At 42.2% G+C, this 49,859-nt stretch carries 57 protein-coding genes and 1 pseudogene (1 of these 58 only partly in view); 55 read left to right on the forward strand and 3 right to left on the reverse strand.

Annotated features, from left to right (window positions below; genetic code table 11):
* The 18 genes from FTU01_RS04250 to FTU01_RS04335 form a co-directional block, all read left to right on the forward strand.
* Positions 1–383 carry the 3' portion of a DUF2280 domain-containing protein gene (locus FTU01_RS04250; RefSeq protein ID WP_180138257.1) on the forward strand. 85 nt of this gene lie to the left of the window's left edge, so only the last 383 of its 468 coding nucleotides appear in the window; the start codon falls outside the window, past its left edge; its stop codon occupies positions 381–383.
* Positions 384–1,919 carry a phage terminase large subunit gene (gene terL / locus FTU01_RS04255; protein WP_179992503.1) on the forward strand — a complete coding sequence of 512 codons (1,536 nt, stop codon included), beginning with the start codon at positions 384–386 and terminating at the stop codon, positions 1,917–1,919.
* Between the two features lie 9 nt (positions 1,920–1,928).
* Positions 1,929–3,413 (forward strand): DUF935 family protein, encoded by a 1,485-nt coding sequence (locus FTU01_RS04260; protein WP_180138259.1) that lies wholly within the window; start codon positions 1,929–1,931, stop codon positions 3,411–3,413.
* A gap of 3 nt (positions 3,414–3,416) precedes the next feature.
* Positions 3,417–4,622 (forward strand): phage minor head protein, encoded by a 1,206-nt coding sequence (locus FTU01_RS04265; RefSeq protein WP_180138261.1) that lies wholly within the window; start codon positions 3,417–3,419, stop codon positions 4,620–4,622.
* Between the two features lie 55 nt (positions 4,623–4,677).
* Entirely contained in the window at positions 4,678–5,649 is a 972-nt protein-coding gene (locus tag FTU01_RS04270; RefSeq protein ID WP_180138263.1) for a hypothetical protein, read from the forward strand.
* A 3-nt stretch (positions 5,650–5,652) separates the two neighbouring features.
* Positions 5,653–6,024, forward strand: a complete 372-nt coding sequence (locus tag FTU01_RS04275) for a hypothetical protein (protein ID WP_034171155.1) — start codon at positions 5,653–5,655, stop codon at positions 6,022–6,024.
* A 5-nt stretch (positions 6,025–6,029) separates the two neighbouring features.
* Positions 6,030–7,109: a major capsid protein gene (locus FTU01_RS04280; RefSeq protein WP_180138266.1), complete on the forward strand. Its 1,080-nt coding sequence runs from the start codon at positions 6,030–6,032 to the stop codon at positions 7,107–7,109.
* Positions 7,110–7,119: 10 nt separating this feature from the next.
* Positions 7,120–7,479: a hypothetical protein gene (locus FTU01_RS04285; RefSeq protein WP_180138268.1), complete on the forward strand. Its 360-nt coding sequence runs from the start codon at positions 7,120–7,122 to the stop codon at positions 7,477–7,479.
* Between the two features lie 7 nt (positions 7,480–7,486).
* Entirely contained in the window at positions 7,487–7,927 is a 441-nt protein-coding gene (locus FTU01_RS04290) for a gp436 family protein (protein ID WP_180011242.1), read from the forward strand.
* 7 nt (positions 7,928–7,934) lie between these two features.
* Positions 7,935–8,432 carry a phage virion morphogenesis protein gene (locus FTU01_RS04295; RefSeq protein ID WP_180138270.1) on the forward strand — a complete coding sequence of 166 codons (498 nt, stop codon included), beginning with the start codon at positions 7,935–7,937 and terminating at the stop codon, positions 8,430–8,432.
* Positions 8,407–8,829 carry a hypothetical protein gene (locus tag FTU01_RS04300; protein WP_180052608.1) on the forward strand — a complete coding sequence of 141 codons (423 nt, stop codon included), beginning with the start codon at positions 8,407–8,409 and terminating at the stop codon, positions 8,827–8,829. The genes FTU01_RS04295 and FTU01_RS04300 overlap by 26 nt, the downstream gene beginning before the upstream one ends.
* 9 nt (positions 8,830–8,838) lie before the next feature.
* Positions 8,839–9,009, forward strand: a complete 171-nt coding sequence (locus FTU01_RS04305; RefSeq protein WP_162835337.1) for a hypothetical protein — start codon at positions 8,839–8,841, stop codon at positions 9,007–9,009.
* Positions 9,009–9,764, forward strand: coding sequence for a hypothetical protein (locus FTU01_RS04310; RefSeq protein ID WP_180138272.1), 756 nt, complete (start codon positions 9,009–9,011; stop codon positions 9,762–9,764). The genes FTU01_RS04305 and FTU01_RS04310 overlap by 1 nt, the downstream gene beginning before the upstream one ends.
* Before the next feature lie 287 nt (positions 9,765–10,051).
* Complete coding sequence (locus FTU01_RS04315; RefSeq protein ID WP_180052606.1) at positions 10,052–10,576, forward strand: Rha family transcriptional regulator; 525 nt, start codon at positions 10,052–10,054, stop codon at positions 10,574–10,576.
* A gap of 2 nt (positions 10,577–10,578) precedes the next feature.
* Positions 10,579–10,842: a hypothetical protein gene (locus FTU01_RS04320; protein ID WP_180052605.1), complete on the forward strand. Its 264-nt coding sequence runs from the start codon at positions 10,579–10,581 to the stop codon at positions 10,840–10,842.
* A 313-nt stretch (positions 10,843–11,155) separates the two neighbouring features.
* Positions 11,156–11,716: a hypothetical protein gene (locus FTU01_RS04325; protein ID WP_180138274.1), complete on the forward strand. Its 561-nt coding sequence runs from the start codon at positions 11,156–11,158 to the stop codon at positions 11,714–11,716.
* Between the two features lie 53 nt (positions 11,717–11,769).
* Positions 11,770–12,153 carry a hypothetical protein gene (locus tag FTU01_RS04330; protein ID WP_257230036.1) on the forward strand — a complete coding sequence of 128 codons (384 nt, stop codon included), beginning with the start codon at positions 11,770–11,772 and terminating at the stop codon, positions 12,151–12,153.
* A complete protein-coding gene (locus FTU01_RS04335) occupies positions 12,150–12,746 on the forward strand; it encodes a hypothetical protein (RefSeq protein WP_180138335.1) in 597 nt (198 codons plus the stop codon). The genes FTU01_RS04330 and FTU01_RS04335 overlap by 4 nt, the downstream gene beginning before the upstream one ends.
* Positions 12,747–12,887: 141 nt before the next feature.
* Here FTU01_RS04335 and FTU01_RS04340 read toward each other — a convergent pair whose 3' ends face one another.
* The gene (locus tag FTU01_RS04340) at positions 12,888–13,355 is read right to left on the reverse strand and encodes an Arc family DNA-binding protein (protein WP_180138278.1); all 468 of its coding nucleotides are present in this window, start codon (positions 13,353–13,355) and stop codon (positions 12,888–12,890) included.
* A 112-nt stretch (positions 13,356–13,467) separates the two neighbouring features.
* Between FTU01_RS04340 and FTU01_RS04345 the strand changes: the two genes are divergently transcribed.
* The 21 genes from FTU01_RS04345 to FTU01_RS04445 all read left to right on the forward strand — a co-directional run bounded on the left by FTU01_RS04345 (position 13,468) and on the right by FTU01_RS04445 (position 34,144).
* The gene (locus FTU01_RS04345; protein WP_180138281.1) at positions 13,468–13,623 is read left to right on the forward strand and encodes a hypothetical protein; all 156 of its coding nucleotides are present in this window, start codon (positions 13,468–13,470) and stop codon (positions 13,621–13,623) included.
* Between the two features lie 77 nt (positions 13,624–13,700).
* Positions 13,701–14,558: a Bro-N domain-containing protein gene (locus FTU01_RS04350; RefSeq protein ID WP_373684716.1), complete on the forward strand. Its 858-nt coding sequence runs from the start codon at positions 13,701–13,703 to the stop codon at positions 14,556–14,558.
* Positions 14,559–14,646: 88 nt separating this feature from the next.
* Entirely contained in the window at positions 14,647–18,294 is a 3,648-nt protein-coding gene (locus FTU01_RS04355; RefSeq protein WP_180138285.1) for a tape measure protein, read from the forward strand.
* Positions 18,291–18,710 carry a hypothetical protein gene (locus FTU01_RS04360; RefSeq protein ID WP_180138287.1) on the forward strand — a complete coding sequence of 140 codons (420 nt, stop codon included), beginning with the start codon at positions 18,291–18,293 and terminating at the stop codon, positions 18,708–18,710. Before FTU01_RS04355 ends, FTU01_RS04360 begins: the two co-directional genes overlap by 4 nt.
* Complete coding sequence (locus FTU01_RS04365) at positions 18,700–20,664, forward strand: hypothetical protein (protein WP_180138289.1); 1,965 nt, start codon at positions 18,700–18,702, stop codon at positions 20,662–20,664. Before FTU01_RS04360 ends, FTU01_RS04365 begins: the two co-directional genes overlap by 11 nt.
* Before the next feature lie 9 nt (positions 20,665–20,673).
* On the forward strand, positions 20,674–22,293 hold the full coding sequence (locus tag FTU01_RS04370; protein WP_180138291.1) for a hypothetical protein: 1,620 nt from the start codon (positions 20,674–20,676) through the stop codon (positions 22,291–22,293).
* Between the two features lie 55 nt (positions 22,294–22,348).
* Positions 22,349–23,584 (forward strand): hypothetical protein, encoded by a 1,236-nt coding sequence (locus tag FTU01_RS04375; RefSeq protein ID WP_180138293.1) that lies wholly within the window; start codon positions 22,349–22,351, stop codon positions 23,582–23,584.
* A 4-nt stretch (positions 23,585–23,588) separates the two neighbouring features.
* Positions 23,589–23,930: a carboxypeptidase regulatory-like domain-containing protein gene (locus FTU01_RS04380; RefSeq protein ID WP_373686367.1), complete on the forward strand. Its 342-nt coding sequence runs from the start codon at positions 23,589–23,591 to the stop codon at positions 23,928–23,930.
* Positions 23,927–24,319 carry a hypothetical protein gene (locus FTU01_RS04385; protein ID WP_180138296.1) on the forward strand — a complete coding sequence of 131 codons (393 nt, stop codon included), beginning with the start codon at positions 23,927–23,929 and terminating at the stop codon, positions 24,317–24,319. Before FTU01_RS04380 ends, FTU01_RS04385 begins: the two co-directional genes overlap by 4 nt.
* Before the next feature lie 13 nt (positions 24,320–24,332).
* Positions 24,333–26,351 carry a hypothetical protein gene (locus tag FTU01_RS04390; RefSeq protein ID WP_180138298.1) on the forward strand — a complete coding sequence of 673 codons (2,019 nt, stop codon included), beginning with the start codon at positions 24,333–24,335 and terminating at the stop codon, positions 26,349–26,351.
* Positions 26,344–26,577, forward strand: a complete 234-nt coding sequence (locus tag FTU01_RS04395) for a hypothetical protein (protein ID WP_086044635.1) — start codon at positions 26,344–26,346, stop codon at positions 26,575–26,577. The genes FTU01_RS04390 and FTU01_RS04395 overlap by 8 nt, the downstream gene beginning before the upstream one ends.
* A gap of 63 nt (positions 26,578–26,640) precedes the next feature.
* Positions 26,641–27,198 carry a hypothetical protein gene (locus FTU01_RS04400; RefSeq protein WP_180138300.1) on the forward strand — a complete coding sequence of 186 codons (558 nt, stop codon included), beginning with the start codon at positions 26,641–26,643 and terminating at the stop codon, positions 27,196–27,198.
* A complete protein-coding gene (locus tag FTU01_RS04405) occupies positions 27,195–27,950 on the forward strand; it encodes a TIGR02594 family protein (RefSeq protein WP_180138302.1) in 756 nt (251 codons plus the stop codon). Before FTU01_RS04400 ends, FTU01_RS04405 begins: the two co-directional genes overlap by 4 nt.
* A complete protein-coding gene (locus tag FTU01_RS04410) occupies positions 27,947–28,225 on the forward strand; it encodes a hypothetical protein (RefSeq protein WP_180138304.1) in 279 nt (92 codons plus the stop codon). The genes FTU01_RS04405 and FTU01_RS04410 overlap by 4 nt, the downstream gene beginning before the upstream one ends.
* 234 nt (positions 28,226–28,459) lie before the next feature.
* Entirely contained in the window at positions 28,460–29,470 is a 1,011-nt protein-coding gene (locus tag FTU01_RS04415; RefSeq protein WP_180138306.1) for an NAD-dependent epimerase/dehydratase family protein, read from the forward strand.
* A 135-nt stretch (positions 29,471–29,605) separates the two neighbouring features.
* Positions 29,606–31,000 carry a class II fumarate hydratase gene (fumC, locus tag FTU01_RS04420; protein WP_180138308.1) on the forward strand — a complete coding sequence of 465 codons (1,395 nt, stop codon included), beginning with the start codon at positions 29,606–29,608 and terminating at the stop codon, positions 30,998–31,000.
* 236 nt (positions 31,001–31,236) lie between these two features.
* Positions 31,237–31,410 carry a hypothetical protein gene (locus tag FTU01_RS04425; protein WP_171431285.1) on the forward strand — a complete coding sequence of 58 codons (174 nt, stop codon included), beginning with the start codon at positions 31,237–31,239 and terminating at the stop codon, positions 31,408–31,410.
* Positions 31,411–31,749: 339 nt separating this feature from the next.
* The gene (locus FTU01_RS04430; protein WP_180138310.1) at positions 31,750–32,241 is read left to right on the forward strand and encodes a hypothetical protein; all 492 of its coding nucleotides are present in this window, start codon (positions 31,750–31,752) and stop codon (positions 32,239–32,241) included.
* 419 nt (positions 32,242–32,660) lie between these two features.
* A complete protein-coding gene (locus tag FTU01_RS04435; RefSeq protein ID WP_180018270.1) occupies positions 32,661–33,263 on the forward strand; it encodes a nitroreductase family protein in 603 nt (200 codons plus the stop codon).
* A 131-nt stretch (positions 33,264–33,394) separates the two neighbouring features.
* Complete coding sequence (locus tag FTU01_RS04440; RefSeq protein WP_175967551.1) at positions 33,395–33,760, forward strand: hypothetical protein; 366 nt, start codon at positions 33,395–33,397, stop codon at positions 33,758–33,760.
* Between the two features lie 15 nt (positions 33,761–33,775).
* The gene (locus FTU01_RS04445; protein WP_180138312.1) at positions 33,776–34,144 is read left to right on the forward strand and encodes a hypothetical protein; all 369 of its coding nucleotides are present in this window, start codon (positions 33,776–33,778) and stop codon (positions 34,142–34,144) included.
* Positions 34,145–34,178: 34 nt separating this feature from the next.
* On the opposite strand, the gene FTU01_RS04450 is transcribed toward FTU01_RS04445, so the two are convergent.
* On the reverse strand, positions 34,179–34,460 hold the full coding sequence (locus FTU01_RS04450) for a damage-inducible protein J (RefSeq protein WP_159123011.1): 282 nt from the start codon (positions 34,458–34,460) through the stop codon (positions 34,179–34,181).
* 684 nt (positions 34,461–35,144) lie between these two features.
* On the opposite strand from FTU01_RS04450, the gene FTU01_RS04455 reads away from it, so the two are divergent.
* From FTU01_RS04455 to puuE, 16 genes are all read left to right on the forward strand, one after another.
* Complete coding sequence (locus tag FTU01_RS04455) at positions 35,145–35,912, forward strand: alpha/beta fold hydrolase (protein ID WP_179992531.1); 768 nt, start codon at positions 35,145–35,147, stop codon at positions 35,910–35,912.
* Between the two features lie 317 nt (positions 35,913–36,229).
* Positions 36,230–37,516 (forward strand): urea ABC transporter substrate-binding protein, encoded by a 1,287-nt coding sequence (gene urtA / locus FTU01_RS04460; protein WP_180138314.1) that lies wholly within the window; start codon positions 36,230–36,232, stop codon positions 37,514–37,516.
* Positions 37,517–37,610: 94 nt separating this feature from the next.
* Entirely contained in the window at positions 37,611–39,248 is a 1,638-nt protein-coding gene (gene urtB, locus FTU01_RS04465; protein WP_180138315.1) for an urea ABC transporter permease subunit UrtB, read from the forward strand.
* Between the two features lie 4 nt (positions 39,249–39,252).
* Complete coding sequence (gene urtC / locus FTU01_RS04470; RefSeq protein ID WP_034705328.1) at positions 39,253–40,326, forward strand: urea ABC transporter permease subunit UrtC; 1,074 nt, start codon at positions 39,253–39,255, stop codon at positions 40,324–40,326.
* Entirely contained in the window at positions 40,323–41,141 is an 819-nt protein-coding gene (urtD, locus tag FTU01_RS04475; RefSeq protein ID WP_005235559.1) for an urea ABC transporter ATP-binding protein UrtD, read from the forward strand. Before urtC ends, urtD begins: the two co-directional genes overlap by 4 nt.
* An 11-nt stretch (positions 41,142–41,152) precedes the next feature.
* Positions 41,153–41,851 carry an urea ABC transporter ATP-binding subunit UrtE gene (gene urtE / locus FTU01_RS04480; protein ID WP_034705325.1) on the forward strand — a complete coding sequence of 233 codons (699 nt, stop codon included), beginning with the start codon at positions 41,153–41,155 and terminating at the stop codon, positions 41,849–41,851.
* A 237-nt stretch (positions 41,852–42,088) separates the two neighbouring features.
* Positions 42,089–42,571, forward strand: coding sequence for an urease accessory protein UreE (ureE, locus tag FTU01_RS04485; protein ID WP_180138317.1), 483 nt, complete (start codon positions 42,089–42,091; stop codon positions 42,569–42,571).
* A complete protein-coding gene (locus FTU01_RS04490) occupies positions 42,558–43,223 on the forward strand; it encodes an urease accessory protein UreF (protein WP_180138319.1) in 666 nt (221 codons plus the stop codon). The genes ureE and FTU01_RS04490 overlap by 14 nt, the downstream gene beginning before the upstream one ends.
* Positions 43,224–43,304: 81 nt before the next feature.
* Positions 43,305–43,919, forward strand: a complete 615-nt coding sequence (gene ureG / locus FTU01_RS04495; protein ID WP_004785864.1) for an urease accessory protein UreG — start codon at positions 43,305–43,307, stop codon at positions 43,917–43,919.
* 13 nt (positions 43,920–43,932) lie between these two features.
* Entirely contained in the window at positions 43,933–44,499 is a 567-nt protein-coding gene (locus tag FTU01_RS04500) for a HupE/UreJ family protein (protein ID WP_180138321.1), read from the forward strand.
* 43 nt (positions 44,500–44,542) lie between these two features.
* On the forward strand, positions 44,543–45,418 hold the full coding sequence (locus tag FTU01_RS04505) for an urease accessory protein UreD (protein WP_180138323.1): 876 nt from the start codon (positions 44,543–44,545) through the stop codon (positions 45,416–45,418).
* Between the two features lie 160 nt (positions 45,419–45,578).
* Positions 45,579–45,881: an urease subunit gamma gene (gene ureA / locus FTU01_RS04510; protein ID WP_004785859.1), complete on the forward strand. Its 303-nt coding sequence runs from the start codon at positions 45,579–45,581 to the stop codon at positions 45,879–45,881.
* A gap of 9 nt (positions 45,882–45,890) precedes the next feature.
* Entirely contained in the window at positions 45,891–46,202 is a 312-nt protein-coding gene (locus tag FTU01_RS04515; RefSeq protein WP_004785857.1) for an urease subunit beta, read from the forward strand.
* A gap of 33 nt (positions 46,203–46,235) precedes the next feature.
* On the forward strand, positions 46,236–47,936 hold the full coding sequence (ureC, locus tag FTU01_RS04520) for an urease subunit alpha (protein WP_180053671.1): 1,701 nt from the start codon (positions 46,236–46,238) through the stop codon (positions 47,934–47,936).
* 407 nt (positions 47,937–48,343) lie between these two features.
* Entirely contained in the window at positions 48,344–48,673 is a 330-nt protein-coding gene (locus FTU01_RS04525; RefSeq protein ID WP_180138325.1) for a hypothetical protein, read from the forward strand.
* Between the two features lie 85 nt (positions 48,674–48,758).
* On the forward strand, positions 48,759–49,724 hold the full coding sequence (gene puuE / locus FTU01_RS04530; protein WP_180138327.1) for an allantoinase PuuE: 966 nt from the start codon (positions 48,759–48,761) through the stop codon (positions 49,722–49,724).
* Positions 49,725–49,767: 43 nt separating this feature from the next.
* Here puuE and FTU01_RS04535 read toward each other — a convergent pair.
* Positions 49,768–49,859: pseudogene (locus FTU01_RS04535) on the reverse strand (IS5/IS1182 family transposase); the annotation flags it as partial.

A 49,859-nucleotide genomic window follows, 5' to 3' on the forward strand; every position in this document is an offset into this window, starting at 1 on the left:
TTAAACAAGAATTTAAAATTTCCATTGATCGTGTTCAGGTCGCTGCGTATGACCCAACCAAAGCGGCAGGCAAAAACCTTTCCAAAAAGTTTGTCGAGTTATTCAACAAAACACGCGCCGATTTTGATTCTGGCTTAATTGATATCCCGATTGCAAACAAACATTACCGCTTAAAGCAGTATCAAAAGCAGCTTGAGCGTAATGCGAAAAACACGGTGATGAGTCTTAAGATTCTTGAACAGGCTGCTAAAGATGTAGGTGGTCAATTCACTAACCGACAAGAAATTACCGGTAAGGACGGCGAAGCATTACAGACCACCGTTGTTCATGCTACTCAAGAACAGGTCGAAGCTGCTGTAAAGAAGGCCCAAGAGGAATACTAAATGGATCTGCAAACACAGGTTGAAAAGAAGCTGTGTGAAGATGAGCATTTATATTTCACCCGGCGATTCTTTAAGCCTCGTATGGGCTTTAAATTTACGGTGAATTGGCACCATGTTTATATCTCATGGATTATTGACCAGGTAATTGCGGGCGAAATTGCAAATGTTGTTATCAATGTTCCACCAGGCGCGGGTAAAACTGAACTGACAACTAATTTAATCCCGCGAGGCTTGGCTCTAAATGCTCGATCACGGTTTTTGTATTTGTCCTTCTCTCAGTCACTGGTAGAAGGCGTATCAGATACAGCGCGTGACATTGTGAAGTCGAAAGACTATCGATTGATGTGGGATTTAACGGTTTCCAATAGTACTGACTCCAAAAAGGAATGGAAGATTACAGTTGAGGACTACGATGTAGGTCATGTGTATGTGGCCTCTATGGGTGGACAGGTAACAGGACGGCGCGCAGGAACACTGGCTGATGATGGCTTTACAGGTTGTATCATTATCGATGACCCATTAAAGCCAGAAGATGCTTTCAGTAAGATCAAACGAGATGCCGCCAATCGCAAGTTACTTAATACGGTGAACTCACGTAAAGCCAAGTCTGATACACCCATCATCATGATCATGCAGCGCCTGCATACTGAGGATCCAACCAACTTTGTCATGACAGGTAATTTACCTGGTGAATGGACTCAAATATCTATTCCGGCATTAATTGATGATAAGTACATTGCAACCTTGCCAAAGCATATTCAAAAGCTGGTACCGCGAGATGCTGAGCGTGATGAGCAAGGCCGCCAAAGTTACTGGCCAAAGAAAGAATCGCTTCAATCCTTATTACAACTTGAAAAGGGTGGCAAGGATAAAGAAGGTGCCACGGTATCCCGTTATACATTCTCTAGTCAGTATATGCAGCAGCCTAAGAAATTAGGCGGTGACCTGATTAAATCTGAATGGTTCGGATTCTATAAAGATATTCCAGAGCTTCAGTGGCGCGCCGTCCTTGTTGATACCGCTCAAAAGACTAAAGAGCACAATGACTATTCCGTATTCCTACTTGTAGGCATGGGGATCGATGGAAAGCTGTACTTGCTAGATCTCTTGCGCGGTAAGTGGGAAGCACCAGAACTGAATCGTCAGGCTAAAGCCTTTCTGGATAAGCATAAAGAGTACACCTGGCATACCAAACCTATCCGCTACATGAAAGTAGAAGATAAGGCATCTGGTACTCAGTTGATCCAAACACTCGGCACTTACTCTGGTGTCGCTGTGATTCCAGTCCAGCGTAATACAGACAAGCTATCCCGTTTCATGGATGTGCAGGTCCATCTCGAAGCAAACTATAAGGATAAACCGGAAGATCGTTTTGTGATGGTACCTAAAGATGCTCATTGGGTCGGTGAATTCTTTGAAGAGTGTGAAGCATTCAATGCGGCATTTACCCATGATCATGATGACCAAGTAGATACGCTGATTGATGCGATTGAAGATGCAGTAATTGCGATTAATTACAGCCCTCCGGCTGCATAAGGTTGAGTTATGTCTAAGAAAAGGAAAAAGCCTGAGAATGCAAAACCTGAAGCTGGTGCACTGTATTCTCATGAGGCTGAACAGGCTTTAATCAATTATCTGACCAAAATGCCAGACGGCGATGAAGTACTTCGAAAAGCAGGGGTCACCCGTCCACGTTTAAAAGTCATGATGTATGACGATGAGATTTATCAGGCCATTGAAAAACGCCAGGATAAACTTGAGAGTGCATCATGGCGTGTAGAGCCGATGGACCGACCGGAATCTAAAATCATTATGGAGCATTTACGTGAGTGGTGGTCTGAGATTCTCTTGGGTGCACAGAATGCTCGCTGGTACGGATATTCTGTATTAGAAGCAATCTATACTAAGCCTGAGGAACCGAGCCTACATATTGATGGCAATACCATTACACCGTTTATTGGTTTTAAGTGGATTGGTGAAAAGCCAATGCAATGGTATGAGCCTAAGAATGATGGTCGTCTGATGTTGCTGGCCAACTACAATACAACTCGGCAGGATCAGGAGGTTGATCAGCGCTTCAAACACTTTTTGACACGTTGTAAATCTACTTATGAGAATCCATTAGGTGAGGCTCTTTTAAGTCGACTGTACTGGGTCTGGTTCTTCAAAACGTCTGGCTTTAAGTTTTGGGCCAAGTTTGTTGAAAAGTTTGGCTTACCAATGCTGGTTGGTAAAACTGCCGGCAAGACGACAGATATGCGTGATGCGCTACTTAGAGCGCATGCAAGCTCAGTGATTGCTTTAAGTGGAACAGATTCGGTAGAAATCCAAACAGCCAATACCAATGGCAACGCATCACAGACTTTCGAAACCTTCGACAAGAACCTTGAGCGCCGTATTCAAAAGGTGATTCTGGGTCAAACTCTAACCAGTGGTACCGATGGCGCAGGTTCGCGAGCTTTAGGTGATGTGCATCTTGAAGTGCAAAACTCAAAGTATAAAGCCGATGTCCGGATGATCATGCCAACGATACAAGCCATTATTAACGCGTTATGTGATATCAATGGCTGGGAACGCCACCGGGTCATCATTGGTGAAGAGAAATCACTGGAAGAGCCTAAAGCGGATCGTGATGTGAAGTTAAAGAATGCTGGTGCAGTCTTAACGCCACAATACTTTAAGCGTGAATATGGTTTGGAAGATGGTGATGTGATTGAGCAGCCTCAAACTGCCTTCAATCAATTCACCGCTTTACCGCGTCAGGCATTCAACTTTAAGGCAACAGCAAACAAGCTTTCACCAGAACAGCAGGAAGTTGAAGAACTGACTGATGGTCAGGATGAATTGCAGCTACTGAAACCAGATCAGGTCAAGGAATTGGTATTCAAGTCTGATAGCCCTGAAAGTCTGGCTTATAACTTGATGCAGTTAATACCTGGAGCAACACAAACTCAGTTCACAGCTAATCTGGACCAAGCTTTGTATGCTGCAGATGTATTGGGGTATGTGACGGCTCAAAACGGGAAGTAAGCTATGCAACCAGTCACGTTTCTTGAGGCGCTTCGGTACGCTCACAGTAAAAAGATCGTGCTACCTGATGAGTTCTATTCAATGGACCTTAAGACCCGACAGATGGCGACTACGGTTAGCTTTCTATCGAGTCTTGAGCAGATTGAAACGGTCATCAAGGCGGTGAATAAATCGATTGCCGACGGCGGTACCTTTAAGGATTTTCAGAAGCTAATTGAAGAATCTGAAATCATTCTGCCAAAGCATTACCTGGACAATGTATTCCGTACCAATATTCAAAGTGCTTACGGTCATGGTCGTTGGCAACAACAGCAAAGGAACAAAGCTAAACGATCATATCTGATGTATTCGGCGATCAATGATAGTCGAGTGCGTCCGAGTCATTTGGCCTTGAATCGGATTGTTCGTCACATTGATGATCCATTCTGGCTGACACATTATCCTCCCACAGGTTTCCGCTGTCGGTGCACATGCATAGCATTAACTGAGAAACAGGCGCTGAAATACGGCATTACACCTGACGATAAGCTACCAGAGGTTGCTGAAGCTTTGGATTGGTCATCACATCCATTGCAGTTTGGTGAACTTGAATCACTGGTGGATAAAAAGATCAGTACTTCAAGTCTAGATAAGGAATATCTCCTCGAGCAGAAAGAGGTAATCAAGGCTGAATGGACGGCGAGTAAAAAGCTCACCAGTCTGTTTGCTCCGATGGATGATAAGACTCGGGACCTATTCGACACAGTGGCCAATACGGTTATTCCTCTTGATCCGAGTATCCGACCTAGTGCGATTCGGACTCTCCTTGATTATGTACAGGGAAATGATGCTTCACTGAGCAGCTACTTAAACTCTACTACAAGCTCTCTGGGTGATGATGTACTTAAGCGCTGGCTGAGTACTGATCTGGCAGCTATTCAAGCTGTGGCGAGCAATGCGGCTTCAACCGTAGTAGGCGCTGCGACACTGCAACAAGTAGCAGCGTATCAAGTTGGGCAGACAGTTCAATTGAATGCGCCGTTGCTGATGACCGATACAGCTTCAGATATCGTGATTAAGATTGAGAATGCAAAAGGTCTTGGTATCGATCTGGATATGTTGAATGCCGGTAATGGTGTTTTATTTCCAATTGGACTGTCGTTTGAGGTTGTTTCGATTGAAGCGGTTGAAGGGCGGGTGGTTTATACGCTAAGGCCATTATTAAACTAAAACGATTTTTGTAATTGACCGTCCGAAAGGGCGGTTTTTTTATGGAGCATGAAAAATGCCAAAAGAAGAGGAACATAAGCCGAATCAGTATTGCTTCCAGGTCGGTAACTTAAATGTCGATCAAGCTGAAGATGGCAAGAAGAAGCGGACTTTCTCCGGTGTTGCATACAGTGGTGAAGTTATTACCGATCATTGGTATTGGGATCGAATCATCTTTGATCTTGATTCTATGCAAATTAAAGGCCGAATCCCTGCGTTACTGGATCACTCAACCCGGCAACGTGCTGGAGCCATCAATAGCCACAGCATTGATCACCAGAACGGCCTAACAGTTTCAGGCGATCTAATGAGTAATGAATTTGGTACTCAGGTTGCTCAGGACTCTGACGATGGCTTTCCATGGCAGATGTCAGTGCGAATTGAACCCTCTACAGTCGAAGAAATCCAAGCGGGTGCATCAGTCACTGTAAATGGAAAAGTGCATCAAGGGCCTATCACGGTTTTCCGTGGTGGTCGTATTCGTGAAGTATCTTTCTGTGCTTTGGGTGCGGATGACAACACAAACGCAGTGGCGGCAAGTCACTCTCCAAAACAATTTAATCAACCAGAGGACACAAACGTGACCGAATTAGAAAAGGCTCAGGCCAAAATTACCGAATTGGAAGGTCAGGTGAATACTCTGACTGAACAAAACAAACAATTCGCAGCAGCAAAACGTGAAGCTGAAATCACTGCATTAGGTAAAGACCTGGGCAAAGAATTCAGCGCTGAAGATATTGAAGAAATGAAAAAGCTTGATGATGGTGCATTTGCATTCTCAGCTAAGCAACTTCGTCAATTTTCTGCAGGTAGCCAGCAACCACCAGCTACACCACAAACACAACAAACACCAAGTGTAAATCCGGCATTTGCTCACTTGTTCACTCATCAAGCCAATCCAGGGCAGGGTAACCAGTCTACTAACACTGATACTCACAAATTCACTTCTGGTGCACAAGCATTCGCAGAACAAAACAAGGGGAAATAATTCATGAGCCAGGTTATTCCAAAAATTACGGTCCAGTCTAAAAAGCTGGTCCTAGACAATGAAAAGTTACGACGTGCCAATGCCAAAGTAACTACCGCTACAGCCTATAAAAAAGGTGACTTACTTACACTTTCAGATGCGAATGTACTCACACACGCTACTGATGAAAAAACATGGGATGTGATTTGTGGCCAAGACGTTACGGCTGCAGAAGCCACAATCAAGGCCGCTGATGGAATCGAAATTCCGGTCTACTACGGCGGGGTTTTCAGTATTGAAGCTGTATCGCTTAATGGGACTTTGCTTGCTGCTGAAGAATATGATGCAGCGCGTGCACAGGCAACTAAAAACAAAATCGAACTTTCTAAGGTGTAAACAACATGCCACAGTCTTTTAATATTGAAGGTGCTCCACTTGAACTTCTTGATGTGGGTGAGCTGGCACTGATCCACTCGAATTACCGTCCAATGGACACATGGCTTTTAGATAAGCTTTTCCCTAATCGCCCGTTATTCACGCGTGATGATGTGCCATTGGCTGAATTATCAGCTGAACATGATCTGGCACCACTGGTATCACCGCAACAGCCTGGTAAGCCATTTGATACTACTCAATCTGGTGAAGTACGCCACGTTAAACCGGCTTACTACAAGCCAAAGAATCAGGTCACTCCGGCAGAAACTTTTGAAATTGCCTTGCTTGAGCGTTTACGTACTGCAGGTATCATCTCAACTGGTAACCAGCGACTATCTGAGCAAGAGCAAATGATCATTGCTCAAATCTCAGTGATGAAGCGCAACCATGATGCGATTGATAACTCAGTCATGATGATGGCTATCGATTTACTGAAAAATGGTAAATACACGCTTCACTCAGATGATTATGAGCTCAACCTGGTGGATTACCGTCGTGATGCGTCTTTGACATATACGCCATTAACCAAATGGAATGAAGCGGGTGCCAAGCCAGTAACGGATATTCGCACCATGCTTGAACGTCAATTGGCTGCTGATGGTGGTGAAGCTAAGCTGTCTGTTATGTCTGGCTTGGTTTGGGCGGCTCTCTGGAACAATGAAGAATTCAAAAAAGAATTCATCACGCCATATGCGGGTATTTCTGTTCCAGTGAATCCAAGCTTTGGTGTAAAAGAATCAGCAACCTTCAAAGGAACCTTTGATGGAATCGAATTCTGGGTATATGACGCAACTTACCGTAACAAAGGTCAAGTGAAGCGCTTTATTCCTAAAGATTACTTCTCACTAATCTCTGATACCAATGGTTCGGTAGCTCACTGTAAGATCAAGAACATGCTGGCCAACGGCGTTGCTCAGCAGTACTTTGACCGTCAATGGTACTGTGAAGATCCAAGCGGCATCATGCTGATGACCGAATCTGCTCCACTGGTTGTGCCGTCTAATAAGAACGGTGTCGTTGGTGGTACTGGTTTTATCACTCTATAAGGAGCAAGACATGCCGAAGTACACAGCAAAACAATCCATCGGGCATTTTATGCCAGGTGATGAAATCAAAGGGCTTGAAGCTAAACAACTTCAGGCCCTTTTAGCATCTGGGGCTATTGAAGAATATCAAGAGCCGGAAGAACCCAAAGCAGACAGTACAGCCGCACGCTTGGCTGAACTTGAAAAGGCCAATGCTGAGTTAACAGCAGCAAATAAAACCTTAACTGAAGCCAATCAGGCAGTAGTTGCTGACAAGGCTAAAGCCGAGCAAGAAATTGCTGAGCTCAAAGCCAAGGTGGCTGAACTGGAAAAGGCGAAGCCTGCTGCAAAACCTAAAGCAGACTCAAAACCTGCCGACGAAAACAAGTAGGTGATCTATGTATGCAACACGAGAGGATTTGGTGGCTCGGTTTGGTATACATGAGATGGAAAATTTAGAAGCAATGCAATCAACTAATGACGCGGTTGAAAATGCATTACAGGATGCTGCAGAGGAAATCGATAGCTATGTCGCGGTTAGATATGAGCTACCGTTACCAAGTATACCAAGCACATTAAAACGAGTAGCGTGCAACATTGCGCGCTATCGTCTTTACTTTCAGCGCCCCACGGAAGAAATTGAGAATCGCTATAAAGCAGAGATTGATTTTCTAAAGCGGGTAGCTGACGGTAAAGCTATTCTAAATATCCTCAATACTGAAAACCAAGTGACTGATGAAAAGCCAGTAAATAAACCATCAACAGCACCCATCGGCACAAGTTACACCGGTGGTGTATTTGGTGATGCCATTTTAGACATGATGCCCAGTATGAAGTGAGGTGTTTATGGCTTTTGCAATAACCATTCAGGCAGATAGCTCACCGATTGAAGCAGTACTTAAGCAATTAGGTAACTTTGATTCATTAAAAGACCAGCTGTTTGATGAGATTGGTGCTGGACTTGTGGATAGTGTGCAGCATCGATTCTTAACAGGTACTGATGTAGATGGGAACCCATGGAAGATTTCATGGCGTGCACGTATGCAGGGTGGTGAAACGCTTCGAGATACTGGCCGCCTGATGAATTCCTACACACACAATGTTCTTTCAAGTGGTGTGGAGGTGGGTACAGATGTTGTGTACGCACCACATCTGCATTACGGCGCAACAATCTTACCTAAGAATGGCCAATACATCACCTTTGCAGTTGGTGGCCAGTATCGAAAGGTTAAGCAATCAGTTCTACCGCCACGGACCCAGCTCGGTATTAATGCTGAAGATGAGGTAATGATTTTGGATATTGTCGGGAGTTTTATAGATGAGCACCTTCTTCGCGGTGCGTGATGAGATTGCAGAAAAGCTGAAAGAAATTCCAGAACTTCTAAAGATCTATACGCCGTTAAACTCAGTCAGCGTAACCGAGATGTCGCAGGTTACGCCGTCAGCACACGTCAATTTCGTTCGTATTGACAAAAAAGCCAGTGCAGGTCGTGGAAGTATCAATCAGATCGGTCAGCAGTGGGCGGTCACGGTGGCATGTCGTAATGCTCAATCTCAGATGACTGATGGCCGAGCGGTGAGTGATGAAGCTGGGTTGTTAACCGAGAAGGTCATTCAATTACTTTCCGGCTGGCAGCCTCAGGCATCACGAACGTCACTAGAAATGATCTCGGTTCGAGATGGCTACAGTCCAGGCTTTGCATACATCACGATTATTTTTGAATCACAAAAATTCATTTAGGAGCCAGTCATGGCAAAACAATACAAAGCATTGCAGCCTGTAGGCCGCTTTCAAAAAGGCGATGTGGTCGGTGGGCTGAGTGATGCACAAATCAAAAAATTACTGGCAGATGGTGTCATTCAGGAACTACCTGAACCTAAAGCTGCTCCAGCCAAGAAAACTACAGGGGATGAAAAGTAATGGCTAAAGAATATATTTCGCTGCAAGGTAAGTTTTACCTGTCAGAACTTGTGAATGGTGTTGCTAGTGCAATGCGCCATTTGGGTAACGTGCCAGACTTTGAGTTAGAAATTGGTGCTGATGTTGTTGAGCATAAAGAATCAACATCTGGTCAGCGTACTACTGACTTCACCATGATCAACGCAACATCAGTGAATTTCACAGGTACTCTGGAAGAAATTGATCCGGAAAACCTTCAATACATTCTGTCTGGTATGAATCACGCCGTAGCAACCACTACAACGACAGATGTATCACTGGGTACTGTGGTAACAGGCAAAGAAATCAAACTGGATGGTTATAACCTGAAAACGGTTTCATTCAAGGATTCAACCACTGGCACAGCTAAGACTGTTGATCCAGAGAATTACACACTGGACGCTGTATTTGGTACTGTGGTTTTCCATGATGTATCAGATCTGACCATGCCGATCTTAGCCACTTACACCACTGGAGCAGTGACTAACACCACTCTGGCATCCGACTTTGAAAAAGAGTACGAACTCTTCTTTAAGGGCATCAATACAGCGAATGGTAAACATATGGCTGTACGTTTATGGCGAACCAAGAAGTCACCAGAAACCACTTTCCCGCTGATTCATGAAGAGCTTGGTCAGTATGAAATTTCTGGTCAGGCTTTATCTGATGTAACAAAGCAAGCAGATCCGGCATTAGGCTTATATGGCCATGTTGTGACGATTCCGGCAGCGGAATAACCCCATACAGGCACAAAGAACTCCACAGGATGCGAAAGCATCTTTTTTTGTGCCTGTGTTTAGATGATTTCGAATTGTATTAACTAGTTTTTACAACTCAAAGTCATTTACCAACCTATTGACAGAAATCTATATTTTTAAAGCGAAGCCGGCCTAACTAGTCGGCTTTTTTTATGCCTGTTTTCAGGCAAACCACTGGCTAGAGCGACGGCTCGAAAAGCGCGTTTCCATGTTCAACGTGCCTGCCAGTTTATTTTTTTGAACATGGTCATATAAGAGGAAATCTTATGAACATGATGACAACATTAAATTTACGTGCCATGGTCTCAAATGAAAATGGCGAACCAAAGACAACCAGTTATGCAGTAGCGGAAGCATTCAAAAAAAGACACTCTGATGTGCTTCGAGCAATTAAAAATATGAAGTGCTCACAGAAATTCCGTGAACGCAATTTTGCGCTTTGCTTTGAAAACAACAAGTTACAGAACGGAAAGCCTAGAAAGTTTTACCAAATGACTAAAGATGGGTGGATGTTTCTGGTGATGGGATTTAGTGGCGAGAAGGCTGATGCAGTAAAAGAGCAATTTATTGATGCCTTTAACTGGATGGCAAGCCAATTAACCCAAGTCTTTCAATCTAAATGGGCTAGATATAATCATATTGTTGGTTACCGCGAAAATCGCAAACAGCAAGTTAGTTGCTCAGCCAGAGATATGAACGTGTGGAAACATGAAAAGCATCCGCTTGATGATGAAATAGCGCAATTAGAAAGTGAATTGCAGCCGTCATTGCCATTTGCTGGCGGGGTTTAATCATGAATATTGCTTATGTAGTTGCAGAATGTCGACCAAGCACAGACGAAGAAAATTATGCTGACATCAACATTGGTGATGATAGCTATGTGTTTTGCTCAATCGAACCAGTACCAGACACGGGTGATTGGCAGAAAAATATTGAAGCAGCCATATTAATTGGAATTGATATTGAGCGAACCAAGCCAAACCATCGACACATCACACTGCATGCCGAAAGCATCTTGAAATTATGCAAAGGCATACAAGGTGTGAAGCAAAGCTAATAATTATCGCCACCTTCGGGTGGCTTTTCTTTTCCGTCTTTAGCTTTGTAACATCCAATAATTTTTTTGTAATCTTTATGTTATTAATTGTATGCTTTGCTTATCATATGAATGATGAAAAGTGGAGCTCCGAAAATGCTGACCAAAGCCGAAATCGTTGTTGTCGTTCTAATGATAGTAGCCTTAATTCTCATCGTTTATGAGATGGGGCAAGGTCGTAATTGGGCTTTATAGAATTCAGGCTTTATCAAAGTTAAAAGAAAAGCACCTTCGGGTGCTTTTTTAGTGTCAAAAATTATCTCGAGATCCCATCATGAATGATTTTTTCCTAGCAACAAATCGAAGCATCAAAATCAATGACATTGAAGTGCGTCAGATCCAGATGAAAGACTTTGACACCTGGGCAATGCATGCTGAAGTATTGAAGAACTTCATCAAAGACCAAAATCATTCAGATGAGATTTTGACAGGATTATTTAAGGCCCATGGGGTGCAAGTCATTTCGACCATGGCATGTGTAACTGATCTGGATGGTGAATCACTGGTAGAACTTGCCGCTGATGAACAGGTATTTAAGGACCTACTTAAAGCTGTGCTTCTAGTCAACCAGGCTTACTTCAAATACGAAAAGCCGAAACGTGGTATTAAAAAGAAAGATGACTCTACCTGGTTTGACTCATTCCAGTTTCTGGTATCAATGGGCCATCAGCATAGTGAAATCATGCAGATGACCTACGGTGCATTCCAGGGCTATGTTAAGGCAGCAAATAAGCTGTATAAGCAGGGAGTCTTCAATAACGCTGTTGCAGCACGTGTGGCACAATCCGACAAAAAAGGCTTTGAATCATTCAAGAAAGAAATGGTTTCTGATTGATCATGTATCACCCTAAAGTTATGATAGGAAAATAATAATTTAGGGATATGAACATGAAAAGATCGTATATTTTATTGGGGGTATTTGCATTATTACTTTTTATTGCTTTGCCTTTTTTAGCAAATGATGATTCAAATTCTCAAGCTGATCCAATCCAGGCTTCAGCAAAAACTGTAGCCAGCAGCCAATCTGAGCAGTCGAAGAGAATTCAAATACAAACAGATTCACGTATTGCACTGAAGAACTTTCTAAAAGATCCAGATAGTGCCGAAATAAGAAATCATAATGGCAACTGCGGTGAGGTTAATAGCAAGAATAGTTTTGGAGGTTACACTGGATTTAGGCGCTTTATTGCAAGTCCAGCAATAGTTGCTGTTGAAGGTGAAAACATGGATTCAAGTGATTTTCAAAAAGCATGGAGTCAGGTTTGCAAATGATGATCCATGAGCAATCAAAAATAGAAGCAAGCAACCATAAAGCATGGTTTCAGTCTACTTTTAATGCTGATGAGGTTGAACAATTGCACAATATTGGGGTTGAGTGTAATGCTGATAAAAGATTCTACAAATACGAGATTCTTGATATTTTTGGACATTTAAAAAATAGGAAATTAAAAAAATGTGAGGAATTACATCAAAAATTCGTTGAACGATATATATCATTAGTTCCGCTATTTCTGAGAAATCAGATAGATGTCGAATTAATAAAGACTGATGATTATTATGCTGCATGGTTTTTCAATAGACATTGCTTTTTTGAAGACTATAAGCAGGCGAAGAACAAACCAGCATGGACTGGCGCGCATAAACTGTTGTGGTCACCCGTCATGGACAATCTCACACCGGATGAATGTAAGCTTTATAGCAACAAGATTTTTAATATAGATGATGATTTTTTGGAGCAAGCGGTATTGCACTGGGAGAAACCCAAACGTGGATGTCGGTGTGCATTACTGGTATTAAGGGAGTCTTCGTTTAAGAAGGAACTCGAACTGGGAAGATGTGAGATGTGGACAAAAAAAGCACCTTAGGGTGCTTTTTTGCTTCTCATATATGAGAAGTACTCTGCAAATTTGCAGAGTTTGATGTGAGAATTTGCATATCATGATTCTCAGATTTGAGCATCATATTCGAGACACTCAGATTGAGGGTTTCGAAAACCTCTTCAGGTATTACCAGATATCTTCGTCCTTGATTGGAGTGAGTGGCTTGTCGTTAGTTGGATGTGTATGGGTAAGTTGTTCCTGAGAAACTTCTTTAGATAATTCAGCCTTGAATTTTTCCGAATTATTTTTCATTAGTCGATTCATTTCTTTTTTTAATATTTTATTTACTTGAAGTCGATGCTCAAGGAATCGAATCATCTCAGGGTTTTTTGTTTGTGAAAGCGATTCTTCGATTTGAGATATCGCCTCATCGTAATTACTTTCAAGACCAGCACAGTAAGCAGAAAGGAATAAATGTAGATTTTTCTGAAAAAATTCCTGTCCTATATCCTTGTTGTCAAAAGATTCCTCTAATCGAGCCACAATTTCTTGATTCATGGAGCGATTATTTGTTTTAGCTGTTTCAACAATTCTTTCACGAAATTCAGGGGTTACACGAACTTTAAGGGTAACGATATTGCTTTCTTCACTCATGAAATATTCGCCAAAAATAAAATTAATAATAACCCCATTTTGGGGCTTGACCAATAGCCCCATAATGGGTACTATGATTTGACACCCCATATTGGGGACTAAGGAGGATGTAATGAAAGAAGAGTTTGTTTACTTTAAAGGTCGTCTTGATAGCGAATTACACAAGGAACTCAAAGCAATTGCAAAAGAAGATAAAAGATCAATGGTTTATCTGATGAATGAGGCAGCTAAGTTGCTAGTAGAAAAACGCAAGAGTGCGAAAGCATGAAAAACACAGACAACAAAAAAGCCCATCAAATCTTGGCGGATCGGGGCTTGGTTGCTGTCAACAAAGGAATATTAACTATGTCTAGTTTAGCATTAAGTTTTAACGAAGTAAATTTTTCACCAGTAGAGCGAGATGGTCAGATTTGGTTGACCGCCGGCGAACTTGCTAGAGCATTAGGATATGCAAAGGCAAATGCTGTAACTCAGGTTTATGAACGAAACCAGGATGAGTTTAATTCATCCATGACCAATGTGATTGACTTAAACTCAGAGCGTTCTGTCGGGAGCCTCAATTTGAGGCTCCCGAAGAAAGAGAATAATTTGGTTAAGACTGTTCGTATATTTTCTTTACGCGGTGCTCACTTAATCGCAATGTTCTCCAAAACAGCAATCGCCAAGCAATTCCGTAAATGGGTTTTGGATGTGTTGGATCGTGAAGTCGTTACTAAGCAGATCGAATGTCGTCAATCTATTTCACCAGAGCAACAAGCCTTGCTTCACGAGATTGTGGATCGACGTTCACAAGGCAATCGCAAGATTTATGCAGAAATGTGGTCGCGCCATAACCGGCACTTTAAAATTCCGCGTTATGCAGAACTTTTGGAAATTCATTTTGCCGAGTCAGTTCATTACTTGGAAACAATGGAGCTAAAGGCAAAAGCGGAAAAGCAGGAAGTTAAAGCCTTGCCTTATCCGCAAGAGGTTATCCAAGTAGCTCAGCAGATTAGCAATGAATTTAATAACTCTCGGTATGATTCATGGCATGTGAGTGCTAGAGATGGTGTGCTGGTAGCTACACCGCTGCCACCGGGGTTTTATCCGACCATGGATATTGCAGAATTCACCAAGCGCTTTGATAGTGTGCTTGATTTGCTGTATGGCACAGACACCTTGCGATTGGGGCGTTACTTCTTGAAAGAGCGAAACTCCAAATAAATAAAAAACCTCCTTCGGGAGGTTTTTTATATCTGATTTATGCCCACCACTGAGTGGGTTTTTTATTGCCTAAAATTTAGAGGTCAGCATGTCTGGTAAGAACTTAATATTTAAATTAATCATGGATGCCGACACCAAAGGCTTTGTTGGCAATATTAAGCAGTCCGAAGATGCGGCAAAATCAGTATTCAACACAATTAAGCAAGAATCAGAGCGGTTAAAACAAGCAACCACTGATGCTTCTAAAGAGATGGGAAATATTATCCCAAAAGGTACCAGTGAATTAGCGGACAAGCTCTCTCAATCTCTAAATGCTGCTACAGGCATTATCAAAGATGCTGGTGATAACGCAAAATCCACAGCGGGGAACTTTACAGATTTTGGTAATAAGGCCGAAAAAGCCTTAGGTCAGCTTAAGAGTGATTTGGCTCAGGCTAAGCAAAATCTTGAATCATTTTCAAAAACCAAAGCTTCACCTGCAGATATTGAGAAAGCACAGGTTCAAGTTGATCAGCTGGAAAAAGAAGTACAGCAGGCTGATCAGGCGTTTAATAATTTTCATGCTGAAGTAGGCAAAGCCAATACAAACCTAAAAGATACAGATACAGCAGCTCAAACAGCTCAGAAAGGTATAAGTGGCCTTAAAACCGGATATACAGCCCTTATTGGGGTGATGGGTGGGATTGGTATTGGTTTGGGTATTCGTGAGCTGGCTGAGGCTGCCGACTCATATACCAATCTATCGGTACGCATTCAAATCGCCACTAAAGAAGGTGGTAATTTCCAACAGGCAATGGCAGGTGTTCACCAGGTCGCATTAGCAACAAACTCAAGTTTGGATGCTACAGCAGGCTTATTTACCCGATTGAATACAGTCGGTAAAGAAATGGGGATGACGCAGCAACAAGCGTTAGACCTTACTAAAACAGTGACCCAAGCGATTCAGATTGGTGGTGGATCAGCACAAGCAAGTGAAGCAGCAATCACTCAGTTTATTCAAGCAATGCAAGGCGGTGTTCTTCGCGGTGAAGAATTCAACTCCATTATGGAAAATGGCTATGGTCTTGCTGAAGCATTAGCTAAAGGGTTGGGAGTCACTACCGGCGAGCTTCGCAAGATGGCTGAAAATGGGGAGCTTACCTCTGAAAGAGTTGTTAAAGCTGTTCAAAGCCAAGCCACACAGATCCAAGAAACCTATAACCAGTTTCCAACTACTATCAGTAATGCTCTACAGCGTATAGCTACATCGTGGCAGATTGTAATTGGTGAAATGGATCAGGCTAATGGTTCGAGTGCCGCTGTTGCTGATGCCTTGGTTGTAGTAGCTGATAATCTGGGAATTATAAAAGTATTCTTGGATGATGTTGGTCTTGGTCTTGCTTCGTTAATTGGGGATTTGCAAGGCGGGATTGATACAAGCACTATTGATGCCTTCAAAAATGCCATATCTGCTGCTTATGGTGCGGTTAAAGATCTGGTAACCCAGGTATATGAGTTTGGTGTGGTTGTTCTCGATACTCTTGGCACATCAATAACAAACACGTTATCTATTTTTTCCTCGTTCACAGGAGGGGTTTCGTCTGCAGGTGAACAAGTTAGCTTCTTGGAGCGAATTTTCCAAGGACTGGGAATTACATTTGGCTTTGTAAGCGATGGTCTTACAGCAATCGGTATTATCCTTAAAGTTGCGACAGGTAACTTCTTTATGCTTGCCTCTGCTGCAAACAGTGTTATGGCTGCACTTACTTGGGGGGATGTAAGTAAACAGTTCGCAGCCAATGCCGACTTGATGAAAGACAAAGCCAAGGAGTATTACGCTGAAGCTGATCGTGAGGCTCAAGAGTTTCAGTCAAAGGGTGTACAACGCCTAAATGAGGCAGCTCAAACTCAAGGACAAAAAACAGCAGAAAGATTAGCTTTATCCAAGCAGGAGTTGGAGCAATTACTTTCTGATCAGCAATCAGAAGTTAATGGAAAAAAAGCTACGGAGTCCGAAAAGTTAAATGCGGTTCAGGCTTATGCCGAGGCTGCTATCAAAGCCAATGGCGGTGTCATGGATGGCGTGATGCAGGCTGATCTATTAACCAAAGGCTACATCGTTACCATTGATGAAGCTGGCAAAGTTAGTATTCAAGCTGGTCAGAGTGCAGAGCAGGCTGCTGAAAGTGCCGCTGAAAAGGAAGAAGCTCTCAAGCTGGCTAAGGAGAATGTTAAGAAAGCCGATGAGGAATATCTGGCTTATCAGAAACAGGCTGCAGTTGAACGTGCACTTCTGGAACAACAGATTGAGCAAGCCAAGAAGACTGGTGATCTAAATGCCTTAGCCTCCGCCCAAGCCTCAATTAATGCCATTAATGCCAAAGAAGCAGAGCTGGCCAATAACCGTGATTTACGTATAGCTGAATTAAATAGGGCTAATACTGGATCTGGCCAAGTGGCTGAAACTGCATATTCGAGAGCATCTGCTGCTGCCAAGCTATTTGGTGTTGATCTAGATGTGTCGCTAAACAAAGTCTCAAAGTCATTTTCCAGTTCCGGGAATGAACTGGATGGACTTAAGACCAAGTTGGGTGAGGCAGGGTATACAGGTAGGCAGGCTGGTGATGTTCTTTACCAAGCATGGGAGGAGTGGCTTAGCAAGGCCAAGAGCCAGGCGGAGATTGATGTAGCAAATGCCAAGATGCGTGAGTTTGAGGCCCAAGGAGTATTCTCAACCAAGCAGGTTGAACTCGGCATTATGGCTATCCGTAAGGCTAATGCTGAATTGCCAGATGAATTGGATGAAACAGGGAAGGCCTTTGAGCGTCTCGGGATCAAAACCAAGGAGCAATTAAAGCTGGCTGCTCAACAAGCCTTAATGGACTACATCACAATTCGGGATAGCGGTAAGGCTACTGCTGAAGGGATTGAGCAAGCACACAAAAAAGCAGCCCAAGCAGTAGCACTGTCTGGTGATGCAGGAGTCATAGCTGCATTTAATGCTGCGGATGCTACACAAAAGCTCAAGATTCAAATTGATGATACCGGCAAGGCTTCTGTAGAGGCCGGAGATAAAGCGAATGATTCACTCCACAGCATGCGCCAATCAACGGATCGGGTTCGTGACGGGGTTAAAGGCATTGAGGGCAGTGTTCACTCTGCTACCCGGGCAATAGACGGCGCCAAGTCATCTACTGAGGAATGGGCTGATGCAGTCAATAAGGCCAAAGGTGAATTTGACAAGGCTATGAAGCAGCAGAGCAAGTCGCTGGGTAGCTTGGATGACTATGACTCCTACAGTAAGTCCGATGTTGTCTCTATGCTGAAATCCAAGGGCTATGATGATAAGCAAGCTCAAAAGCTGGCTGGTGATATCTGGTCTAAGGCGATGGCAGCGGATCGTGATGCCAAGATGGCCAGTTATGGCAATAGCGGTGTAGGTGGTCTAGATACGCTCATGAGACAGATGTATGACGATGCGGCTGCCAAGGGGATTACCACCCAGCACGGGACCAACAAGATCAATGAATTGCTTCGCAGTATCAATGTGGCTTCAACTGGTTCCAGTAGTTTGAGTGACTATGCGCCGTCAATTCCTTCTGTGTCATCAAATGCTGCTACACAAAGCATTAAGGAAAGTGTGAATTACAACATTCAATTCGGAGGTCAAACCCTATCCCTTACAGGTGATGCAAGCCAAAAGGATGTAATGACCAATCTGGTAAATCAATTAAAAGGTATAGCGAAATCAACATGAAACTTATTCGCTTAGCAACATCAGAAACCGTCCCATTAGAGGACGGTTTTTTATGGTCTGATGAATTCTCATGGAAGGCCATTGAACAAACTCAGGCTTATGCAATGGATGGCACTTTGCATATTCAGGAAGGCAAAAAGAAGTCTGGTCGACCAATCACTTTACAGCCGGCGGATCCGCAAATGGGCTGGATCAAATTGCGTGAATTACGGACTGTTCGAGAATGGTCCATGTTGCAGAACGAAGTTTTCAAACTGAAGTTTGAACAACCTCATGACAACCGGCAATTCACAGTCAAATTTAACCACCAGGATGGAGCTTTAGAAGCTGCACCGGTGAAAGGAATTCCAGCTGTATCACTGGATGATTATTACAACGTGACATTACGCTTTACGGAGTTAAACGATGGCGATTGAAACTAAGGATTTAGTAATTTACAAGTCTGAACGCTTGACTGATAACTCGGATGGCGGTGGTAAATACTCTGGCGTAGTAGTTCAGGATGGTATCAGCAATAACCTGTTCAATGACGTATCGGAAATGAATCGAACCATGGGTGATGTATCCATGCGCAAGGTCTTTCCGGCAGTCACCACTGAAGACACTGATCTATTAATGGGTGCAACGGTTTTTGTATCTGAGCTACCAGAAGATCCAAACGTATCGGCATTGCTTTTCAGTACCAAAAACTGGACTGATGAACGTCAGTCGGCTCAGAACCGGGTAGAGAATTATCTAGCCAAAGGCGGGCAGATTGCTGGTACGCCACTTGATACACACTGGCAGGGTATGTCATCACTTCAGGTTGTGATGTGGCCACAAGAAGTCGAAGCATCGGTAGGTGATACCATTGTATTGATTTCTGATGAAGGGAAGGCTTTAGAACGCGAGCAGTATGTGCGGATCACGAAAGTAGAGACACGCATTGCCAAGATGGTGATTGATAAAGAAGAGATTGAATATAAAGTTGCAACCTACGCTATCAATGATCCACTGGAAGCGGACTTTGTTGGGTTATCTGCAAAACAATGGTATGAGTTGCAGCCATCAAAAACCATTATCCGCGATACCTTGGTCGCTGATACCGGGCTGTATTACTCATCGACTGCGTTGGCTTCTGAAGCCAATGTGGGTGAATTCACGGTCAATGCAAAAAGCATCTTTGCTCAGCTGATTCCCTCCGCTCAGACAGAAACTCCAATTATTGATGTCAATGCTGCAGGTGAAAGTGTGGTATTGGTAGCAGGTAACGAAGGCACCATTACAGCCAGTTATCCAAACATGGTAATTGGTGTCAGCCAGAACCTGTATATCGGATCAGCTGTGATTCCTTCCAGTGTGTCATTCACATTACAAGGCCAGCAGATTACTGATCAAGGTGGATTGCTCAAGAATACTCAAGGTACTCAGATAGGCACAGTTGATTATCAGCGTGGACTAATTCAGTGGACTGCAGCAGCACCAGCTGGAACCATGAGTCTGAATATCACATTTAAACCAGCAGCTGCACCGAATCAGTATTATCAAAGCCACGCGATACCAGTAACCCAGAATAATCAGGGTAGCAATTGGTCGGGAGTGTTAATTCCTATTCCGGCACCTGGTGCACTGTCCATTTCCTACATGTCGCAAGGCAAGTTCTATGAACTTAAAGATGATGGCTCGGGGCAGTTAAAAGCTGCCAGTCCGTCTTTTGGTTCGGGCATGATCAATTATGAGACCGGTTCGTGGTTATTGACTACTGGCGCACTGCCGGATGTAGATACGCCGATCCTGCTGAACTGGGGTACACCGATTGTCACCTTCGTAAGATCAAATTTAACCGTGGAAAAAGCTGCATTTGATTTTGATTTAGGTCGACCAGGTGTTTTGCCGGGTATCACGATTAACTGGATGCTTGAAGGTGAAGAGAAAACAGCAACCTCCAATGCCCAGGGCAAATTTACCGGTGATGCCACCGGTGAAATTAATTATGCCACCGGGATTGGCAAAATCATTCCGAATAAGTTGCCACAGAAAGGCACAGTCTTTTCAGTGATCTATAACTACGGCACTTCACTTGAGCAGACCAAGATGGATGTTACTCCTGTAAATCAAAAGCTGACCTTTACCATTGGTACGGGATCAGCAATTCAGCCAAATAGTGTGGAATTAAGAATTCCGGTTAAAAGTAGTGATGGTATGGTAGCTGGCTTTGTGACGCTGATTGACACACCTGTAAATGCAACGATTGGCAATCTTGTTAATGAGCGTGGTCAAGTACAAGGTTCAATTACATACGCTACCGGTGCGGTTGAAGTTACACCTCAGGGCGTGGGTCATCGCTTCAAATCCACGTTTACACCTATGGCCACTTATGCCGCAGCATAGAGAGGAAATATGTCTTTTTATTCTCCACAAACATCCAGTATTTCTGGTGAACAGGTTGAACTGAAAGCCTTTGGTGCTGTAGATGTTCAGATTAAATATCGTGATACATCAGGATCGAACTCGGCAACCCATATGGTGACGGCCAATAAGCTTAAACTGGATTTATCTTCTGGCTTTGATGAGCAGATCCTGACAGGTTCAGCTCGCTTCAAAGTAGGTGCTGATACTTTCCTGGATCGTACTGGCTTGCTGTATCGCAATGTGAATCCAGCCAATAATAGTGGGATTCAGTCGGGCGTTATTCAATACGGTACCGGGATCGTTGAAATCGATTTCTGGACACCGAATACAGATAACACGATTACCCTAGAATCCTTAACTACCACAACCGACTTGTTGCCAGTCAATAAGATCAGCTTTAGAACGCCGATCATGCCGATCCGGCCACAATCCTTAACTGTGGTTGTGGGTACCACTGAATTTGGTCAGCTGACATTAACCGCTGATGAAAATGGCGTGATTGAAACCAGCCGGGCGCATGGTCAGGTGAATTGGGATAATGGTTTTGTTTCGATTTACTTTTACACCAAAACCAAAATAACTGAAACCAACCGTGCGGAGATTGAGGCAAACGACTGGTATGACCCGCTGCTAGAATACCAAGAAGGAGTGGATACCTATATCAATGTTCCGGTCTGGGTCGATGCTTCATCGGTGCGTTATAACGCTGTGGCTTATACCTATATCCCGCTGGATTCAGAAATTCTAGGATTGTCTGCAACACGATTACCGATTGATGGCCGTGTGCCGATCTTTCGGGTCGGTGGCATTGGTATTGTCAGCTCAAGCAAGTCTCAAGAGCTACCGAGCGCAATTACAGGCACCACATATGATTTGAATGATCAGCGCATTTCATGGGCAGAACTTGAAGATGCGAATGGCATGAAAGTGGCTTTCGATTTGTACACGGTTGATTATGATTATGGCCGTGTGACGCTGGGTGGTGACTTCGTACTGGGTAATCTGGTTGCACCACTGACAGTGAAATACCGCTATCAGGACATGGGCTTGATTCGTGACGTACAGATTAATGGTCAACTCACATTCACTAAGCCGCTGACGCATAACTATGATGCAGTGGACACGATTGTAGGTTCCGCTTTAGTGATTGGCGATATGCAAGCGCGTTATACACGTAAGTTTGTACAGCAAGCTTGGAATAGCGTCTGGAATGATGAGCCAACTGGTTCAGCAATTTCGGCTAATTTTAATGATTCACTTTATCCGATTCAGGTCACCAATAAAGGTGCTATTCAAGAACGCTGGGCAATTGTATTGACCGGTAATGACACCTTCTATTGTGTTGGTGAATATACAGGTCGCCTCACACTTACAGGGTCGACCAGTACAGATTATGCACCTATCAATCCTATCACCGGTGTGCCGTACTTCATCATTAAAAAAGAAGGCTGGGGGTCGGGGTGGGTAAATGGCAACGTCTTGCGATTCAATACTGTTGCTGCAAACTTTCCGGTCTGGGTAATTCGCACTGTAAAGCAATCTGAACCGGCGGTATTGTCAGACCAATTCCAGATCATGCTACGTGGCGATATTGATCGAAGGATCTAAACATTAATTGAAATATGACCGCTATATGCGGTCTTTTTTATGGGTGAATAAAAAAATGGCAATGAAGCAGACGCAAACTAAATTATTTGATTTCTCTGATGCTGGTCTGGATTTTAGCGTTGGTTCAAAAAACCTGTTTCCAGATCGGTTTAAAAAGATGCTCTCACTAGGCTATAACGAGCAAACTGTATCAAGTGTTGTAGTGTCTGGTGATCAAGTCACATTCACGTATGGTGGTGCACATGGTTATGCAGCCGACCGTGTTTTAAAAGTAAATAGCGGTGCCTTATCGTCAATCAATAACGGTGAGTTTTGGATTGATAGCGTCACAACCAACACTGTGACGATAACTATTGATGATGCACCAATGTTAGTTGCAGGCGGCTTTACAACACGTATCGCGAGTTTGGGGTGGTCACTCGAATACGAAAATACACATATTCAACTCTACAAATTTAAACAACTTGACGAGTCTGACGTTTATGCGCGATTTTGTTTTCAGACCAATTTAAGTGGCGCAAATAACATTGCAGTCGGTGTAGGTCGAACTGCAAATACATCAATCGGCATCATCACAGACAGTGAATGTTTTGCTGATCTAGCAACATGCAGTACGCTTGCGGATGTAAGCAGTAATTTAGTTTGGGCATTTACATATAGTACAGGTGCAGGGCTTAATAATTACACTTACTCTCAAGGCTTTAGCACGCATGGACGAGCATGTGTGGTTGGGAGTAAGTATCATTTTGCAATATCTGGAAATATGTACAGTTTGGCAAGCGGAGCGAGTGGAATTATTCAAGGGGTATTTCCACACGCGCCATTGCATGGCTATGAACAGTTAAAAATCCCCGCACTATTTACCACAGAATTAGCATCAAATCCTTTGAGTGGCACATGGTCACAACAAGTTGCAGGGCAGCTTTTGCGGGTTTATGTCGGAAAACTGCGATGCTCATGTTGGTTGAGTAATGACACAACAAGATATGTGTTTAATCACGCGACGGCAGCATTGGATTTTTTATCTATTGATACATTTAATACAAATACAGCATCACCATTATTTTTGTATGAGCAAACAACTGGACAAATGATAAGCATGATTTATGGCATGTATCAGTTGCATTTATCTGGAAATACCGCTGTATCTAAAGTTAATATAAATAATCCAAGCATAGTCGATGACATAGAGTTAGGGCATAAAGGTATTAGACACCGCATCAACAATGCAACATCGACAAATCAGACAGTATGGCAGTTACTGCCAATCGAGGAGATTAAAATTGCTTAAAGTGATGCGAGTTTTTGCAGGCGGTTACACTCCAGACTATCAAAAATTAAAGGATAGAGGTTACTCATTATTAAGAATGACTAATCCGATCACTACAGTTTTAAATGAAGACCAAGGTATTGGCCAAATCAAAGGCACAACCAAAAAAGTCGGTGCAAATTACTCACCGGTACCTGTTTGTGTATTCCGCCGAGACAATCGCCGATTGCTTTGGGAAACCAAATCAAAAGCCGATGGCTCCTATGCATTTAGAAATATTGCGGTAGGGTTGGAGTGCTTTGTTGTGGCGTTTGATCCGAATGAAGAATATAACGCAGTGATTTCAGATAAGGTGGTAGCCAAATGATTCAAACCTCGTTAGCTGCCGGACTGGCCCAACTTCAGGCACTGGCAAACTTTTTAGATCAAGGTAGCTCAAATGCTACTTTTGTTTTTTATGATGATGAAAAACCCACTGATGTAACTGTAGCAGCAAACAATAGCGCCAGACTGGTTACATTAACGCTGCCAAAACCCTCAATCAAGCAGGTACATACAGATCATATAGAACTAAATCAGACGGACGCGGCGACAGTTATAAAATCAGGTATCGCAGTTTGGGCACGTCTATTTAACGGTGACGGGAAAGCAGTTGCGGATTTCGCGGTTGGGTCTGAAATCATGCTGGCCAATCCTGATCTGGTGCTTGGTAGCACTCTTATGATGAACTCATTGATTTTACGACCATCAACATAAATGAGGTGGACATGTGTCGAACTATATTCCACCAGATGGCCACCAGGTAAACCTTAATTTTAAAGATCCAGTCACAGGCTCTACCGATCTTAACTTTGGTGGGGATAGTCAAAATCTCGCTTCTCTAGATGTTGTAGTTAATACACGAATTATTGCCGAGCTTAATGCAGTCAGTGATAGTAACGACGTATTGGATGCACGGATCAATACTGGATTTAATGCAGAGTTCAGTGCGGCTACAGGACAGCTGGCTCAGCTAGAGGTACAGCTGCAAACCGGCTTTATAGCCGAATTTGCTGCAGTCCGAATTGATCAGTACTGTGCAGTGGATGCGGTGATTCAAACCGGATTAAACGCCCAATTTGAAGCATTGTTCGATATCAATCATCTGGTCGGTGTGTCTTATGGTTTTGATATGCGCTACCAGAAAACGATTGCAGCCTTAAGCACCACGGAAATACCTTGGGCCAAGCCAGTATTAAGAGTCTCAAATGAGGCTCTTTTTTATGATCAAGGCTTGGTAATTTCTAATCATGCAGATATTCGGTATGAGCAAGCAGGATTATTAACCCGAGCGATTAGATCCATACATGAGCAATCAACCGGTTTAAGTTCGGATGTGTATGTAATTTGGGAAGAAGCTGATAAACGCTTTATTCACCAGTATTACCTGTATAAAGAAACAATCAAACTACGTCATAACCGTGAAACGGTCTGGCAGGAAATGATTCGTCGGCGCAAGACTTTTACTTATTCGCATGATGTAGCTCAGGTCTTTGAGCATCGCTTTTCATTTGAGTGGGATAAAAGCCTAGAGATTATCACCAAGTCGGACTTGCCTTGGGATAAAGCTAAAGCAATTCACTACAGAAAGCATCCTGTTCAACCATGGCCAAAGCCTGAACCACAACCATATCAAGGCAGCACAGATTTAAACTTTATCTGTCTATGCCATGAAGCTGATTCACACAATGTTGTTTTAAATTTTGGTGCAGATGACTGTATTCCAGCACTGCCGAATAGAAACTGGTGGTATATCGTGAACACATTAATAGCCGAGCGATTAGATACCGGCGAGAAGATTCAAGTGATTGATGGCAGTTACAGTACCAGCCGGTCTCAGTGGTGCTGGACTTACTCAATCACTGTAGCTCATACCGAAAAAGATAAGCTTCATCCGGTTGATGGTCAGCCAGTGATTCTGAAAGTCCTGATCAATGGCTTTGAGCATCATATTCTACTAGAAGATCCAGAAGAAACCCGGCGCTTTGCCAGCGTTTTATATACCTATCCAGGTCGAAGCGTTACTGCGTTGAATTCGGATAAATACGGACCAACACGCTCATTTATCCAGGACAATGAACGAACTTCTGTACAGCTGGTACAGGCTGAACTGGATCGGGCTAATGCAGGTACTGTTCTAGATTGGAAGCTCATGGATGAACTGGGCTGGATCGTTCCGATTGAGAGTCTGAGTTATGCAGAACTGGCGCCAATCGATGCAATCAAGCAGGTCGTTGATGCAGGCGGTGGCTTTATCTATAGCCAGAAAGCAGGTAACACACTGACTATTTTACCCCGGTACCAGAAAGGCTACTGGGATACGATGACTGTGGATGATTACGACATTCTGTTATCTGAAAGCCTGGTGATGCAGCAGAACATCAAGCAGAACGATGAATACATTGCTGACTTTAATGCAATTACTGTGGTGAATAGCCGTAGCGGTGAAAGTCTGAAAGTACAGCAGCGTGGTACCTCGGGTGATGTACCGCTTGAGACGGTCACAGGTCCATTGTTTAATGTGGTATCGGGTGCGAGTTATGGCAAAAATGAACTGGTCAAAGCCAATATTCAGGAATTGCACACTTTCTCTGATATTCCGGTCAGTCAGGAAATAGGTGAGATGCTACCTGGTAAAACGATTGCATTTAATGGCCAGTGGTGGGGTGTCATTGATGGGGTGAGTGGCAGCTTTTCGCATGAAAAGGTGAATGAGACCATTACTGTGGAGCGTATCAGCCGTGAATAATCCTTTATTTGAACTGCGTAAGCTGCTTAATCCAACCCATGCGGAATATATCGGCACCATTACTTCAGTAAAGCATCCAGAGTATCGGGTACAGATTGACGGTGGATCTGGTCCGGTACTATGTACGTCCGGTACAGCCTACAATTTAGGTGCTAGAGTATTCATTTCAAACCAAGTGATCCTAAGGCCAGCACCTACTGGACAGCATTCAGAAATAGAAGTCTAAACTTAACCAAATGACAGCACCTTTTTTAGGTGCTTTTTTATTGCCAAAAAAATAGGGGGCGTAATGTCAAATGACTATTCATCTGACCCACCAGTAGCAACAGCAGGGCAACTTCTTGCCATCTCAGACAAGATTAATGATCTTGGAAAAAGCATGGATAAGTTAGCTGAAATGCCCCAAAAACTTGACCGCATGAATATGCAGTTAGAACAGCTCAATAAAGAGCATCAGCAGACCCGGAATGACTTAACTCAGACTCGGGACAATCTGCAAGATGACCTAGATCGAGCCAAGTCAAACTTTAAAAGCGAGATCAAGCAAGTTCGAAATGAGATTGATCCGAAGTTTAAAGAAATGGATATGCAGATCAGGGTGCTCCATGAAAGCAAAACAAAGATTGATAACACCACAAGTCTTGTGCGATTTGGTGGCATTTTTTTAGCTGGCTTGTTTGTGGTTGCCTGGAACACACAGACCGGAAAAACGGACACGGTAAATACTCAAACCATGACCAACACCCAATCCATCCAAGTTCTTGAAAAACAATCTGACCAACTTTTAAGAACAGTTGAAGAAATCCGCAGCAAACTTTATGAACGAAATATGAGAGAGGAAAAATGAAATTAATTAATGAAAGTGTATGGAAGTTTGACTCAGTAAAATATGGCGCCTATATGGCGCTTTTTTTATCCTGTGTACATTTAGTTTTACAGGAAGTCTATAACGCCAATGTCTTGCCTGAACCGTATCAAAGCATTGTGTCTATTGTATTGGTATTCTTGGCTACATATGTAGGACGCAAAAAAGCTCAGCCAGAACTACATGAGCCAAGCCTATCTGGGGTAAATAGCCTTTTAACAGTACAACAGCCAACCAATGATCTGGCATGGATGATTGAAGCTAAAAAGCATATTGGACTACGTGAGGACACCAGTAAGACTAAGCATAATCCAACTATCCTGAAGTGGCTTAAATCACTTGGCGCATGGTGGTCAGAGGATGAAACAGCCTGGTGTGGAACCTTTATTGCTCACTGCTTAAAAGTAGCCGGTGTGAAATATCCGAAGCATTGGTACCGGGCATTAGATTATGTGAATTACGGTGCAAAGTTATCTAAGCCAGCTTATGGTTGTGTAGCTATTAAATCACGTAAGGGTGGTGGTCATGTCTGCTTTGTAGTGGGTCGTGATAGTAAAACAGGTAAGCTGGTTTGCTTGGGTGGTAACCAGTCTAATATGGTGTGTTATGCCTTATATGCTGAGTCTGAATTTCAGGAATTCCGTTGGTATGGCATGACTAATCGGCCAGCCGATCACCGTTATAACCTTCCTGTTATGTCTGGCGTAACTACTACAGGAGTGACTGAAGCATGACAGCACTAACAATAGAACAAGTATCAAAATCAACATTAGAAGTAGCTGAATCAGGCGGCCCAATTCTAAGCCAGATTTCAAAGTATATGGATGCAGCTGAAAAGCTGAAAAACAGCACTTTATCTGGTGAAGAAAAACGTAACTGGGTAATTGAGTATGCAAAGAAGGAAATTGTGGAAGTATTCACAAATCTTGATTATTGGATACCAATTATTCTTCGATTCATTAACGCGGCCAAGGCTGCATTTAATCTACTTAAAAAAGCTATTTTCTAATTAGGAAAGCCCCCAAGTGAGGGCTTAATTCATTGTCATGAATTCCATACATTACATAACAATCAACTTTTGTTCGACCTGTAAAATAAGATATACTTATTGAGCAGATTAGCCGGCTCAGAAGAAATTTTGGGTCGGTTTTTGCGTTTTTGATCCTGTGGATAAGTCGGAGAAAGCACCAAATAAACACCATATCAATTTAAGATACTGATTCTAAAGCGGAGTTAATAAACAATGATTTTAGTGACGGGTGGTTTAGGCTTTTTAGGCTCACATATTGCTTTAAGTCTGATGGCACAAGGACTAGAGGTCATTGTGGTCGATAATCTGGCCAATGCCAGTCTACAGACCTTAGAACGCCTTGAATTTATTTCCGGCCGCTATGTGCCTTTTGTCAAAATTGATATCCGTAACACTCCAGCATTAAATAAAGTTTTTGAACAGAATTCAGTACAGGCTGTCATTCATACTGCCAGCTTTAAATCATTAGAAGAATCAGTTTTAAAACCACTTGAATATTATAATGATAATGTCAGCTGTATCATGAGCTTGATGCGTGCCATGCAGCGTACTGGAGTACGCAATCTGGTGCATTTGTCTTCATTGGCTGTATATGGCCATTCCGGAACGGATTTAAAAGAAGATCAGGCTTTCAATTACACTTATCCAAATCCTTATATTAAATCACAGCAGATGGTGGAAGAAATCATCCGGGATACTGCCAAGACGGATAATGAATGGCGTATTGCGATGTTACGTCTTTCCAATGTCGCGGGTGCTTTTGAAAATGGCATTTTAGGTGAATGGGTGCCACCTTTACCAAAGAATATTGTGCCTCTGGCCATGCAGGTGGGTGCGAAGCAGCGTGAATATCTGGAATTGCGCCGTCAGGCCAAGACCGAAGACTATACAGTAGAACGTAGTTTTCTACATGTGCTGGATGTCTGTGATGCGGTATTCAAGTCGCTACATTGGCTGTCTCAACAGCAACAATGGACTTGCGAAGCCTTTAATATCGCTGGAGAGCTGATCTCAATGCAGACTTTGCTGGATCAGGTTGCAGAAGTCACCCAATCCGCTGTTCCTACAGTAGATGCTTTGCCATATCCGCATGCTGAAATGGATCAACTGGGTGCTAATACGGATAAAGCCCAACAGTTGTTACATTGGCAGCCACGCTATACCTTAAGGAAAATGTTAGAGGATGAATGGCTGTTCTATCAGAATACGTTAAGAGGGCAGTGATTAAGAATCCTATAAGTTAATTATTGATAATAATTATCATTTGCAAAATTAATCAAACTCATTAAGATGAATAGAGTACAGCATTGAAGCTGCTGTCTAAATGAGTAAAACATGGAATAACAATTGAGGTTGAGCATGCAAACACGTATTGAACATGACACGATGGGAGAAGTCGCTGTACCGAGTGAAGCACTTTGGGGCGCACAAACTCAGCGTAGTCTACAGAACTTCAAGATTGGCAATGAGCATTTGCCACGCGCCATGATTCGTGCCATGGGCTTGGTCAAGAAAGCAGCTGCGATCACCAATGCCGAGTTAAACCAGATTCCTCATGAGTTATCGACCTATATCATCGGTGCTGCGGATGAAGTGATCAGCGGTCAATGGGATAGCCAGTTCCCGCTAGTGGTATGGCAAACCGGTTCGGGCACGCAAAGTAACATGAACTGTAATGAAGTGATTGCCAATATTGCTAACCAGAAGCTGGGTAATCCTTTAGGTGCACAAAAGCCTGTGCATCCAAATGATCATGTCAACCGCGCTCAATCGACCAATGACTCTTTTCCGACTGCGATTCATGTAGCAGCTAGCTTACAGATCAATGAACTGCTAATACCGGCAGTGACACGTTTACGTGATACCTTGCATGCCAAATCCCAGGAATTTGCTGAGATTGTAAAAATTGGGCGTACCCATCTTCAGGATGCCACACCTTTAACTTTAGGTCAGGAATTTAGTGGATATGTTTCTCAACTGGATCATGCCATGATTCGTCTGTATCAGGCTTTGCAAGGGTTATATGAATTGCCACTGGGTGGAACCGCCGTCGGTACAGGCCTCAATGCCCATCCAGACTATGCTGTTAAGGCCGCGGATACTCTAGCGGAATTAACAGGTTTGCCTTTTGTCACTGCTCCTAACAAGTTTGAAGCTTTGGCCGGCCGTGATGCAGCAGTATTTGCTTCAGGTGCTTTAAAGACTTTAGCGGTTAGCCTGAATAAAATCGCCAACGATATTCGCTGGCTGGCGAGCGGACCACGTTGTGGTTTTGGTGAATTACGTATTCCTGAAAATGAACCGGGTTCAAGTATTATGCCGGGTAAGGTGAATCCAACCCAAAGTGAAGCCATGACCATGGTTGTTGCTCAAGTTCTAGGAAATGACACGACGATTAATGTGGCCGGTGCATCAGGGAATTTTGAGTTAAATGTCTTTATGCCAGTAATTGCTTATAATCTGTTGCAGTCTATCCAACTGCTTGGCGATGCATGTAACAGCTTTAACGATAACTGTGCAGTCGGAATCGAACCTAATCGTGACAAGATTGAACACTTCCTGCATGATTCATTAATGCTGGTCACTGCATTAAATCCAGTCATTGGTTATGAGAATGCAGCTAAAGTGGCCAAGACCGCCTATAAAGAAGGTAAAACCTTAAAACAGGTCGCAGTCGAACTCGGATTGGTGACTGCAGAACAGTTTGATCAAGTGGTGCGTCCTGAGAATATGGTGGCTCCAAACGTAAAATAAGTCTTCTAATTATGGTTAAATAATAAAGCCCTCTAAATGAGGGCTTTATAATATCTAAGGATTATTCATACAAATTTTAATAAAATCAATTGCACATGTTTTTTCTGGAAAATTCTCATTCAATTAAGCTTGCTTATTAAATGCTATGAACCATCTATCGTTCATGTTTTGACAGATATGCAATGAAGGATTACTAATAGAAATTCCCTGATAACTAGAAAAATGAGGTAAGGGTGATGACTGACTTTGATGATGATTTTGATTTGGACGAATCCTATCCAGATGAGGATTTATATCCAGATTATACAAAAAAGAAGTGTAGCAGCTGTAGCGGTACCGGCTATAACGTTGTGGAAGCCAAACAGTGTGTCAAATGTATGGGAACCGGCAAAACTGGTGAGATAGATTAACTCAAAATTATAAATATTTATTAAGCCTGCTCTATGAGTGGGCTTTTTTATTCTCCTCATCAGAAGTTCTTAATTTTATAGATTCATGAGCAAATAAAAGAAAGAATCTAAAATTACGGGTGAAATCGTATTAGAAGGATGGTTAGAGATAACTATTGAAGTTTTTTTAGTGCTAAAGCTTATCCTCATGACTTCTCATACCGAATTAACATTGAATAAGCGTATATAGCTGCTAAAATGCAGTTCGTTTTTACTGCTGTTTTGTCGTTTATTCCGCATGAGTTTCTATAGCATATGAATAAACATCCATAAAGTGGCAGGTTGTTTAAGGAAAATTTAATGCTTGATATTTATTTAACAGATGTTCAAAAAAAGATTCAATTCAAGGATTATCCAGGTGAGCATCCTGTTAAATTTATTCTGAATTTTAAAAAGATTTTTCCAAGTGTAATGGAACTTCTTTTACCCGTTCTCCCGGAAAATGAAAATCTTGATGAAATGACCTGGGAATCAACCACTCAGGACTTTGAGACATTTCAGATGTTATTAACAGGGTGGGGCATTATTGAATTGCGTTTAAATGCGATCACCCAGTATAAAGATAAGACATTTGCGGATCAGTTGGTGAAAGAGGCGCAGCAAAAACGCAGAGAATATCAGAAGAAACATCTTAAGCTTTCTAGTGTGGATCTGGATTACCTATTTATGCATGATGTGCATGGCTTGATTGATGCTGAACTGGTAGAACTAGGTGAAAAATTCTATTTACCAATCTTACGTGATCTTTGGAAAAATAAAGTCTCTGCTCAAGTGCTTAATGCTAAATTCTAAGAAAATTTAAGCTGATTCATTCAATTTCATCCTCCAAATTGGGGGATGATTTTTTTATAGCGATTTCTAAGGATTGACATTTCCCTTATGACAATAAATAGCCTAAGCAAATTTCTATATTTATCATCAAAACAGATTTCTGCTACATCATTGAACATGGTGACTTATTTTAAAACAGAAAGTGGCTCAGAAAAGGGCATTTATTTTATCGTTTGATAAAAAATAAATTAAAAAACTATTCTTTATCAAAAGAATATATAAAGATATTACTTTAAGAATATAGCTATTCCAGTCATATTTTTTTAAGCTATCAGTACTAATGAGTAAATGAATCACAGAATTCTTATTCATTAGAATTCCTTCATAAAAATAAGTGAAGGTTCCAGTTTTCCCGAAGATATATCCAAGGATTTAACCGAATGTCGAATCAGTTTTTAGATTTAATTACAAAACGCCGTACTATTTATGCCATTGGTAAAAATGTAGAACAGTCTCCTGAATATTTAACTGATTTGATTCAAAATGCGATCAAGCAAAGTCCGTCATCTTTTAACTCGCAATCATCTCGCGCCGTTATTTTATTCAATAGCGAACATGAAAAATTCTGGGGCTTTGTCGCTGATAAATTAAAAAGCTATGCCAAAGATGAAGAAAGTGCTGCAAAAACGACTGCAAAAATGGCAACCTTTGCTGCTGGTACGGGTACAGTTTTATTTTTTGAAGATCAAAATGTAGTAAAAGGCTTGCAAGAGCAATTCCCATCTTATGCCGAGAATTTCCCAATCTGGGCAGAACATTCAACTGCTATTGCTCAGTTCTCTACCTGGACTGCCTTGCATACTGAAGGCCTGGGTGCATCTTTACAACACTATAATCCGATTGTAGATGAGCAGGTTCATGCAGAATGGGATATTCCAGAAAACTGGAAACTTCGTGCTCAACTGGTATTTGGTTCAGTTGAAGGTGAAGCGCGTGCGAAAGATTATCTGGAAGATGATCAACGCTTCAAAGTTTTCCAATAAGCTTAATTTCCGATCTGTCTTTAATCCTTTTTAAGGACAGATCTCCGGGTTGTTTATAAAAATACGCATTAGATTTTTTAAAACTAGGCTAAACTAAAGCGGTATTTAAAGAATTTAATGAGTCAAATCGAATGTCGAAAAACACGCAGAAATTATCACCATTACAGGAACTGATTGCAGAGCAGAAATTACTGTGTGAAGAGGTCGGTTCTGCCTATATAGAAGTAAGTGGTGATGATGTCGTTGCAGTGGCTGTACATACATTGAAGCAGGATCCAATTGTCGGAATCCGTAGAAAGCCTGAGACAGAAGAAAATATTAGCTGGTATATTTATGGTGGTGAACTGGCTTCAAATGAAGATGCTTTTGAAACCATGACTGTGCGTGAGTTACAGGATATCGCCCCTGAAGTTTTACCTTATCTGGCTTTAGAGCAGGGCTACCGCTTCATGATTGATGCAGATGATTATGAAGATGTCTGGAAAGAAGAAAACTAAAAGAAGACCTTCGAAATGATCAAATCCTCATCTTTAATATGTACTTTCTTTATTTGCATGCAATTGAACAATATGGCTTTTGCCGAAAAGCTTTCACAAGCGGATTATGATCAGTTTATTGCTGCGCAAACAAAAATAGTCAATGAAACCAAACATATTTTAGATGAGCCAGATCAGAATGCAGATGCCCAAAGTCAACGTCAGGCATTCTGCCAGCGTTTAACGGCTTATGAAGAGATTCAAAAAGTCTCTGAAGAAAATCAAGAGCTCAATATGGCGCCCACAATGGCTATGATTGCTAAAAACTTTTTGGATCGACAAGCACAGAGCATGAATAATTCAGGTATGACCACCGCAGTATTTTGTAAGAGTAGGGAAGTGTAATTAAGCTATAAAAGCAAGAGCATCGTCTTGAGTTTTAATAGCCACCATCATCATTTAAAAATGCATCCTTCTGTTCCGGAGTGGAAACTTTGACAGTTGGAATAAAGGAACTCGCTGCTGTTAATCGAGCTATATTGAAATCCTTAGTTCCTACTTGAGGAATAATAGGTATTTGACTTGTTCGAACAATTTCACCATAAACTATCGTGATCAATTCTGCTGGAGTTAAACCCGCTTCTGCTATTACACATTCTGCTGATTCAACAACGTCTTGTTCCACTAAGAATTCAATGCTTTTTTTAACTAAATTGTTCATAAGATAGCCTTAGAATACATTTTATACACTACTTTAAACTATCAGATATGAAGCATATAGAAGCTAATGAAATTAAATATTCATATCTTATTTAGGAATGTTGATCTTGATAAAGGTATAGACGGATAAAAAAGGGTAGGGCCAAAAAATTAGCCCCTTTTTTCGACTTTCAGCTTGTTTATAAAATGCATAAATACTCTGATACGTAGCATATGGATTTCAGTACTTTTTAAATTATTCATTAAATAAACTTTATAAAAATCTATTTATATACAAATTTTACCGGGTAAATATCAGCTAATTTTGAAATTTATTAAGAAATATTAAATATTTATATGTTTCTTTTTTACTCAAACGAAGGGCGGTAAAATCATTGCACGGTAAAATAGCCTAAGCAATTTTCTACTTTATATTTATTCTCGCAAAATCCATATCCCATAACTAAAACTTAATACCAAATAAACCTCTAAAACTCGTATATTTCCTAAAAATTTTAAAATATTTTTTTTATTAATGATCTAGTGTGACACTCAATTATGAGCAGATCTTACAATTTAGCCTAAGCAGATTTTACTTCTATCAAAATAGCCTAAGTAAAATTTTAAATTATGTCATTGGCAATTGATTAACTTCCAATATAACTCCACTATTAACACCTAACATAGGAAATCACGGAATTCTCAAATGATCCTGAATTATCAAATACAAACCCATGAAACATCAACTTTAGCCCCAATGGTATTTATTCACGGTTTATTTGGTAGTTTAAGTAATTTAGGTATGTTAGCCCGACATTTTTCAGAGCAGGCAACTACGATTCAAATTGATGTCAGAAATCATGGTTTATCTGGCCATTCTGATGAAGTGAATTATCAAATCATGGCCGAAGATATTTTAGAAACTTTAGCCAGTTTAAATATTAAAAAATTTATTGCAGTCGGGCATTCAATGGGCGGAAAAATTGCCATGAAGCTGGCAGACCTGGCGTCTGATCTGATTGAAAAACTGGTTGTATTAGATATCACGCCAATTCAATATCAAGAAAATCATCATTCTGAAATATTTAAAGCCTTGTTTGCAGTCCAGCAGGCGCAAGTCGCTTCACGAAATGAAGCAGCAAAAATTATGCGTGAATATATTCAAGAGGAAATGGTCATCCAGTTTCTTTTAAAATCATTTAATAAAGGGCAGTGGTTGTTTAATGTGCAAGCACTGTTTGATCATTATGAAGATATTACTGCTTGGAATAAGATAGAAAAAAATGAACTTCCAGCGTTATTCTTAAGAGGTGGAAATTCATCATATATCTCTAAATCTGAACATTTTGAAGCCATCAATCAGCAGTTTATTCATGCACAGATTGCAGTGATTGAAAATGCAGGGCACTGGCTACATGGTGAAAAGACGGCGGAAGTTTTGCAGCATATGCAAAATTTTATTGATGAAAAATAAATTATATTGATGAGCAGATGTATTTTCTGCTCATTTTATTTATGCATCATTAGTAAGCATTTTAATATTTTGATTTAAAAGGCTGCACTTTTTTGAGGTTTTTATAGGCTAATTAATTGATTTTCAGCCTCAGATTTTATTTTCTATTTTAGAGCAACATGTATTTATTGGTGCAAAATTTAATCTCTATTTTTATTTTAAATAGATAATCATAATGAAATTCAGTGGGTTAAAATTATAAATTAAAAGTGGCACAGTATTTGAATAGCTTCTCTCAAATTTTCTAAAAAAGCCTAACTAAGGTTGGAGAGAAGTACATGAAAGTCGAACAAAAAAAGTTTTCTAAAAATTTAATTGTTGCTGCAATGTTGGGAATACTGACTTTAACAGGTTGTTCAAAGTCGCCTGAAGATAAAACGGCCGCTACCTCTGAGCCGAAAGCAGCTGCAACTAGTGGGGAAACGATTAAAGTTGGTATTTTGCATTCTTTATCTGGCACGATGGCCATTTCTGAAACTTCATTAAAAGACACAGCGTTGATGGCGATCAATGAAATCAATGCCAATGGGGGTGTCTTAGGTAAAAAGCTTGAACCAGTTATCGTTGATCCAGCATCTGATTGGCCACTATTTGCTGAAAAAGCACGTCAGCTCATCACTCAGGATAAAGTTGCGGTCATCTTTGGTTGCTGGACTTCGGTATCACGTAAATCGGTATTGCCAGTGGTTGAAGAGTTAAATGGCTTATTGTTCTATCCAGTCCAATACGAAGGTCAGGAACAGTCTAAAAATATTTTCTATACCGGTGCTGCGCCTAACCAGCAAGCGATTCCTGCTGTTGAATATCTGATGAGTGAAGAAGGCGGTAAAGCAGAACGCTTTGTATTACTAGGTACAGACTATGTTTATCCGCGTACCACCAACAAAATTCTTCGTGCTTTCCTGAAATCTAAAGGCGTTGCTGATGCTGACATCATGGAAGAGTACACACCATTTGGTCATAGTAATTATCAAACCATTGTCGGTAACGTGAAAAAATTTGCTGCAGGTAAAAAGACTGCGGTGATCTCAACCATCAACGGCGATTCAAACGTACCGTTCTATCGTGAATTGGGTAACCAGGGCATTAAAGCTTCTGATATTCCTGTTATGGCATTCTCTGTAGGTGAAGAAGAGCTTCGTGGTATTGATACCAAGCCATTGGTCGGCCATTTAGCGGCATGGAACTACTTCATGTCCGTGAAAAATCCGAAAAATACTGAATTCAGCGGCAAGATGAAACAGTATGCCGTGGAATACAAATTGCCTAATGCAGACAAGTTTGTGACCAATGACCCGATGGAAGCGACTTATGTGGGTGTCAATATGTGGAAACAGGCGGTAGAAAAAGCCGGTTCTACTGAGGTGGATAAAGTTCGTGAAGCGATGGCAGGTCAGACCTTTGATGCACCATCTGGCTATCAGTTACAAATGGATGCTAACAACCATCATTTACATAAACCAGTGATGATTGGTCAGATCCGTGGTGATGGTCAGTTTGACGTGGTTTATAAGACTCCGAAAACCATCGCTGCTGAGCCATGGAGCCCATACATTCCTAAATAATTTCCTCCAAAGCCTGCTGCTCCGGCAGTAGGCCTTTCTGGTTTTTCATCTCCCGGACGGGACAGCGTTAAATATATAAATAGGGAGGGCACTCATGTCCACTCGCCTAAATCTCGCGGCCATTTTTTTAATTTTGAGTCAGTGTTTGTGTCTCAATATGGTGCATGCGGAAACTCAATCTAGCGAAACAACCGTATCGCAATCATCTCAACAGTCACTTGATGCTATTCAGCAGTTTGTTCGTGGGGACTTTGCCACTCGTCGTGCTTTATTAAACCAGTGGCCTGCCAGTGTTGAACAACTTGATCAGCTGGCAGAGTTTGTTGAAAAAGATCAGCTTTATACTGACAGTTCAGGCAATACTTATATTCTGGAAGCAGAAGACAAACTGGTTAGCTATCCTGACGGAAAAACCGTGGAAACCTGGCCATCTGATTTATCGCAAATTACGCTGGTAAATACCTTAAATAAAGCACTGACCTTTGGTTTAGCAAAAAAGAAATTAAATTCAGAAGAAGCCTCTCAGCGACTTGAGGCGATTGATATTCTGGAAAATAACTTGTCCGAACTTGATGCTAAAGCCATCAATCAGATGTATTTAAATGAAAAAAACAATACGGTTAAATCACGTTTTGCCCAGTTAAAAGCACGTCTGGATTATCAATCTGAAAATGTCCTGACCAAAATAGAAGCGGCAAAAGTTTTAAAAGATTCCAACAGACCAGACGTTCTTGCACTGGTTCAAAATGAACTGGCTCAGCCAAATCTGCATCCTGATTTAAAAGCAGCGCTGGTCGATGCCAGAAGTAGTATCAAAACCCGAATTCAGGCCAGTGAATGGGCTGGACATGTATTTTCCGGTTTAAGTACTGCCAGTATTTTATTGCTTGCGGCTTTAGGATTAGCCATTACATATGGTTTGCTCGGCGTCATTAATATGGCGCATGGCGAGCTGATCATGATCGGGGCGTATACCACTTATGTAGTGCAAAGTTTCTTTAAATCCCATTTTAGTGGTTTGGTAGATTGGTATCTGATCGCAGCGATTCCTGCAGCATTCATTGTCAGTGCCGTGATTGGCATGCTGATCGAACGTACCGTGATTCGTCCACTGTATGGTCGTCAGCTGGAAACACTGCTGGCAACCTTCGGGGTGAGCCTGATCTTGATGCAATTGGTGCGGATGATCTTTGGCGCACAAAATGTTGAAGTGTCCAATATTTCATGGCTTTCAGGCGGGATCTCCATTACCCCAAGCCTGATGCTGCCTTATAACCGTATCGCAATTATTGTCTTTACTGTAGCTGTCTTACTGTTGCTGGTTTATCTACTGAATAAAACCCGTTTCGGTCTATTTGTCCGTGCCGTTACGCAAAATCGTCAAATGGCTCGTGCTGTCGGTATCCGATCCAGCCGGATTGACATGATGGCATTTGGTCTGGGTTCAGGTCTTGCCGGTCTTGCCGGCTGTGCCTTGGCTCAAGTGGGTAATGTTGGGCCAGATTTGGGCCAGAACTACATTATCGATGCTTTCCTTGTGGTTGTTGTCGGTGGTGTTGGTCAGGTATGGGGTGCAGTTCTTGCCGCTTTGGGACTGGGTGTCAGTGGTACCGTACTGGAAATTGGTATGGGTGCAGTATTGGCAAAAATTATTCTCTTGGTTCTTGTGATTTTGTTTATTCAGAAACGTCCACAAGGTTTGTTTGCCATTAAAGGACGCTTTGTGGAGTAAGCCTATGAAAATCACATCATTACTTTCAGATAAACCTTATAGCGCACTCGCAATTGCGATCTGTTTTGTTATTTTACTGGCCTTGCCATGGTTACATTTATTGCCAGCGGATTCGAGCCTGCATCTGTCTGCTTATTGGGTCACTTTGATCGGCAAGATCATGTGCCTGGCGTTGGTGGCTTTAGCACTTGATCTGGTCTGGGGCTATGCCGGTATTTTAAGTTTAGGTCATGGCCTGTACTTTGCCTTGGGTGGTTATGCCTTTGGGATGTATCTAATGCGTCAATCAGCAGGTGATGGTTTGCCTGACTTTATGCGCTTTCTGAGCTGGACTGAATTACCCTGGTTTTGGGTGGGGACTAATCATTTCTGGTGGGCCATGATACTTGTGGTCTTGGTACCAGGACTAATTGCCTTTATTTTCGGCTTCTTTGCTTTCCGCTCAAAAATCAAAGGCGTTTACTTCTCGATTATTACTCAGGCGATGACTTTTGCGGCAGCACTTTTATTCTTCCGCAATGAAACAGGCTTTGGCGGGAATAACGGTTTTACCGGTTTCAAAACCATTTTAGGCATGGACATCACATCAGCACCGATGCGTGCCAGCCTATGTTTTATCACGGCTCTGGTGTTATTGCTGTGCTTTGTTGGTCTACGCCATTTAATGAATAAACCTTATGGTCGTGTGCTTGGCGCGATTCGTGATAGTGAAAACCGTCTGCAATATTTAGGTTACCGCACCTTATGGTACAAGCTTTCAGCCTGGGTATTATCTGCTGTGATTGCAGGTATCGCTGGTGCACTGTATGTACCACAAGCCGGGATTATTAATCCGAGCGAAATGAATCCTGTGAACTCGATTGAAATGGCAGTCTGGGTAGCGGCTGGCGGTCGCGGTACCTTGATCGGTCCGATCCTGGGTGCAGGCTTAATTAATGCAGTTAAAACTTACTTTACTGTGGCCTATCCAGAAGCCTGGTTATTAATTCTGGGGGCATTATTTATTGTGGTCACCATCTTCCTGCCTAAAGGCGTGATTGGATTATTTGACCGTTTTAAAAAGGAGCGTAGCGAATGAGTGAAATTTTACAACCTCATGGCGGCCATGCTTCTGAAGGCTATGGCCGACCAAAAGAGCAAGGGCCAGATTTTAGCCATGGGATCGCACTTTATCTGGAAAAAGTCAGTGTCTGGTTTGATGCTTTCCGTGCCTTAAATGATTTATCGCTGTATATCGAAGAAGGTGAATTGCGCTGCATCATTGGGCCAAACGGCGCGGGTAAAACCACGTTGATGGATGTCATTACCGGGAAAACCCGTCCTACTGAAGGTTCTGCATTTTTTGGCCAAACCTATAATCTGGCGAAAATGAGTACTGAAGAAATTGCAGAAGCTGGCATCGGGCGTAAATTCCAGAAACCAACGGTGTTTGAAAATTTCACCGTGATGGAAAATTTGCTCTTGGCTGCACCTAAAGATAAACGTGTTAAAAAAAGCTTTTTCAGCAAGCTCGATCCGGATGCACAAAATGCCTTGGATGAATCGTTACAGCAAATCCGCTTGCAGGAATTTATTCACAAACCTGCAGGGCTTTTATCGCACGGTCAGAAGCAATGGCTGGAAATTGGTATGCTGCTGATGCAACGTCCAAAACTCATTTTACTGGATGAGCCAGTGGCAGGGATGACCGATGCCGAAACCGAACGGACTGCTGAACTGTGTCTGGAACTGAAAAAGAATCATACGCTGGTGGTCATCGAACACGATATGAGCTTCATCGATACCATTAGTGAAAAAGTAACGGTGCTGGCACAAGGGGCGATTCTGGCTGAGGGCACATTGGCAGAAGTACAGGCCAATGAAGAGGTCATTGAAAAGTATCTTGGACGTTAAGGGGCTGACTGATGCTAGAAGTTAAAGATGTAAATCAGTTTTATGGCGGTAGTCACATTTTACGTGATGTGTCTTTCAATGCGCCTGTCGGTGAGTGCTCAGTGGTTTTGGGTCGTAACGGTGTTGGTAAAACGACATTACTGAAATGTCTGATGGGGATATTGCCCATCAAATCAGGTCAGATCCTTTTAGATGGCAAAGATATTGCCAAACTGAGTCCTGAACAGCGAGTACGGGCAGGTTTGGCTTATGTGCCACAAGGACGAGATATCTTTTCAACCCTAACAGTAGAAGAAAATATTTTGATTGGCATGGCGAAATTTAAAGGAGCCAAAACCCGTAAAGTTCCGGAACATCTTTATGAGATTTTTCCGGTATTAGAAGAAATGAAGTATCGACGCGGCGGTGACTTATCCGGTGGCCAGCAACAACAACTGGCGATTGCTCGCGCATTGGCATCTGAACCGCGTGTGCTCATTTTGGATGAACCGACTGAGGGGATTCAGCCATCTATCATTAAAGATATTGGTCGGGTAATTCGTAAGCTGGCTGATGGCGGTGAAATGGCAATTGTTCTGGTGGAACAGTTCTATGACTTTGCTGAAGAACTGGCAGATGGTTATACCGTCATGGCACGTGGGCAAGTGATTGCTCAAGGTATTGGAAGCGAAATGCCAGAAAAAGGTATTCGGGATCTGGTGGCGATTTAATTTTACTATCCTTTTTTGAACCCAACTTCATTTAAAACCGTCATTAAAAAGTGGCGGTTTTTTAATGCGTGCTATTTATTCATGAGATAAATACGGATTATCTATTTAATATTAGAACATCTGATAAACCAAGTTGGCACGATAACTGCTTTATTTTGATGCAAATTTTAAATGCTAAAAATTATTTGGTTTCAATTTGGAACAAATACAGGATTTATCAGCATCAGTAGGGTAGTTATGAAAATTTATACGCAACGTTTGGAAAAAATTGCACCAGAAAGTGATTTTGAGTCTCTTGAACTCACATTCGATACACGACAAAAGAGCCGTTTTCGTGCAACTTTAAAAAATGGTGTCGATATTGGTGCAGATTTACCACGTACAGGAATTTTGCGTAGTGGTTCTTTTATAGCAACTGAACAGGGCGACATTCTTCGGGTCGATGCGAAGCCTGAAAAATTGATTCAGGTGACTACGGACAATAGCTTTGACTTATTAAAAGCAGCCTATCATCTGGGGAATCGTCATGTTCCTCTAATGCTCACACCTACTGCATTGTACTTTGAACCAGATCATGTACTGGCTGAAATGGTGCAAGGTTTAGGTCTTGAAGTTAATGAAGTCATGCACCCATTTGAACCTGAAAGTGGGGCTTATGCACAGCATCAGCATGACCACCGTTTAAGCCCAATCAAGGCTTTACATCATGTCCATCACTAATGCGTCTCAACTGCTCAGCTTGCTGACTTTATCTTCAACGGCATTGCCGATTGGAGCGTACTGTTATTCACAAGGGGTGGAAAGCGTTATCGAAAAAGGCATGGTGCATGATGAAGCCTCTTGTGTGAGCTACTTCCAGGAAGTACTGGAAATGCTGCTGGTGCGTTTTGAGCTTCCAGTACTCAAGCGTCTGGTGGAGTCTTTTGATAATCCTGAACAGTTTCAATATTGGGCAGAACTGTATCGGGCCAGCCGAGAATCCAAAGAATTACTGGCTGAATCTCAACAGTTGGCATTTTCCTTGAATGCATGGATTAGAGATGTTTTAAAACAGCCCCCGAGCGTAAAAAAGCAATTAGGGTTTGTGCCGGTGTATGCACATTTATGTGGTGAGCTGGGTTTAGATCTTGCCGATGTATTAACTGCTTATAGCTTTACGGTTTTGGAAAATCAGGTGCTGGCAGCAGTAAAAACCATTCCACTCGGGCAAATGAGCGGGCAGCGGATTATATGGCAATTACATCAGGAAATTCCTGAAGCTGTACAGGTGGCATTAGCTTTGGACGATCATGAAATCAGCAGCGCATTGCCGCAATATGCCATGTTAAGCATGTCGCACGAAACCCAGTATTCACGCTTATTCCGGTCATAATCTTCAGACCAGAGCAGCAGTAAAAAGATCGAAAAGCATCATTAAAACTGATGCCCAGAAAATGTAATAAAGGAAATCAACATGTCAGAACGTAGTCCATTACGCGTTGGAATTGGTGGTCCGGTTGGATCAGGTAAAACGGCTTTAACCCTGAATTTATGTCTTGCACTGCGTGAAAAATACAATATGGCAGTGGTCACCAATGACATCTACACCAAAGAAGACTCGAACTTTTTAACCCGACATGAAGCGATGTCGCCAGACCGTATTGTCGGTGTAGAAACAGGCGGCTGTCCTCATACTGCAATTCGTGAAGATGCGTCCATTAACCTGGCTGCGATTGATGATTTGTGTGAAAAGTTTGATGGGCTGGAGCTGATCATTATTGAAAGTGGTGGCGATAACCTTGCGGCAACCTTTAGTCCCGAATTGTCCGATCTAACTCTCTATGTGATCGATGTTGCCGGTGGCGAGAAGATTCCACGTAAAGGTGGTCCGGGAATTACCAAGTCGGATCTGCTGATTATCAATAAAACAGATTTAGCACCAATGGTGGGTGCCAGCCTAGAGGTGATGGATCAGGATGCGAAGCGCATGCGTGGCGATAAACCATTTTTATTTTCTAATATGAAAACACAAGATGGCTTGAACGAAATTATCAGCTTTATCGAAAAACAAGGTTTATTTAAGTCTTAAGGGGAAATTCATCATGCGTCTATTCAAACAGTTACTGGTTGCAAGCGTGGCAGCTTTACCGATGTTGGCATTTGCTCACGCGGGACATGACCATCACAGTGGATTCTGGTCTGGCTTTGTCCATCCTTTTACTGGTTTAGATCACCTGATGATGGCGATTGCCTTTGGTGTATTGATGTGGACTGCAAATCAACGCTGGAAAATCTCGGGTCTCATCGGTCTGGCAGTAGCGATGGTTGCAGGCTTTGTGCTCGGTAGTGAAGGTCTGCTTTCAACTTCACTGGCTGAGTCAGGCATCATCGCTTCACTGGTCATTTTAGCTATTGCGCTATGGACTAAATCGAATAAGGTTTTGCCTCTCGCTGCAATCTTATTGGCCAGCTTCCACGGCGTAGCGCATGGAAGTGAACTGGGTCAAGGTGGACATGTATCGCTATTAATTGTCGGTATGGTTTCAGCAATGGCTTTGATTTATGGTGCAGGCTTGGCTCTGGGTGCATTCGTGAAAAAATATATGCCTTATGGCAAGCAGATCGTTGGTGGTCTAGCTGCAGTTGTTGCTGTCATTGGTTTGGCTTAATGCCTGGAAAATCATTTTCAGATGATATTGGATTGATTTGTTGATGCACGAACTGGCAGAAAAAAGCACGCAGCAGAACTTATGGTATGCACGTCTGGAAATGGGATTTCAGGCGCAGCAACAGACTGCGCGAACCATTTTGCAACATCGCAAGCATCATGGACCGGTACGCATCCAGAAAATGTTATGGCCAGAAGCCAATGGGATTTGCCATGCCATTATCGTGCATCCGCCAGCAGGGATTGCCGGTGGGGATCATCTCACTTTTGATATGCAGGTAGATGCTAATGCTCATGCCTTGGTGACCACACCAGGTGCGGGTAAGTGGTACAGAACCAATGGCAAGCAAGCTTTTCAGCACATCCATATCCGTTTAAATGACAATGCGATTTTTGAATGGCTACCTCAAGAAACCATGCTGTTTGATGGTGCTAATGCGAGTTCCGAAACAATCGTCCACTTAGATACAGCAGCCAGTTTTATCGGTTGGGATATGCTGGTGATCGGCCGTCAGGCACGAGATGAACAGTTTGCACAGGGGGCTTATCAAAACCGTTTTCAACTTTGGCGCAAAGACAAATTGCTGGTCGCAGATACTTTGAATTTTAAAGGCAATGACCGTTGGCTCAATTCATGTCTAGGTATGAATGGACATGCGGTGATGGGCAGCTTCTGGGCTATACCGCCTGAAAAATATCGTGCGAGTTTTTATCTGGAACCACATCTCGACTTAATTCGTGAACTGATTATGCGAATGGATGTACCGATTACCTTGACTTTGCTCGGTGATGTAATAAGCGCGCGTTTTCTGGGAGATGATGTTCGTCAATGCCATGATGGTTTTGCTGCAATTCGCGCTCGATTAAGACGTTACTGGTTCGGTCTGGATGAGGCATTTCCGAGGATTTGGCGGACGTAATCCTTTAATTTCCTCTCCTTATAGGAGAGGGTTAGGGAGAGATGATTAAACATTTATTAAAACCCTCCCTCTAACTCCCTCCCAAAGGGAGAGAACACCAAATATCGAATCTTGCACATATTTTGCTTAGAAATACATATATATCAATGAGGAACCAGTTATGGAACTCAATCCTACAGAAAAAGATAAACTGCTGATTTTTACTGCGGGTCTGGTGGCAGAGCGTCGTAAAGCCCGAGGTTTGAAGCTGAATTATCCTGAAGCCATTGCCTATATTTCTGCGGCATTGCTTGAAGGTGCGCGTGATGGCATGACGGTCAGTGAATTAATGCATTACGGTACGACCTTATTGACACGTGATGATGTCATGGAAGGCATTCCGGAAATGATTGCAGAAGTGCAGGTCGAGGCAACCTTTCCAGATGGATCAAAGCTGGTCACTGTCCATCAACCGATCGTATAGGAGCAGCATATGATTCCAGGGGAAATTTTTACACCTGAGAGCGATATTGAAATGAATGTCGGTCGGGAAATCTTGAAAGTGACTGTTGCTAATATTGGTGATCGACCGATTCAGGTCGGATCACACTTTCACTTTGCTGAAGCCAATGATGCCTTGCAATTTGATCGTGAGCTGGCCAAAGGCTTTCGCTTAAATATTGCTGCTGGTACGGCGATTCGTTTTGAGCCAGGGCAAAAACGTGATGTGGAATTGGTTGCACTAGCAGGTAAACGTGAGGTTTACGGTTTCGCCGGGCGAATCATGGGCAAGCTCGATTCATAAAAATTGCAGCAGAATTATAAAGGTTTATAAATCATGAAAATGTCACGTCGTGCTTATGCCGAAATGTTTGGACCGACTGTAGGAGATCGTGTTCGTCTAGCTGATACTGAATTATTCATTGAAGTCGAACAGGATTTCACCACTTATGGTGAAGAAGTTAAATTTGGTGGCGGCAAGGTCATTCGTGATGGTATGGGTCAATCACAACTTTTGTCATCCGAAGTGGCTGACACTGTCATTACAAATGCGCTGATTGTTGACTGGTGGGGTATTGTAAAGGCCGATGTAGGCCTAAAAAATGGTCGAATCTGGAAAATCGGTAAAGCCGGTAACCCGGATATCCAGCCAAATATTACCATTCCACTCGGTGCAGCTACAGAAGTCATTGCTGGCGAAGGACAAATATTAACAGCTGGCGGAATTGATACCCATATTCACTGGATCTGCCCGCAGCAAGTTGAAACGGCACTGATGTCTGGCACAACCACGATGGTCGGTGGCGGTACGGGTCCGGCAGCTGGAACTTCTGCGACTACAGTAACTCCAGGACCTTGGCATATTGCCACCATGTTGCAAGCGATTGATGATTTACCGATGAATATTGGTTTATTGGGTAAAGGTAACTTGAGCCAGCCAGAGCCAATTGCAGAACAAATTAAAGCTGGTGTAGTGGGTTTAAAATTGCATGAAGATTGGGGCTCGACACCAGCAGCGATTGATAACTGTCTGACTGTGGCCGACCAGTACGATGTGCAGGTCGCGATTCACACTGACACACTAAACGAAAGTGGCTTTCTAGAAGAAACTTTAGCAGCTTTTAAAAATCGAACCATTCATACTTATCATACTGAAGGTGCAGGTGGCGGACATGCACCGGACATTCTAAAAGCCATTGGTCAACCGAATGTATTGCCATCTTCAACTAATCCAACTCGTCCATATACCGTCAATACCATCGATGAACATTTAGACATGTTGATGGTCTGTCACCATTTAGATCCAGCGATTGCAGAAGATGTGGCCTTTGCAGAAAGCCGTATCCGACGCGAAACCATTGCTGCAGAAGATATATTGCAGGATATGGGTGCGATTGCCATGATGTCATCAGACTCTCAGGCGATGGGTCGTGTGGGTGAAGTAATTTTACGGACTTGGCAAACGGCGCATAAAATGAAAGTGCAACGTGGGCCTTTGGAAGGTGATACAGCCTATAGGGACAATAATCGGGTTAAACGTTATATCGCCAAATATACGATTAATCCTGCAATTACTCACGGTTTAAGCCATGAAATTGGCTCTGTTGAAGAAGGTAAGTTAGCTGATCTGGTATTGTGGAAACCTGCATTCTTTGGGGTGAAACCATCCATGATTATCAAAGGTGGGATGATTGCAGCAGCGCCGATGGGTGATATTAATGCTTCTATTCCAACGCCACAGCCTGTGCATTATCGTCCAATGTTTGGGGCTTATCCGCGTGGAGTGCATAACACCTGTATTACGTTCTTGTCGCAAGTCGCAATTGAGAATGGCGTACATGAAAAATTAGGTCTGAAAAAGTTGATTTCACCATGTAAGGCGACACGCCAGGTAACTAAACAGGATATGAAACATAATAGTTACTGTCCTGTGATGGAAGTGCACCCAGAAACTTATGAGGTTCGTGCTGATGGTGTGCATTTGACTTGTGAGCCAGCGGAAGTGTTGCCGATGGCGCAAAGGTATTTCTTGTTTTAATTACCTCTCCCTGACCCTCTCCTTAAAGGAGAGGGAATTTCCACTATTTAAATAAATTCTTGGAAAGTTCCTTCTCCCTTTGGGAGAAGGTTAGGATGAGGGGTATTTTCTTATTTTTGATCTTGATGAGTATGTTTAAAAAGTATATAGATTACTAATTCAATAGATTAGATAGAGTTTGCTAATTTGCTCAATATTTTAGAATATCCATTCGTTTATCAAGATGAAAACTACATATATTTATATAAACATCAGCCTATTACTGATAGTCGATTAAAGCTTCTAACAGAAGGGACTATAAGTTTTACAAAGCCTGAACAGAATTTAAATTTCATAAAAGAGATATGCTTATATCTAGTCAAAAATATAAGAACTTTTTACCTATTCCTATAAGATATTCTAATGAAATGCCACTAATTACATTAAAGGATCGTTTAAACCCTAAATGGAAAATATTAGAGATCTATACAACGAAATCTGAAGAATGGAGCTATGAAAAAGAGTTTAGAATTTTAAGACCTTATACAAATGAACCGATCCAAAAAATTCCTTATACAGATTTAATTTGTACTGTAATTGGTGGAATTAAAATTTCATCCAAAGATGAGGAAAAACTTAAAAAGATATGTAGTAAAAATAAAATTCCCTATTTTAGAGTAGAAAGAATATTCAATAATTATGGTCTTACACTTCCTAATCATCCTAGATTAGATCGAACTATTAATGAAACTTCATGAAAATTTAATGATCCTTTTTGGCGCATAAATTGCTTGTCACGCTTATTCAATTTTACTGTTTGATATAACACATCAGGGATTAAACGTGACCAGTACCTATCTACGCGGACAAGAACTCATAGATCAAATTCGAAACCAGCCTTATTCACGTGACTTGATTGGCTATCATGGTGATGTACCTAAAGTAAAATGGCCCAATCAGGCCCGTGTCGCAGTTCAGTTTGTACTGAATTATGAAGAAGGTGGTGAAAACCACATTGAACATGGTGATGCCGGTTCAGAACAATTTTTATCTGACATTATCGGCGCGGCTAGCTTTCCAGACAAACACATGTCGATGGATTCCATGTATGAATATGGCTCACGTGCAGGTTTCTGGCGCATTCATAACGAGTTTAAAAAGCGTAATCTGCCGATGACTATTTTTGGGGTTGGGATGGCTTTAATCCGCAACCCTTATATAGTCGAAGCGATTAAAGAAGCCAATTATGATGTAGTGTCACATGGTCAGCGCTGGGTGCATTATCAGGACATGCCAATTGAGCTTGAACGCCAATATATGGATCAGGCGATTAGCGTACTGGAAACCCTGTTCGGCAAAGCACCGACTGGCTGGTATACCGGTCGTGATAGTCCAAATACCCGTCAGTTACTGGCTGAATTTCCTCAGATTCAATATGATTGCGACAACTATGGAGATGACTTGCCATTTTGGAGTACATTGACCAATCAGGCAGGTGAAACACGCCCTCATTTGATCATCCCCTATACTTTAGAAAGCAATGATATGAAATTTAGTTCACCGGGCGGCTTTAATAGCGGGGAGCAATTCTATCAATATTTAAAAGATGCCTTCGATGTGCTCTATGCTGAAGGTGAAACTGAACCAAAAATGCTATCGATCGGGATGCATTGTCGTATTTTAGGGCGGCCAGGACGCTTTAAAGCCCTACAAAAGTTCCTCGATTATGTGCAAGGTCATGAAAAGGTGTGGATTTGCCGACGGGGTGATATTGCAGCACATTGGTATAAATATCACGCACCAAACTGAGAAAAATATAGGGTCTGTTGACACTTACTGTTCATAATTAACCCTATAACGGTAGCCATAAAAATATACAGGCTAAGGCAACAGAACTTTGATAATTTCTTTTGAGCTTGTCATATCGAGTAGCTATTCCTCTAA

Origin of the sequence: Acinetobacter sp. YH12043, from assembly GCF_013419915.1 — a bacterium.
GTDB lineage: Bacteria > Pseudomonadota > Gammaproteobacteria > Pseudomonadales > Moraxellaceae > Acinetobacter.

Coding starts and splice junctions, on each gene's coding strand:
- FTU01_RS04260 (WP_180138259.1), top strand. CDS start 1,929: ATGTCTAAGAAAAGGAAAAAGCCTGAGAATGCAAAACCTGAAGCTGGT.
- FTU01_RS04500 (WP_180138321.1), top strand. CDS start 43,933: ATGCGTCTATTCAAACAGTTACTGGTTGCAAGCGTGGCAGCTTTACCG.
- FTU01_RS04450 (WP_159123011.1), bottom strand. CDS start 34,460: ATGAACAATTTAGTTAAAAAAAGCATTGAATTCTTAGTGGAACAAGAC.
- FTU01_RS04325 (WP_180138274.1), top strand. CDS start 11,156: ATGAATGATTTTTTCCTAGCAACAAATCGAAGCATCAAAATCAATGAC.
- FTU01_RS04445 (WP_180138312.1), top strand. CDS start 33,776: ATGATCAAATCCTCATCTTTAATATGTACTTTCTTTATTTGCATGCAA.
- FTU01_RS04400 (WP_180138300.1), top strand. CDS start 26,641: ATGTCAAATGACTATTCATCTGACCCACCAGTAGCAACAGCAGGGCAA.
- FTU01_RS04355 (WP_180138285.1), top strand. CDS start 14,647: ATGTCTGGTAAGAACTTAATATTTAAATTAATCATGGATGCCGACACC.
- FTU01_RS04415 (WP_180138306.1), top strand. CDS start 28,460: ATGATTTTAGTGACGGGTGGTTTAGGCTTTTTAGGCTCACATATTGCT.
- FTU01_RS04270 (WP_180138263.1), top strand. CDS start 4,678: ATGCCAAAAGAAGAGGAACATAAGCCGAATCAGTATTGCTTCCAGGTC.
- urtE (WP_034705325.1), top strand. CDS start 41,153: ATGCTAGAAGTTAAAGATGTAAATCAGTTTTATGGCGGTAGTCACATT.
- FTU01_RS04425 (WP_171431285.1), top strand. CDS start 31,237: ATGACTGACTTTGATGATGATTTTGATTTGGACGAATCCTATCCAGAT.
- FTU01_RS04295 (WP_180138270.1), top strand. CDS start 7,935: ATGGCTTTTGCAATAACCATTCAGGCAGATAGCTCACCGATTGAAGCA.
- FTU01_RS04305 (WP_162835337.1), top strand. CDS start 8,839: ATGGCAAAACAATACAAAGCATTGCAGCCTGTAGGCCGCTTTCAAAAA.
- urtA (WP_180138314.1), top strand. CDS start 36,230: ATGAAAGTCGAACAAAAAAAGTTTTCTAAAAATTTAATTGTTGCTGCA.
- FTU01_RS04340 (WP_180138278.1), bottom strand. CDS start 13,355: ATGAGTGAAGAAAGCAATATCGTTACCCTTAAAGTTCGTGTAACCCCT.
- FTU01_RS04350 (WP_373684716.1), top strand. CDS start 13,701: ATGTCTAGTTTAGCATTAAGTTTTAACGAAGTAAATTTTTCACCAGTA.
- ureG (WP_004785864.1), top strand. CDS start 43,305: ATGTCAGAACGTAGTCCATTACGCGTTGGAATTGGTGGTCCGGTTGGA.
- ureE (WP_180138317.1), top strand. CDS start 42,089: ATGAAAATTTATACGCAACGTTTGGAAAAAATTGCACCAGAAAGTGAT.
- FTU01_RS04335 (WP_180138335.1), top strand. CDS start 12,150: ATGATGATCCATGAGCAATCAAAAATAGAAGCAAGCAACCATAAAGCA.
- FTU01_RS04440 (WP_175967551.1), top strand. CDS start 33,395: ATGTCGAAAAACACGCAGAAATTATCACCATTACAGGAACTGATTGCA.
- FTU01_RS04285 (WP_180138268.1), top strand. CDS start 7,120: ATGCCGAAGTACACAGCAAAACAATCCATCGGGCATTTTATGCCAGGT.
- FTU01_RS04315 (WP_180052606.1), top strand. CDS start 10,052: ATGAACATGATGACAACATTAAATTTACGTGCCATGGTCTCAAATGAA.
- FTU01_RS04300 (WP_180052608.1), top strand. CDS start 8,407: ATGAGCACCTTCTTCGCGGTGCGTGATGAGATTGCAGAAAAGCTGAAA.
- FTU01_RS04525 (WP_180138325.1), top strand. CDS start 48,344: ATGCCACTAATTACATTAAAGGATCGTTTAAACCCTAAATGGAAAATA.
- FTU01_RS04370 (WP_180138291.1), top strand. CDS start 20,674: ATGTCTTTTTATTCTCCACAAACATCCAGTATTTCTGGTGAACAGGTT.
- FTU01_RS04320 (WP_180052605.1), top strand. CDS start 10,579: ATGAATATTGCTTATGTAGTTGCAGAATGTCGACCAAGCACAGACGAA.
- FTU01_RS04405 (WP_180138302.1), top strand. CDS start 27,195: ATGAAATTAATTAATGAAAGTGTATGGAAGTTTGACTCAGTAAAATAT.
- fumC (WP_180138308.1), top strand. CDS start 29,606: ATGCAAACACGTATTGAACATGACACGATGGGAGAAGTCGCTGTACCG.
- urtB (WP_180138315.1), top strand. CDS start 37,611: ATGTCCACTCGCCTAAATCTCGCGGCCATTTTTTTAATTTTGAGTCAG.
- FTU01_RS04310 (WP_180138272.1), top strand. CDS start 9,009: ATGGCTAAAGAATATATTTCGCTGCAAGGTAAGTTTTACCTGTCAGAA.
- FTU01_RS04455 (WP_179992531.1), top strand. CDS start 35,145: ATGATCCTGAATTATCAAATACAAACCCATGAAACATCAACTTTAGCC.
- FTU01_RS04365 (WP_180138289.1), top strand. CDS start 18,700: ATGGCGATTGAAACTAAGGATTTAGTAATTTACAAGTCTGAACGCTTG.
- FTU01_RS04515 (WP_004785857.1), top strand. CDS start 45,891: ATGATTCCAGGGGAAATTTTTACACCTGAGAGCGATATTGAAATGAAT.
- FTU01_RS04490 (WP_180138319.1), top strand. CDS start 42,558: ATGTCCATCACTAATGCGTCTCAACTGCTCAGCTTGCTGACTTTATCT.
- FTU01_RS04290 (WP_180011242.1), top strand. CDS start 7,487: ATGTATGCAACACGAGAGGATTTGGTGGCTCGGTTTGGTATACATGAG.
- FTU01_RS04410 (WP_180138304.1), top strand. CDS start 27,947: ATGACAGCACTAACAATAGAACAAGTATCAAAATCAACATTAGAAGTA.
- urtC (WP_034705328.1), top strand. CDS start 39,253: ATGAAAATCACATCATTACTTTCAGATAAACCTTATAGCGCACTCGCA.
- FTU01_RS04505 (WP_180138323.1), top strand. CDS start 44,543: ATGCACGAACTGGCAGAAAAAAGCACGCAGCAGAACTTATGGTATGCA.
- FTU01_RS04330 (WP_257230036.1), top strand. CDS start 11,770: ATGAAAAGATCGTATATTTTATTGGGGGTATTTGCATTATTACTTTTT.
- FTU01_RS04265 (WP_180138261.1), top strand. CDS start 3,417: ATGCAACCAGTCACGTTTCTTGAGGCGCTTCGGTACGCTCACAGTAAA.
- ureA (WP_004785859.1), top strand. CDS start 45,579: ATGGAACTCAATCCTACAGAAAAAGATAAACTGCTGATTTTTACTGCG.
- FTU01_RS04385 (WP_180138296.1), top strand. CDS start 23,927: ATGATTCAAACCTCGTTAGCTGCCGGACTGGCCCAACTTCAGGCACTG.
- FTU01_RS04375 (WP_180138293.1), top strand. CDS start 22,349: ATGGCAATGAAGCAGACGCAAACTAAATTATTTGATTTCTCTGATGCT.
- urtD (WP_005235559.1), top strand. CDS start 40,323: ATGAGTGAAATTTTACAACCTCATGGCGGCCATGCTTCTGAAGGCTAT.
- FTU01_RS04380 (WP_373686367.1), top strand. CDS start 23,589: ATGCGAGTTTTTGCAGGCGGTTACACTCCAGACTATCAAAAATTAAAG.
- FTU01_RS04275 (WP_034171155.1), top strand. CDS start 5,653: ATGAGCCAGGTTATTCCAAAAATTACGGTCCAGTCTAAAAAGCTGGTC.
- FTU01_RS04435 (WP_180018270.1), top strand. CDS start 32,661: ATGTCGAATCAGTTTTTAGATTTAATTACAAAACGCCGTACTATTTAT.
- FTU01_RS04280 (WP_180138266.1), top strand. CDS start 6,030: ATGCCACAGTCTTTTAATATTGAAGGTGCTCCACTTGAACTTCTTGAT.
- ureC (WP_180053671.1), top strand. CDS start 46,236: ATGAAAATGTCACGTCGTGCTTATGCCGAAATGTTTGGACCGACTGTA.
- FTU01_RS04345 (WP_180138281.1), top strand. CDS start 13,468: ATGAAAGAAGAGTTTGTTTACTTTAAAGGTCGTCTTGATAGCGAATTA.
- terL (WP_179992503.1), top strand. CDS start 384: ATGGATCTGCAAACACAGGTTGAAAAGAAGCTGTGTGAAGATGAGCAT.
- FTU01_RS04360 (WP_180138287.1), top strand. CDS start 18,291: ATGAAACTTATTCGCTTAGCAACATCAGAAACCGTCCCATTAGAGGAC.
- FTU01_RS04430 (WP_180138310.1), top strand. CDS start 31,750: ATGCTTGATATTTATTTAACAGATGTTCAAAAAAAGATTCAATTCAAG.